Origin of the sequence: Micromonospora sp. AMSO31t (assembly GCF_008868175.1) — a bacterium.
Classification (GTDB): Bacteria; Actinomycetota; Actinomycetes; order Mycobacteriales; family Micromonosporaceae; genus Micromonospora.
Window position 1 is genome coordinate 1 of record NZ_WBKT01000017.1, and the last position, 55,721, is coordinate 55,721.

Below are 55,721 nucleotides of genomic sequence, written 5' to 3' on the forward strand. Positions count from 1 at the left end.
GTCTACGGCGGTGGCCGGCCGCAGGGCGGCGGTCGCGGGGGCGCGGTCTACGGCGGCGGCCCCCAGGGTGGTGGCGGCCAGGGCGGCGGCCGCCCGCCGGGTGGTGGGGTCTACGGCGGCTCGCCGGGCGGCGGTGGCGGCTACGGCGGCGGCCGGCCGGGTGGCGGCGGAGGCTACGGCCCGGCCCGGGCCGAACCACCGCGCCGGGAGCCCGACCGCCGGGACCCGCGTGACGGCCGCCGCGACGGCGGCTACGGCGGCGGGGGCCAGCAGTACGGCCAGGTCTCCGGCGGCGGCCGGGACTACCGGGGCGACCGCTACTAGCGCAGGAAAAAGGGGGGTGACCGCCGGTCACCCCCCTTTCTCGTCGGCTCAGATGCGGCGGAGCACGGCGACCACGCGGCCCATGATGGTGGCGTCGTCGCCGGGGATCGGGTCGAAGGCCGGGTTCTGCGGCATCAGCCAGACGTGTCCGTCGCGCCGCCGGTAGGTCTTCACGGTCGCCTCGCCGTCGAGCATGGCCGCCACGATGTCGCCGACCTCGGCGGTCGGCTGCTGCCGGACCACCACCCAGTCGCCGTCGCAGATCGCCGCGTCGAGCATCGAGTCGCCCTTGACCTGCAGCATGAAGACCTCGCCCTCACCGACCAGCTCGCGGGGGAGGGGGAAGATGTCCTCCACCGCCTGCTCGGCGAGGATCGGACCACCGGCGGCGATCCGGCCCAGCATCGGCACGTACGCCGGGGCGGGGCGCTGGGCGCGGGCCGCCTCGTCGTCGACGTCGCTGGGGGCCCGGACGTCCACGGCGCGGGGCCGGTTGGGGTCGCGGCGCAGGAAGCCCTTCTTCTCCAGCTCCTTGAGCTGGTAGGCGACGCTCGACGGGGAGACCAGGCCGACGGCCTCGCCGATCTCGCGCACGCTCGGCGGGTAGCCGTGGCGCTCCACCCAGGTGCGGATGAACTCCAGGATGCGGCGCTGCCGGGCCGTGAGGTCGACCGTCGCCGGGTCGGGGAAGCTGCTGACCACCGGGGTGACCGCACGCACGGCGGGCTGGGCCGCCCGGCTGCGCGCGGTGCGGGGTCGACGGGTCGCCGGCGGACCCGCCCCGTCGATCGGCTGCGGGTTCTTCTGCCGGCTGGCCCGGTCCTCGGTCACGTCCGTCCTCCCTGGTCGGCGCTGGGTGCCTCGTCGGCTCGTGGTGCGTGCTCCTGTGGTGCTGTCGACCGGCCCGGCGCAATACGCCGCGCCCGGTCGTTGTTGACCGTATAGGTGAGATCGGCCATTTTCAAACATCTGTACGACCTGCCGTCGGCGTGTCGCGGCAAAATCCTGGATTTCCGAACGCCTGTTCTGATAAATGGTACGTCGCTCTCGAACGACTGTTCTATCCCCGCGTCCCATGACCCCGGCGGCCGACGTCCGTTGGGTTCCTCGGAACGCCGGGGACGGGGTGGCACGGGTGAGTGATTCTGATGACGCGCCGGACACGCCGGCCAACTTGACCTCGCTAGTACGACGGCATACGGTCGACCCCTAGATGTTGTGGTTACATGGGCGTAAGTCGCCTACAGGTTGGGTCCGGTTACCGACCGCACTCCCGTACGCCGACCCCGGCGGCGGCCGTCGAGAGACGGTGCCGCCGTGGTGACGCGTGCCCGGAGGCGGCCGGCGGGCCGCGGTCGATGAAGGAGGTCAGGCGATGCGGTGTCCGTACTGCCGACACGCCGACTCCCGGGTGGTCGACTCGCGGGAGGCCGACGACGGCCAGCTCATCCGGCGGCGGCGGTCCTGCCCGGAGTGCGGCAAGCGGTTCACCACCGTCGAGGAGGCGGTGCTCGCGGTGGTCAAGCGCAGCGGGGTGACCGAGCCGTTCAGCCGCACCAAGATCATCGGCGGGGTGCGCAAGGCGTGCCAGGGCCGGCCGGTCGACGACGACTCCATCGCGCTGCTCGCGCAGAAGGTCGAGGAGACCGTCCGGGCCAAGGGGGCCGCCGAGATCCCCAGCCACGAGGTCGGGCTGGCCATCCTCGGGCCGCTGCGCGACCTCGACGAGGTGGCCTACCTGCGGTTCGCGAGCGTCTACCGCTCCTTCGACTCGCTCGCCGACTTCGAGCGCGAGATCGAGACGCTGCGGGCCGCCGCGCGGGCGCGGGAGGGTGCCGGGGCCGTCGAGGCCGCCGGCGCGACCAGTTGAGTTTCACGGATTTCTGACAGTTTGACGACGCGCGGTGGGTGACCGCGCTGACGAGGGGGGCGAGGGCGTGACGACCAGCAAGTCACGGAACAAGGCCGGGACAGGGCTGAAGATCGAGCGCGTCTGGACGACCGAGGGGGTGCATCCCTACGACGAAGTCACCTGGGAGCGCCGCGACGTCGTGATGACGAACTGGCGGGACGGTTCGATCAACTTCGAGCAGCGCGGGGTGGAGTTCCCCGAGTCCTGGTCGGTCAACGCGGCCAACATCGTGACCACCAAGTACTTCCGGGGCGCGGTGGGGACCCCGGAACGGGAGTGGTCGCTCAAGCAGCTGATCGACCGGGTGGTCGGCACCTACCGCACCGCCGGTGAGGAGTACGGCTACTTCGCCACCCCGGCCGACGCCGAGGTGTTCGCGCACGAGCTGACCTGGATGCTGCTGCACCAGGTGTTCAGCTTCAACTCGCCGGTCTGGTTCAACGTCGGCACGCCGTCGCCGCAGCAGGTCAGCGCCTGCTTCATCCTGGCCGTCGACGACTCGATGGACTCGATCCTCGACTGGTACAAGGAGGAGGGGCTGATCTTCAAGGGCGGCTCCGGCTCCGGCGTCAACCTGTCCCGGATCCGCTCCTCCCGCGAACTGCTGTCCTCCGGCGGCAACGCCTCCGGCCCGGTCAGCTTCATGCGCGGCGCGGACGCCTCCGCCGGCACCATCAAGTCCGGCGGCGCCACCCGGCGGGCGGCCAAGATGGTCATCCTCGACGTGGACCACCCGGACATCCAGGAGTTCGTGGTCACCAAGGCGCGCGAGGAGGACAAGATCCGCGCGCTGCGGGACGCCGGCTTCGACATGGACCTGGGCGGCGCCGACATCGTCAGCGTGCAGTACCAGAACGCCAACAACTCGGTCCGGGTCTCCGACGAGTTCATGACCGCGGTGGAGAACGGCGGCGGCTTCGACCTGCGCGGCCGGCTCGACGGCCAGGTCATCGAGACGATCGACGCCAAGAAGCTTTTCCGCGGCATCTCCCAGGCGGCCTGGGAGTGCGCCGACCCCGGCCTCCAGTACGACGACACCATCAACGACTGGCACACCTGCCCGGAGACCGGGCGGATCACCGCGTCGAACCCCTGCTCGGAATACCTGCACCTGGACAACTCCTCGTGCAACCTGGCCTCGCTGAACCTCATGAAGTTCATGCGCGCCGACGGCGGCTTCGAGGTGGAGAAGTTCGTCAAGTCGGTCGAGTTCGTCATCACCGCGATGGACATCTCGATCTGCTTCGCCGACTTCCCGACCGAGAAGATCGGTGAGACCAGCCGCGCCTACCGGCAGCTCGGCATCGGCTACGCCAACCTCGGCGCGCTGCTGATGGCCTCGGGCCTGCCGTACGACTCGGAGCAGGGCCGGGAGGTCGCCGCGGCGATCACCTCGCTGATGACCGGCACCGCCTACCGCCGCTCCGCCGAGCTGGCCGGCGTCGTCGGCCCGTACGACGGCTACGCCCGCAACGCGGAGCCGCACAAGCGGGTCATGCGCAAGCACGCCGCCGCCAACGACGCGATCAAGCCGACCGGCACCGTGGCCACCGCCGTCCAGCGCGAGGCCACCAGGCAGTGGACGCTCGGCAACAAGATCGGTGACAAGAACGGCTGGCGCAACTCGCAGGCCAGCGTCCTCGCGCCGACCGGCACCATCGGCTTCATGATGGACTGCGACACGACCGGCGTGGAGCCGGACCTGGCGCTGGTCAAGTTCAAGAAGCTGGTCGGCGGCGGCTCGATGCAGATCGTCAACCAGACCGTGCCGCGCGCCCTGCGCAGCCTCGGCTACCCCGAGGAGCAGGTCGAGGCGATCGTCGAGCACATCGCCGACCACGGCCACGTGGTGGACGCCCCGGGCCTCAAGCCGGAGCACTACCCGGTCTTCGACTGCGCCATGGGGGAGCGGTCGATCGCCCCGATGGGCCACGTGCGGATGATGGCGGCGATCCAGCCGTTCGTCTCCGGCGCGATCTCCAAGACGGTCAACATGCCCGAGCAGGCCACCGTCGAGGACGTCGAGAAGATCTACTTTGAGGGCTGGAAGCTCGGCCTCAAGGCGCTGGCGATCTACCGGGACAACTGCAAGGTCGGCCAGCCGCTCTCGGTGGCCAAGTCCAACAAGACCGCCGCCGAGACCCAGGCCCCGGCCGCCGAGGTCCAGAAGGTCGTGGAGAAGGTCGTCGAGTACCGGCCGGTCCGCAAGCGGCTGCCGAAGAAGCGCCCGTCGGAGACCATCTCGTTCTCGGTCGGCGGCGCGGAGGGCTACCTCACCGCCTCGTCGTACCCGGACGACGGCCTCGGCGAGGTCTTCCTCAAGATGTCGAAGCAGGGCTCGACCCTGGCCGGCGTGATGGACGCCTTCTCGGTGGCCATCTCCATCGGTCTCCAGTACGGCGTCCCGCTGGAGACGTACGTCAGCAAGTTCACCAACATGCGCTTCGAGCCGGCCGGCATGACCGACGACCCGGACGTGCGGATGGCGGCCTCGGTGATGGATTACATCTTCCGTCGCCTGGCCCTGGACTTCCTGCCGTACGAGCGCCGCGCGGAGCTGGGCATCTTCACGGCCAAGGAGCGGGCCGCCCAGCTCGCGGCCGAGGCGGAGGCGGAGGCGAGCGGTGCGGACCTCACCGCGATGGCCGCCTCCGCCCCGGTCGAAGCGCCCGAGCCGAAGGCGGTCGTCCAGCCGAAGCAGGAGGTCGCGGACGTCGCCGCCGTCAAGCCGGCGCCGTCGGTGGGCTCCAGCACCGAACTGCTGGAGGCCGTGATCGGCAAGGCCGCGGACGCGCCGCTCTGCTTCACCTGCGGCACGAAGATGCGGCCGGCCGGCAGCTGCTACGTCTGCGAGGGCTGCGGCTCCACCAGCGGCTGCAGCTGACGCACGACCGCTCGCGAGCGCGGCAGGGATTCCCCTGCCGCGCTCGCGGCTTTCAGGACACGGCCCGCTGAAGCGACGCAGCTCACGCCGTCGGCGCCACCCCGGCACGGTGTCCGGCTGCGATGCTCGGGCCATGACCACTGCGGACCGCTACACCGCCTTCGTCCGGGAGGTGCGCGGGATGTCGCCGGCGTACGAGCGGCTGTCGGAGGCGGTCGCCCGCGACGACGAGCTGCTGGCCCGGCTCGACACCCTCCCGCCGGCCAAGCGCCAGCCGAACCTGCTCTTCGCCGCCGTCCGGCTGCTCGGCGGCCCGGTCACCGATCCGGCCACCTTTCGCGGGTACGCGCTGGCGAACTGGCCGGTGGTCGAGGCGGAGATGCGGGTCCGGGCCACGCAGACGAACGAGCCGGGCCGGTGTGCCGTACTCCTGCCGGTGCTGGCGTCGCTGCCCCAGCCGCTCGCCCTGCTGGAGGTCGGCGCCTCCGCGGGCCTGTGTCTCTACCCCGACCGGTACGCCTACCGCTACGGCGACCGTCAGCTCGGCGACGGTGAGCCGGTCCTCGACTGCGCGATCAGCGGCACGGCGCCGCCGGCCCGCCGGCCCGAGGTGGTGTGGCGGGCCGGCCTGGACCTCAACCCGCTGGACGTGACCGACCCGGCCGACGTGGCGTGGCTGGACGCGCTCATCTGGCCGGAGCACGGGCACCGCCGCGAGCGGCTGCGGGCCGCGGCGGCCGTCGCCCGGGCCGAGCCGCCGAGGCTCGTCCGGGGCGACCTGGTGGACGACCTGCCGGCGCTGGCCGCGCGGGCACCCCGGGACGCGACCCTGGTGGTCTTCCACACCTCGGTGCTGTACCAGGTGCCGCCGGCGCGGAGGGACGCGTTCGCCGAGCTGGTCCGGGAGTTGCCCGGGCACTGGATCGCCAACGAGGACCCGGACGTGCTGCGGTACCCCGCGTTGCCCGAGCCGCCGGCCGACGGGTTCTACAACGTGCTGGCCCTCGACGGGAAGCCGCTGGCCTGGACCCGGGGCCACGGCCAGGCGATCACGTGGTTCGGGTAGGCCCGCACGCCGCGCGGACACGGCCGTCGCGGTCGCAGCGCCAGATCTTGGAGACTTACCGTTCGTCAGGAACGGACAGTGTCCAAGATTCACCGCGGAGGCGAGACTGGGGCCATGGTGACGCTGCCGGCCGTTGAGGAGTTTGCGAGCGTCCTCGCGGCGCTCGGCTGGGTCACCGACCTGCTGGTGGCGGGATCGCTGGCGACCGGCGACCACCGCCCCGGCGTGAGCGATCTTGACCCGGTGGCCCTGACGGATGGGTCGGTCGACGCCGCGCGGGAGGCCGCGCTCGTTGCCGTGCACCGCCGCCTGGACGCGGGCAACGCCGCCGGGCTGCACCTGGGCTGCGTCTACGTCGACAGCGCCACCATGGTCGAGGTCGAGCGGAAGCATCCGACGTGGACGCACGGGCAGCTCGTCCAGCGCATCCTCTCCGGCGTCACCCGGGCCGAGCTGGTCCGTCACGGGTACGCCGTCCTCGGCCGCCCGCCCGGCGAGGTGTTCCCCGCCATGAGCGACGACGACGTGCGGGCCGCCGCCCGCGCCGAGCTCACCGGCTACTGGACCTGGGCGGCCCGGCGTCCGTGGCTGTGGCTGGATCCCGCCCTCGCCGACCTCGGCCTCACCTCGATGGCCCGCGGCCGGCACGCGCTCCACCACGGCGACCTGCTCACCAAGACCGCAGCGGTCGAGGCGGCCCACGCCCCGGCCTGGCTGATCGGTCAGCTGGCGGCTCGGCGCGGGGGAGAGCGGGTCACCTCGCCCCGGCTCCGCACGGCCCTGATCGCCTGGCGAGACGCCCGCCGCACCGTCCGCCAGGCCCACCGCGCGACGATCTGAGACGACGTTGATCATGAAGTTATTGTCCCGACACGCCGAAGCGGCGGGCGACAACTTCATGATCAACGGGGCGGGGTGACCTCCGTGAGGCGGGCGGTGAGGAAGGCATGTTCTGCCTCGTTGTCGACCAGGGCCAGCGCCGCGCGGTAGGCGTCCGCGGCTTCGGCAGGCCGGTCGAGGCGGCGGAGCAGGTCGGCGCGGATCGCCGGCAGGTAGTGGTAGCCGGCCAGGTGCGGATCGGCGGCCAGGGCGTCGACCTCGGCGAGGGCCGCGGCCGGTCCATCGACCATGGACACCGCGACCGCCCGGTTCAGCGCCACCACCGGCGACGACCAGCGCTTGAGCAGCTCGTCGTAGAGGCGGACGACCTGGGGCCAGTCGGTGGCGGCGTAGCTGGGGGCGATCGCGTGCAGCGAGGCGATGGCGGCCTGGAGGGCGTACCGGCCTACCCGGCCCGTGCGGAACGCGCCCAGGACCAGGTGGTTGCCCTCGGCGATGGCCGCCCGGTCCCAGCGGGACCGGTCCTGCTCCTCCAGCACCAGCAGCCGCCCCTCGGCGTCGAGGCGGGTGGCCCGGCGGGCGTCGGTGAGCAGCAGCAGGGCGAGCAGGCCACGGACCTCCGGCTCGTCGGGCATCAGGGCCAGCAGCATCCGGGTCAGGTGCACCGCCCGGTCGACCAGGTCGGCGCGGACCAGGTCGCCCCCGGTCGGCGCGGTGTGCCCGGTCGTGAAGAGCAGGTGGATCACGGTGAGCACCGCGTCGAGCCGTTCCGGCAACTCGGCGGCCTCCGGCACCCGGTAGGGGATCCGGGCGGCGGCGATCTTCTTCTTGGCCCGGGTCACCCGGGCCGCCATGGTCGTCTCGGTGACCAGGAACGCGCGGGCGATGTCGCCGGTGGCCACCCCGCAGACCAGGCGCAGGGTCAGCGCCACCTGGGCCTCCCGGGCCAGCGCCGGGTGGCAGCAGGTGAAGACCAGCCGCAGCCGGTCGTCGGGGACCGCGTCCCCGCCGGACTCCTCCGGCATCTCGGCCTCCGCCGGCTCGACGAGCAGGGGCATCTTCGACCGGAACACCTTGTCCCGGCGCAGCACGTCGAGCGCCTTGCGCTTCGCCGTGGCGGTCAGCCAGGCGCCCGGCTTGTCGGGTACGCCGTCGCGCGCCCACGCAGCCAGCGCGGCCAGGTAGGCGTCCTGCACGCACTCCTCGGCCACGTCGAGGTCGCCGGCGACGCGCGCCGTCGCGGCGAGCACGAAGGCCCACTCGCGACGGTGCGCGTCCGCCACCGCGCGTTCGGCGGCGACCGCGGCGGCGTCGCTCACTCGGCCGGCGGCTGGAAGAGCGGCCGGACCTCGACGCCGCCGTCGATGGTCGCCGGGTTCAGCTTGGCGATCTTCAGGGCCACGTCCAGGTCGGGCGCTTCCAGGATGTAGAACCCGGCGACGACCTCCTTGGCCTCGATGAACGGGCCGTCGGTGACCAGGTCGCCGCGGATCGCCGTGGCGGTGGTGCTCGGCTGGAGCGCGAACCCCGTGAGGATCTGCCCGCCCAGCTCGGTGACCTGGTCGCCGTACCGCTCCAGCAGGGCCACGTAGTCCGGGGTCAGGTCCATCGGGTCGGCCGGCGCGGGCGAGTAGACGAGGACTGCGTACTGGGCCATCGGTGTCTCCTTGGGTTGTCGTTTTCCTCTTCCGCCTCACCGACGGACGGGCGCGGCCGGATTCGACAGCGGTCCGGGAAAAATCCTGCCTCTTTTCAGGACGCCGCGAAGTCCCGCATGCGGCGCAGCGGCGAAAAGACCACGAACAGTGCCGCGCTCCACATGCCGAGCACGCAGACCAGCAGCGCCGGGCGCAGCCCGAGCCGGGTGCCGAGGGCGCCGCCGAGCAGGGCGCCGAGCGGGATGGCGCCGTAGCAGATCCACAGGAACGCGGCGTTGACCCGGCCGAGCAGCCGGGCCGGGGTGATCCGCTGCCGGTACGACATGGCGGCCACGTTGAACAGCACCGCGTTGGCCGCGAACGCGGCCGTGCCGACCGCGTAGAGCAGGGCGCCCCAGCCCGGCCGGGCCAGCGGCATGAGCAGGTAGAGCGGGCCGGGCACGGCCATCGACACCCAGATGGTCCGGGCGCCGCCGAGCAGCGCGGTCACCCGCCCGGCCAGCACGCCGGCCACCAGCCCGCCCACCGAGCCGAGGCTGAACAGGAGCCCGATGGTGGCCGGGCTGGCGTGCAGCACCCGCAATAGGTAGGGCACCTCGATGGCGCGGGTGGCCATGACGAAGAAGTTCGAGGTGGCGGTGCAGGCCAGGACCAGGGCGAGGATCCGCTGCCGGCGGATGAAACCGAGGCCCTCGGTGAGCGCCGCCCGGACCGGCACCCGGGCCTCGGCGCGGGGCGTCGGGCGGTGCCGCACCAGCAGCAGCGTGACCGCGCTGGCCAGGAAGCTCGCCGCGTCGGCGACGAAGGTGCGGGCCGCGCCGAGCAGGCCGACGAGCAGGCCGCCCGCGCTCGGCCCGGCCAGGTGGGCGAGGTTCTCGCTCACTTCGAGGCGCGCGTTGGCCGAGGTCAACTGCTCCGGCGCGACGAGGGCGGGCAGCAGGCTCCGGTACGCCACCGTGAACGCCACGGTCAGCACGCCGGAGAGCCCGACCACCGCGTACAGGAAGGCCAGCGTGAGGTGGCCGACCAGGGCGACCACCGGCACCGACAGCAGCAGCGCCGCGCGACCCAGGTCGCACGCGACCATCAGCCGCCGCTGGTCGACCCGGTCGGCCAGCATCCCGGCCGGCAGCGAGAAGATCAGGTACGGCAGCCAGGCCAGGACGGTGAGCAGGGAGACCTGGAGGACGGTGGCGTCGAGCACGTCCGCGGCGAGCAGCGGCACCGCCACCCCGGAGACCCGGGTGCCCACCTCGCTGACCGTCTGGCCGCTCCAGAGCAGCAGGAAGTTCCGGCTCCGCCACAGCGGGGTGCGGGTTCCGGGCATCGGGGGCGTCAGTTGCTGGGTCACCGGTCGGGCCTGTCCGTCGAGGTCATGCGTGTGCGACCCGGCACGGTATCCCGCCGGCCCGCTGCGGGGCGCGGCATTTCCCCGGCCGGAGACGGTCGTCGCCGAGCTGGGCGGGTACGGACGGACGCGGGGCCGGCCGGCGACTAGGGTCGTCTTTCATGATCGAACCGAACTGGCTCACCGAGACGCGCGCCGCCTACGACACGGTGGCCGTGGACTACGCACGGTTGATTCCCGACGTGCTGGAGGGCCCGCTCGACCGGGGGATGCTGGCCGCGTTCGCGGAGCTGGTGGGCCCCGGCCGGCCGGTGCTGGAGGCGGGCTGCGGGACCGGCCGGATCACCGCCCACCTGCGCGGTCTCGGGCTCGACATCTCCGGGGTCGACCTCTCCCCGGGCATGCTCGAGGTGGCCCGCCGGAACTATCCGGAGCTGCGCTTCGAGGTCGGCTCGATGACCGCGCTGGACATCCGCGACGCGGCGCTGGCCGGCCTCGTGGCCTGGTACTCGATCATCCACCTGCCGCCGGACCTGCTGCCCGGGGTGTTCGCCGAGTTCCACCGGGTGCTCGCCCCGGGCGGTCACCTGCTGATCGCGGTCAAGGCCGGCGACGAGCGGATCCGGCTGGAGCAGGCGTACGGCCACACCGTCTCGTACGACGTGTACTGGCTGCCGCCGGAACGGCTCGCCGAGCAGCTCACGGCGGCTGGGTTCGCCGTGCACGCCACGCTGGTCCGGGAAGCGGAGGAGCTGGACCGGGGGCCGCAGGCGTTCCTGCTCGCCCGGAAGGCCGACCGGTGACCGTCGCGCTCTTCACCCTGGGCGGCACGATCGCCATGGCGGGCACCGGTTCCGGGGGAGTGGTCAGCCGGCTCACCGGCGCCGACCTCACGGCCGCCGTACCGGGGCTCGCCGACATCCCGCTCGACGTGCGGGACGTCGAGGCGGTGCCCAGCGCCGCCCTGGCGTACCGGCAGATCCTGGACCTGGTGGACGCGGCGGGCGCGCCAATCGCCGACGGGGCGACCGGCGTGGTGGTGACCCAGGGCACCGACACCCTGGAGGAGAGCGCCTTCCTGGCCGACCTGGTCTGGCCGCACCCGGCGCCGCTGGTGTTCACCGGCGCGATGCGCAACCCCACCCTGGCCGGCCCGGACGGCCCGGCCAACCTGCTTGCCGCCGCCCGGGTCGCCGCCGCGCCGGCCGCGCGGGACCTGGGGGTGCTGGTGGCGTTCAACGACGAGATCCACGCGGCCCGCTTCGCCCGCAAGACCCACAGCACCAGCACGGCCACGTTCGCCTCGCCCAACGCCGGGCCGCTCGGGCACGTCATCGAGGGCGAGGTACGGCTGCTCACCCGCCCGCCCCGGCACGCCCCGCTGCCGCCGGTGGACGGCGACCGGCTGGCCGCCACCCGGGTGGCGCTGCACACCGTCACCCTCGACGACGACCCGGCGCTGCTCGACGCGCTCACCCCGGGCCTGGACGGCCTCGTGGTGGCCGGCTTCGGGGTGGGGCACGTGCCGCCGGACTTCGCCCCGGCGCTGGGCGAGCTGGCCGCGCGGATGCCGGTGGTGCTCGCCTCCCGGACCGGGGCCGGGTCGGTGCTGCGGAACACCTACGGCGCGGTCGGCTCGGAGACCGACCTGCGGCGGCGCGGGCTGGTCCGCGGTGGGCTGCTCGACCCGTACAAGGCGAAGGTGCTGCTCCGGCTGCTGCTGGCCGGCGGCGCGGACCGGGCGGCGGTCGCCGCGGCGTTCGACCGGCACGGCTGAGCCGGCGCCTCGGGGCAGCCTCCGTAGACTCGCGCGGTGACCGGAGAGCGACGACCCCTGGCGGACCGGCCGTTGGCCGAGCCGCACCCGTCGCGGCTGTCGCCCGACCACCCGGACCGGGCGCGGATCCTGGCCGCCCACGCCGCCGCCCTGGCCGCCGGTGAGGCCGGCTACCTCGACCCGGAGACCGGGCTGTTCGTGCTCAGCGCCGGTTTCCTGGCCCGCCGCGGCACGTGCTGCGGGCGAGGATGCCGGCACTGTCCGTACGTGGTCGATTGAGGACTTCCGTCCCGGCGGGGTTGCCCGTACGGTGGCCGACGGACATCCGGCGGGCGGTGCCCGCCGACGACTGCGGAGGTCTCCACGTGCGCGCCCGTACCTGGCTGGCCGCTTCGGCCGTACTGCTGACCGCCGGCTGCGCCAAGGAGGCCACGCGGGTGGCGGTGCCGGCGGCCGGGCCGAAGGCGGTCGAGGTGTCCGCCGCCTCGTCGGGCGGCGCGTGCCGGCTGCTCGACTTCGCGGTGATCGCCAAGCACACCGGCGGCACGTTCGACGTGGCCGCCGCCATGGACAAGGGCGACACGCACACCTGCGTGGTCCGGGCCGAGCAGGCGGTGCTGCCGGAGCTGACCCTCACGGTGACCGACACGTCGATCGACACGTCGACCTTCACCCTCGACGTGCTGCCCCGGGGCGCGAAGAAGGTCACCAAGCTCGGGAAGATCGCCTACCGGCACACGCTGCCGAAGACCGCGAAGAACGGCCCGGTGGCGGAGGTGGGCTGGCTGGCCGGCGAGGGGCGGCTGGTCACGCTGCGCTGGACCACCCCGCGTGGCACCGCCACGGCCGAGGCGGACAAGGCGGCCGGCAAGCTGGTCAACCTCGCCAGGGTGGTCGACACCCGGCAGCTCTGACCGCCGGGCGGCCCGGTCAGCGGGCCGCGACGAACACCCGGGAGGCCACCTCGCGGGGCAGCCGGACCCGGTCGCCGGAGCGGTCGATGGAGACGCCGTCGCGTTCCTGGGCCACGGTCACCGTGGCGCCCGGGTCGACGCCCGCCGCGTGCAGCTGCCGGAGCACGTCGGCGTCGGTCTGCACGCTTTCGCAGATCCGCCGCACCACGACCGGCCCGGACAGGCCCGGGAAGGCCAGGTTCCGCTCGCCCTCCGCGGTCTCGACCTCGCGCAGGCCCGGCTCGCCCAGCTCCTCGAGGCCGGGGATCGGGTTTCCGTAGGGGGAGCGGGTCGGGCGGTTGAGCAGGTCGTAGACCCGCTTCTCGACCGCGTCGCTCATCACGTGCTCCCAGCGGCAGGCCTCGTCGTGGGCCTCCTCGTAGGGCATCCCGATCACGTTGACGAGCAGCAGCTCGGCGAGCCGGTGCTTGCGCATGACCGAAACGGCCGAGGTGCGGCCCAGCGCGGTGAGCATCAGGTGGCGGTCGCCCTCGACGGTGAGCAGGCCGTCCCGCTCCATGCGGGCCACGGTCTGGCTGACGGTGGGACCACTCTGCTTCAGCCGCTCCGCGATCCGCGCGCGCAGCGGCGGCACCCCCTCCTCTTCCAGCTCGAGGATGGTGCGCAGGTACATCTCGGTCGTGTCGACCAGGTCATGCTTCACGTCAGCGTCCCTCCGGCGTTCGATGCTACCCCGGACCCCCGACGATCCACGCCCGCCGAACCGGGAGGTCGCTGCCCGGATGGTGTTGACTGGACCGCATGTCCGGAACCGAAGACCTGCTCGTCGAGCCCGACCGGCTCGCCGCCGAGCTCGACCGCGCCGATCCGCCCACCCTCCTGGACGTCCGCTGGCGGCTCGCCGGGCCGCCCGGCCGGGAGGACTACCGGGCCGGTCACCTGCCCGGCGCGGTCTTCGTCGACCTGGACACCGAGCTCTGTGGCCGGCCGGGCGCCGCCGGCCGGCACCCGCTGCCCGACCCCGCCGCGCTCCAGGCCGCGCTGCGGGCCGCCGGCGTCCGCGCCGGGCACCCCGTGGTGGTGTACGACGGCGGCGACGGCATGTCGGCCGCCCGCGCCTGGTGGACGCTGCGCTGGGCCGGTCACCGGGCGGTCCGGGTGCTGCACGGCGGCTTCCCGGCCTGGGCCGCGGCCGGCGGACCCGTCTCCACCGACGCGCCGGCGCCCGCGCCCGGGGACGTCACGGTCAGCCCGGGCGAGCTGCCGGTGCTGGACGCGGGGAAGGCCGCCCGGCTGGCCGCCGCCGACGCCGGGGTGCTGCTCGACGTGCGGGCCGCCCCCCGCTACCGGGGCGAGACCGAGCCGATCGACCGGGTCGCCGGGCATGTCCCGGGCGCGGTCAACCTGCCGGCCCCGGAGTACGTCACCGAGGGACGCTTCCCCGCCGCCGAGGCGCTGCGCGAGCGGTTCGCCGCCGCCGGGGTGGCCGAGGGCGCGCCGGTCGGCGCGTACTGCGGCTCGGGGGTGACCGCCGCCCAGGCGGTCCTGGCGCTGCACCTGGCCGGCCGCCCGGACGCCGCCCTGTACGTCGGCTCGTGGAGCAACTGGGTGGCCGACCCGGACCGTCCGGTCGCCACCGGGTAGACACCCGGGCCGCCGCGGAGTGCGTGCGGTGGGGCGGCCCCGGACCACGTGCGACGATGAGCCCATGGCCGACGACACGGTGGTGGTGTGGGACGAGGCCCTGCTCGGGTACGACATGGGCGACCATCCCCTGGACCCGGTGCGGGTCGAGTTGACCATGGCGCTCGCCCGCGAGCTGGGGGTGCTGGACCGGCCCGGGGTCCGGCTCGTGAAGCCGGAGCCGGCCGACGACGCGCTGCTCACCCGGGTGCACGACCCGCGCTACCTGGAGGCCGTGCGGGCCGCGCCCCGCGACCCGCTCTTCGCCGGCTTCGGTCTCGGCACCTCGGACAACCCCGTCTTCGACGGCATGCACGAGTCGAGCGCGCTGATCGCCGGGGCGAGCGTGGCCGCGGCCGAGGCGGTCTGGCGCGGCGAGGCCCGGCGGGCGGTCAACGTGGCCGGCGGGCTGCACCACGCCATGCCGGCCCGGGCCTCCGGCTTCTGCGTCTACAACGACCCGGCGGTGGCCATCGCCCGCCTGCTCGACCTGGGCGCGGAGCGCATCGCGTACGTGGACGTGGACGTGCACCACGGCGACGGGGTAGAGGAGATCTTCTACCGGGACCCGCGGGTGCTCACGGTCAGCCTGCACGAGACCCCGCTGGCGCTCTTCCCCGGCACCGGGTTCCCCGACGAGACCGGCGGCCCGGGCGCGGAGGGGTCGGCGGTCAACCTGCCGCTGCCGCCGGGCGCCGGCGACCCGGGCTGGCAGCGCGCGTTCCACGCCGTCGTGCCGTCGGTGCTGCGGGCGTTCCGGCCGCAGGTGTTGGTCACCCAGTGCGGGGCGGACGGGCACCGGCTGGACCCCCTGGCCGACCTGCACCTCTCCGTCGACGGGCAGCGGGCCACCTACCTGGCGCTGCGCGCGCTCGCCGACGAGCTCTGCGACGGCCGCTGGGTGGCCTTCGGCGGCGGCGGGTACGCGCTGGTCGAGGTGGTGCCGCGGGCCTGGACGCACCTGCTCGCGGTGGCCACCGGGGAGCCGCTCGACCCGGCCACCCTCACCCCGCCGGGCTGGCGGGAGCTGGCGGCGCGACGGCGGCCCGGGCACGAGATCCCGCTGCGGATGACCGACGACGTCGACCCGTCGTACCAGCCGTGGCAGCCGAGCGGCGAGCCGACCGCGGTGGACCGCGCGATCGCGGCGACCCGCAAGGCGGTCTTCCCGCTGCACGGGCTCGACCCGCACGATCCCCGCGACTGACCGGTGACCACCGTCGAGCAACCGGTGGACGTGCTGCTGAGCGACGGCACGACCGTCCAGCTGCGGCAGATCCGCCCGGACGACGCCGCGGCCGTCGTGGCCATGCACTCGCGCTTCTCCGAGCGCACCCGCTACCTGCGCTACTTCTCGCCGTACCCGCGCATCCCCGAGCGGGACCTGCAGCGGTTCGTCACCGTCGACCACCGCGACCGGGAGGCGTTCGTGGTGCTGGCCGGCGACCGGATCGTCGCCGTGGGCCGGTACGAGCGGCTCGGCCCCGGCTCCCCGGAGGCCGAGGTGGCCTTCGTGGTGGAGGACGCGTACCAGGGCCGGGGCATCGGGTCGGTGCTGCTGGAGCACCTGGCCGACGCGGCCCGGCGCTGGGGCATCGTGCACTTCGTCGCCGAGGTGCTGCCGGCCAACGGGACGATGCTGCGGGTCTTCTCCGACTTCGGCTACCAGGTCCAGCGCCAGTTCGCCGACGGCGTCGTGCACCTGAACTTCCCGATCGCCCCCACCGAGGCGACGCTGGAGGTGCAGCGCGGCCGGGAGCACCGCACCGAGGCCCGCTCGATCGCCCGGCTGCTCGCCCCGCGCGGCATCGCCGTCTACGGCGCCAGCACCACCGGCCAGGGCGTCGGCGCGGCCCTGCTGGGGCACCTGCGCGACGGCGGGTTCACCGGCGCGATCGTCCCCGTGCACCCGACCGCGGCGACCGTGGCCGGGCTGCCCGCGTACCCGTCGGCGGTCGACGCCGGCGCGGACGTGGACCTGGCCGTGGTGGCCGTCGCCCCGGAGGCGGTGACCGAGGTGGTCGCCGACGCCGCGCGGGCCGGCGCGCACGGACTGGTGGTGATCTCCGCCGGGTTCGCCGAGGCCGGCCCGGCGGGGGCGGCGGCCCAGCGCGCCCTGGTCCGCGCCGCGCACCTGGCCGGCATGCGCGTGGTCGGTCCGAACTGCCTGGGCGTCGCCAACACCGACCGTGCGGTACGCCTCAACGCCACCCTCGCCCCCGTGCTGCCCGCCCCCGGCCGGGTCGGCGTGTTCAGCCAGTCCGGCGCGTTCGGGGTGGCCCTGCTCGCCGAGGCGTCCCGGCGCGGCCTCGGCTTGTCCAGCTTCGTCTCGGCGGGCAACCGGGCCGACGTCTCCGGCAACGACCTGCTCCAGTACTGGCAGGACGATCCGGGCACCGACGTCATCACGCTCTACCTGGAGACGTTCGGCAACCCGCGCAAGTTCGCCCGGCTGGCCCGGCGCATCGGCCGGAGCAAGCCCGTCGTGGCGCTCGCCTCGCTGGCCCGCCCGCCGGGGGTCGGCGACGCGCCGGCCCTGGACGCCGCCGCGGTGAGCGCGCTGTTCGCCCAGTCCGGGGTGATCCGGGTGGACACCGTCGCCGAACTGCTCGACGTCGGTGTGCTCCTGGCCCACCAGCCGCTGCCGGCCGGCCGCCGGGTCGCTGTGGTCGGCAACTCCTCGGCGCTGACCGGGCTGGCCGCCACGGCCTGCGCCGCCCAGGGCCTCACCGTGGCCGACGGCTACCCGGACGACGTGGGCCCCCGGGCCACCGCCGCCGAGTACGCCGCCGCGCTCGCCGCGTCCGCCGCCGACGAGCGGGTGGACGCCGTCGTGGCGGTGTTCGCCCCACCACTGCCCGGCCAGCTCACCGACCCGGAGGCCGACTTCACCACCGCCCTGCCCGACGCGCGGACCACCGGCAAGCCCGTGGTGGCCACCTTCCTCGCCGGCCGGGTGCCCGCCGGGGTGCCCGCGTACCCGAGCGTGGAGGAGGCCGTCCGGGCCCTGGCCCGGGTCACCACGTACGCGGACTGGCTGCGCCGCCCGCCCGGCATGGTGCCCGAACTGGACCGGGTGGACCGGGCGGCCGGTCAGGCCGCGCTGCGCCCGGACGGCGCCGACCCGGCGGCGCTGCTGCGGGCGTACGGGATCGACGTGGTCGAGTCGGCGCCGGCGCAGTCGGCCGGGGAGGCGGTGGCGGCGGCGGAACGGCTCGGCTGGCCCGTCGCGCTCAAGGCGGCCGCCCCCGGGCTGCGGCACCGTCTCGACCTGGGTGCGGTCCGGCTCGACCTGCCCGACGCCGCCGCGCTGCGCCGCGCGTACGCCGACATGGCTGCGGTCTTCGGCGCGGACGTGCTGGTCCAGCCGATGGTCCCGCCGGGGGTGGCCTGCGTGGTGGAGCTGGTGGAGGATCCGGCGTTCGGGCCGGTGGTCGGCTTCGGCCTGGGCGGCGTGGCCACCGAGCTGCTCGGCGACCGGGCGTGGCGGGCGGTGCCGCTGACCGACCGGGACGCCGCCGAGCTGGTCGACGAACCGCGGGCCGCGCCGCTGCTGCGCGGCCACCGGGGCGCCGCGCCGGTGGACCGGGCGGCCCTGGTCGACCTGCTGCTGCGGGTGGGGCGGCTCGCCGACGAGCAGCCCCGGGTCCGGTCGCTCACCCTGAACCCGGTGCTGGCCCGGCCGGACGGCATCTCGGTGCTGCACGCCACCGTCCGCACCGGCGCCGAGGCGCCCCGCCCGGACACCGGCCCGCGCCGGCTGTGAGGCTCAGCCCCGGCTGGAGATCTGCTGCACCGCCCAGGCGTTGCCGTCGGGGTCGGTGAGGAAGACGAAGCCGACGTTGTCCAGCGGGTGCGGGACCGGGCGCGGGTTCTGCCCGATCACCTGGATCTCGCTGACCTCGACGCCCCGCTCGACCAGCTCCGCGCGGGCCTTCTCCAGGTCGGGCACGACCAGTTGCAGCCCCTTGAGCGAGCCCGGCGGCATCTCGGGCACGACGCCCCGGCCGAGGACGATCGAGCACCCGGAGCCCGGGGGCGTGAGTTGGACGATCCGCCCGACGCCCCCCAGGTCGGTGTCGTGGTCGACGACGAAGCCGAGCCGCTCGGCGTAGAACTCCTTGGCCCGGTCCACGTCGGAGACCGGCACCACCACCACTTCCAGTGTCCAGTTCATCGCCCCAGGGTGACGGCCGCCGGCCGCCGCTTCAAGCGCGACAGGCCCCGGCGCACCGCCGGGGCCTGTCGGGTGGGTCAGGATCAGCAGGCGTACGCCTCCAGCCGGGTGGCCCGCTCCGGGTCGCGCAGCTTCAGCAGCGTCACCTTCTCGATCTGCCGGATCCGCTCCCGGGACAGCCCGAACTCGCGGCCCACCTCGTCGAGGGTGCGCTGCCGGCCGTCGTCCAGGCCGAACCGCAGCCGGATGACCGCCTGCTCCCGCTGGGAGAGGGTGGCCAGCACGATGCGGACCTCGTTGCGCAGTTCGCCGTCGCCGGCGGCCTCGCCCGGCTCCGCGTTGGGGTCCACGGCGGCGACGAAGTCGCCGAGCGCGCTCTCGCCGTCCTCGCCGACGGTCTGGTCCAGGCTCACCGGCTCCCGGTCGTACGAGATCAGCTCGATCACCTGGTACTCCGGGATCTCCAGCGCGGTGGCCACCTCGGCGACGGTGGGCTCCCGGCCCAGCGAGACCGACAGCTCGCGGCGGACCCGGACCATCCGGTTGACCTGCTCGACCATGTGCACTGGGATGCGGATGGTGCGGGCCTGGTCGGCCATGGCGCGGGTGATGGCCTGGCGGATCCACCAGGTGGCGTAGGTGGAGAACTTGTAGCCCTTGGTGTAGTCGAACTTCTCGACGGCGCGGATCAGGCCGAGGTTGCCCTCCTGGATGAGGTCGAGGAAGGCCATGCCCCGACCGGTGTAGCGCTTGGCGATGCTCACCACGAGCCGCAGGTTCGCCTCCAGCAGGTGGTCCTTGGCGGCGCGGCCCTCGGCCGCGATCAGCTCCAGGTCGGCGCGCAGCTCGCCGGAGACCGGGGTGCAGGTGGAGAGCTTCTCCTCGGCGAACAGGCCGGCCTCGATCCGCTTGCTCAGCTCGACCTCCTGCGCCGCGGTGAGCAGCTTGGTGCGGCCGATGCCGTTCAGGTACGCCCGAACCAGGTCCGTGGAGACGCCGCGCTCGTCGGTCGCGTCCAGGTCGGTCAGGGTGACGTCCATGTCCTGGTGCTCGATCATCTGCTGAGCCATCTCTGTCTCTCCCCGTGTCCGTCGTGCCGTACCGGTCCGTGCCGTCCGCCGGCGCGGTGGTGCCGGTGAGGAACAGCTTGGCGGGCTGGGCGTGAAACGGGAGTGAGGCGATCGGGGACCCGACAGCAATCCGGGCGGAACAGCGGCTGTGTCTTGCCGGGCCCGGTTACCGTGCCAGCGGCCGGCCAGCGAGGTTCGGCGACGCACAGGCGATCGGAGGACGTGGTGGTCTTCAAGCGGCTCATGCAGGCGATGGGTGTGGGTGGACCGTCGGTGGAGACGGTGCTGGCCAACCCGAACTGCCGGCCCGGCGGGCAGGTGGAGGGCCGCGTCCAGGTGGTCGGCGGGGACCACCCGGTGGATGTGAGCTACGTCGCGCTCGGCCTGGTCACCCGGGTCGAGGTGGAGAGCGGCGACTCGGAGTACGACACCACGCAGGAGTTCGGCCGCGCCCAGGTGACCGGCGCGTTCCGGCTGGACCCGGGTCAGCGGTACGAGGTGCCGTTCCGTTTCCAGGTGCCCTGGGAGACCCCGCTCACCGACCTGTACGGCCAGCACCTGCACGGGATGACGATGGGGCTGCGGACCGAGCTGGAGGTGGCCCGGGCCGTCGACAAGGGCGACCTGGACGCGGTGGCGGTGCATCCGCTGCCCGCGCAGGAGCGGCTGCTGGAGGCGTTGCTCCGGTTGGGTTTCCGGTTCGCCCGGGCCGACGTCGAGCGCGGCCACCTCTACGGCGTGCGGCAGAGCCTGCCGTTCTACCAGGAGATCGAGTTCCACCCGGCGCCGCAGTACGCGCGCGCCATGAACCAGCTCGAACTGACCTTCGTCACCGACCCGCAGCAGGTGCACGTGGTGCTGGAGCTGGACAAGCGCGGCGGCGTGTTCACCGAGGGCCGCGACGCGTTCGGCCGCTTCACGGTCGACCACGCGACGGCGGACCGCACCGACTGGGCCGCCCAGCTCGACGGCTGGCTGCGCCAGTCCCTGTCCCGCCGCGGCCTCTTCTTCTGACCGTCCCTTCCTCGTTGATCAAGAGATTTGCGTCTCGGCAGGGCCGATTCCTGACGCAAACCTCTTGATCGACAGGGCGGGGGTTACAGGTCCAGGAGGAGGGTGCGGGGGCCTACGTTGACGCTTTCCACCAGCATGTGGGTGCGGAAGCGGCCGGTTTCTACCTTGGCGCCGCGGGCGCGGAGGGTTTCCACCACGGCGTTCACCAGGGGTTCCGCCACCTCGGCGGGGGCGGCGGCGGTCCAGCTCGGTCTTCTGCCCTTGCGGGCGTCGCCGTAGAGGGTGAACTGGCTGACCACGAGGACGGGGGCGCCGGTGTCGGCGGCGCTGCGCTCGTCGTCCAGGATGCGCAGTTCGTGGATCTTGCGGGCCATGGTGGCGGCCACCTGCGGGGTGTCCGTGTGGGTCACGCCCAGCAGCACCAGCAGGCCGTCGGCGATCTCGCCGACCACCTCCCCGTCGACCGTCACGGCGGCCCGCCCGACGGTCTGCACCACCGCCCGCATCAGTCCGCCACCGGCTCGACCAGGCCGCGCTCGACCAGGTGCGCCACGATCGGCCCGGCCGCCTCGGCCAGCTCGTCCGGTGCGACGTCGTGCGCGGCGGCGAGCAGGGCGAGCTGGTCGCGCAGCGGCAGCCGTCCGTCCGCGCCGCCGACCAGGGCGAGCACCAGCGGATCGATCTCCTCGGACCAGCGCAGCCCGCGCGGCATGGCGAGGACCTGGCGGTCCACCGCCCAGCCCTCCTCACCCATGGTGGCCTCCTGGCGCAGCTGGAGCCCGTCGGCGGCCCGGTAGCGGGCGGCGAGGAGGCCGTCGGCGCCCCGGGCGCGCAGCCAGTCCTGCCGACCGAACCACTCGTCCACGCGGTCGCCCAGCGGCGGCTCCACCCGCTGGCGCAGGTCCTCCACCCGGACGATCGGCTCGTCGTGGCCGCCCCGGCGCAGCGAGACGATGCCGAACCCGATCGCCTCCACCTTGTGCGCGTCGAACCAGTCCAGCCAGGCCGCCATCCGCTGCGGATCGGCCGTCTCGCCGACGTCGGTGAGCCACAGGTTGACGTACGCCATCGGGTCGGCCACCTCGCGCTGGATCACCCAGGCGTCCAGCCCGGTGCCGGCGAACCAGCCGGTCACCCGCTCGGCCCAGTCCTCGCCGGTGACGTGCACCCAGTTGGCCAGGTACTGCATCGTCCCGCCCTCGGCGAGCAGGTGCGGGGCGGCGGTGGCCAGTTCGGCGCCGATGGCGTCGCCGACCCGGCCGGAGTCCCGGTAGACGTGCGTGGTGGTGCCCGGACCCACCACGAACGGCGGGTTGCTGACCACCAGGTCGAACCGGCGGCCGGCCACCGGGGCGACCAGGTCGCCGCGGAGCAGCTCCCAGTCCTGACCGTTGAGGGCGGCGGTGGTGGCGGCGAAGCGCAGCGCCCGTTCGGAGACGTCGGTGACGGTGATCCGGCGGGCGTGGGTGGACAGGTGCAGGGCCTGGACGCCCGAGCCGGTGCCCAGGTCCAGCGCGGTCTCCACGGGCCTGCGCACGGTCGCGCCGATCAGCGTCTGGGTGGCCCCGCCGATGCCCAGCACGTGCTCGGCGTGCAGCGGGCGGCCGGGACGGGCGCTGGCCGGCACGTCGGCGAGCACGAACCAGTCGTCGCCGTACGGCTCCAGGTCGACCCCGGCGCGCAGGCCGTCGCCGTGCCGCTCGACCAGGCCCCCGGCCAGCGCCTCCTCGACGGTCAGCGGGGCGAGCGCGGCGGCCACCGCCGGCTCCGGCTCGGTCTGGTCGCAGATGTAGACCCGGATCAGCGTGGCGAGCGGGTCGCGGTCCTCGGTGGCGCGCAGCGCGGCGCGGAAGTCGTTGCGGGCCACCGCGCCGGTGGCCTGCGGGCCGAGCCGGTCGGCGATGCCGTTGGCGGTGAAGCGCGCCCGGGTCAGCGCGGTGCGCAGCGCGTCGACGCCGGCGGGGGAGAGCAGCATGTCGTGACGGTCCACGTCGTCATCCTGCCTCGCCGGGCGGTTCTCCCGGCCGGCACCCGGCAGATCCATACCGCCAGCTCATGGTATCGGCCGTTATCTCTTTTATGTTCATCGATGCATGGCTACCATCTGGCCCAACATCCGCCGATGGGCGTCCCCGGTGGCCGAGAGTCCGGGCGCGCCCGGTAGGGAGCCAGACGATGTCCGACGTGTCCGTTCCCCGGCGGCGTGCGCTGCGCGCGCTCGCCGTCACGGCCGCCGCCGCGGCCCTCGCCGCCGCCGCCTCCACCCCCGCCCTCGCCGCACCGACCGGCGACGTCCGCTACGCCTCCGCCCCCGACGCCATCAGCGGCAGCTACCTCGTGGTGCTGAAGGGCGACGCGGTCGGCGCCGCGAACAGCCTCGCCGCCCGCACCGCGGTGCCGGACCGGGCCGCCGGCCTGGCCAGGCGCTACGGCGGCAGCGTCGGGACGGTGTGGAGCGCCGCCCTCACCGGCTACAGCGCGACGATGAGCCCCGCGCAGGCCCGCCGGCTGGCCGCCGACCCGGCCGTCGCGTACGTCGAGCAGGACCGGGTCGTCACCACCCAGGCCACCCAGACCAACCCGCCGTCCTGGGGCCTGGACCGGATCGACCAGCGCAACCTGCCGTTGAACTCCAGCTACACCTACCCGAACACGGCCTCGAACGTCCGGGCGTACATCATCGACACCGGCATCCGGACCACCCACACCGACTTCGGTGGGCGGGCCACCTGGGGCACCAACACGGTCGACAGCAACAACACCGACTGCAACGGCCATGGCACCCACGTCGCCGGCACCGTGGGCGGCACCCGGTACGGCGTGGCCAAGGGCGTCCGCCTCGTCGCGGTCAAGGTGCTCAACTGCTCCGGCAGCGGCAGCACCACCGGCGTGGTGAGCGGCATCAACTGGGTCACCTCGAACGCCGTGAAGCCGGCCGTGGCCAACATGAGCCTCGGCGGCGGCGTCAGCAGCTCGATCGACAACGCGGTGACCAGCTCGGTCAACTCCGGCGTCACGTACGCGGTGGCGGCCGGCAACTCCAGCGCCAACGCCTGCAACTACTCGCCGGCGCGGGCCGCCGCCGCGATCACCGTCGGCTCCACCACCAGCAGCGACGGGCGCTCGTCCTTCTCCAACTACGGCTCCTGCGTGGACATCTTCGCCCCCGGGTCGAGCATCGTCTCCGCGTACCGGACCAGCGACACCGCCAGCAGCACGCTGAGCGGCACCTCGATGGCGTCGCCGCACGTGGCCGGCGCGGCGGCGCTGGTGCTCGGCGCCAACCCGTCGTACACCCCGGCGCAGGTGGCCAGCTACCTGACCACCAACGCCACCACCGGCAAGGTGACCAACCCCGGCTCCGGCTCGCCGAACCGGCTGCTCTTCGTCGTCAACTGACGATCCCGCGGCCGCGCGGCCCGGTGGACCCCACCCCTGTCCACCGGGCCGTGCCGCGCGTGCCGCGGGGAGTCGGCGTGGCGGGCGGCGGCGGGCGGGGCAGGATGGAGGGCATGACGCTCTCGCTGCCCATCGACCCGCAGGCCAACGAGCTGCTGGCACGCAGCCCGCTGGCGCTGCTCCTCGGCATGGTGCTGGACCAGCAGGTGCCGATGGAGAAGGCGTTCTCCTCCCCGTACGTGCTGGCGCAGCGGCTCGGCCACGAGCCCGACGCTCGGGAGCTGGCCGAATACTCCCCGGAGGCCCTGGTCGAGCTGTTCGCCACGCCGCCGGCCCTGCACCGGTTCCCCAAGGCCATGGCGGCCCGGGTGCAGGAGGTCTGCCGGGCCCTGGTCGAGCGCTACGACGGCGACCCGGCCCGGCTCTGGTCGGAGGCGGCCGACGGCACGGACCTGCTGCGCCGGGTCGGCGAGCTGCCCGGTTTCGGCCGGCAGAAGGCGCAGATCTTCGTGGCCCTGCTCGGCAAGCGGTTCGGGATCACCCCGGACGGCTGGCGCGAGGCGGCCGGTGGCTACGGCGACGCGGACGCGTACCGGTCGGTGGCCGACGTGACCGACCCCGAGTCGCTGCGCCGGGTCCGGGAGTTCAAGCAGCGGATGAAGGCGGAGGCGAAGGCCGCCAAGGGCTGACGCAACCCGCGCCCGCGCTGCCTCGTTGTCATGATCGTCAAGGTGGCGACGACGGGCGGGTGATGACGGACGGGCGGGGGGCGGAACTCCTGCGCGGCGGCGGGGGCAGTCACCGCGCGACCTTCCTGGAGCTCTTCCTCGACGTCGTCTTCGTCTTCGCCTTCACGCGGGTCTCGCAGCGGCTGATCGACGACGTGACGACGAGTGGCGGCCGCCTCCCGCTGGAGCTCACGCAGACCCTGGTGCTGCTGCTCGCGCTCTGGATGGTCTGGTCGCTGACCGCCTGGGCCACCAGCCACTACGATCCGGAGCGGCCGCCCATCCAGGCCGTGATGGTCGGGTCCATGTTCGGCAGCCTGGTGATGGCCGTGTCGGTGCCGGCCGCGTACGGCCCGCACGGGTTGAGTTTCGCCGCCGGGTACGTGTCGATCCAGCTCGGCCGCTCGCTCTATCTGACCGTGGCGCTGCGCCGGCACCCCCAGCGGCACCTGTCCGGCCGGATCCTGGTCTGGTCGGGCGTCTCGGCCGTGCTCTGGCTGGGCGGTGGCCTGGTCGGGGAGGACGCGCGGCTGCTCTGCTGGGCGGTGGCCCTGGTGATCGACTACGTGGGCGTGGTCACCGGGTGGCCGGTGCCCCGGCTGGGCCGGGCGGCGGCCACGGCGTGGACGGTGACCGGCGAGCACCTGGCCGAGCGGTACCAGCAGTTCACCATCATCGCCCTGGGCGAGATGATCTTCGTGGCCGGCGTCGGCTTCAGCGGCAGCGACTTCACGCTGCTGCGCTGGATCGCCCTCATCGACGCCTTCGCCACCACCGTGCTGCTCTGGCGGATCTACTTCCACCGGGCGGGCTCGGTGCTGGTCGAGGCGGTGGCCCAGGCGCGGCAGCCGGCCCGGCTCGGCCAGTCGGCCACCTGGACCCACCTCACGATGATCGCCGGCATCGTCACCACGGCGGTCGGCTACGAGGTGGCCATCTCCGAGCCCGGGGGGCACGCCGACCTGGTCCGGGTGGCGGCCATCGTCGGGGGCCCGGCGCTCTTCGTGGTCGGCCGCGCCCGCTTCGAGTACGAGGTGTTCGGCCGGGTCTCCCGGTCCCGCGTGATCGGGCTGCTGCTCCTGGTCCTCGGCGTGCCGCTGCTGGGCCGGTTGCCGCTGATCGGCATCGCCGTCGGCGTCACGGTCGTGCTGACCGGGATGGCCGTGGCCGACGCGCTGCGGGCCCGCGGCCGCCCGCCGGAACACCCGGCGTCGCCGATGTGAGCCGCCGCCCCCGGGCACGAAACCGGTGCGGCGGTCCGGTCGTTGGGAGCAGGGCGGCGGACGGGGGTGACACGGTGGAGGAACGCGGTGCGGCACTGCTGCGCCCGCCGGGGAGCGCCGCCCGTGCCACCTTCCTGGAACTCTTCTTCGACCTGGTCTTCGTCTTCGCGCTGACCCGGGTCTCCCAGCGGCTGATCAACAGCCTGCCGGCCACCGGGTGGACGCTGGCCGCCGCGGTGGGCCGTACCGTGCTGCTCTTCCTGGTGCTGTGGCTGGTGTGGACGATCACCGTCTGGGTGACCAGCCGCTACGAGCCGGAGCAGACCGTCATCCAGGCCGTCGTGGTCGGCACGATGTTCGCCAGCCTGGTCATGGGGGTGGCGCTGCCGCGGGCCCTGGAGGAGCGCGCCCTGCCGTTCGCGCTCGCGTACCTGGCGGTGATGCTCGGCCGGCCGCTGGTCGTCGCCGCGGCGCTGCACGGCCATCCGCGGCGGCTCGTCCCGCTCCGGCTGGCCGCCTGGGCGGCGGCGACCGCGCCGATCTGGGTGGCCGGGGCGCTGGGCCCCGACGACCTGCGCCTGCCGCTCTGGGCCCTCGCCCTGACCGTCGACTACGTGGCGCTGTTCACCGGCTGGCCGCTGCCCCGGCTCGGTTCGTCGCCGATTCTCGGCTGGCGGATCGCCGGCGCGCACCTGGCCGAGCGCTACCAGCAGATCTTCCTCATCGCACTCGGCGAGTCGATCCTGGTCATCGGCGTGACGTACAGCGGCGAGGAGTTCTCCGGCGACGGCGCGGGCGCTTTCGTGGTCGCCTTCGTCACCACCGCGCTGCTCTGGCGGATCTACTTCCACCGGGCCGGGCACCTGCTGGCCGAGGCGCTGCGGCTGGCGCGCGTGCCGGGCCGGCTCGGCACGTCGGCCGCGATCACCCACCTGGTGATCGTGCTCGGCGTGCTCACCGCGGCGGTCGGGTACGAGGTGGTCATCGCCGAGCCGTTCCACCGGTCCGACCCGGGCCTGCTGCTCTTCGTGGTGGGCGGGCCGCTGCTCTTCCTGGCCGGCAGGGCTCGCTTCGAGTACGAGATCTTCGGCCGAGTTTCGCTGCCCCGGATCCTCGGCGGCGGCGTGCTGCTGCTCCTCGTCCCGCTGCTGGCGCACCTTCCCGCCGTGCGGGCCCTGTCCCTGGTGGCCGCCGTGCTGGCCGCCGTGGCGCTGCTGGATGCCCGACGCAGCCGGGGGCGCCCGCCGGAGATGTCGGCCTCCCCGCTCGGGCGGAAGGGACCGGACAGCAGCGGCCCGGAGGCCTGACGCTCAGGCGGCGGTGGGGCGCGACAGCGCGGCCAGGGCCCGGCGCACGTCGGCCAGGGAGACCGTGGCGGACTCGTCGAGGTCGGCCAGGCCGGCCTCGATCCACTGCCGCATGAGCGTGGTCACCCCGATGCCGCGTGCCTCGGCGGCCGCCCGGACCCGCTCGTACGTCTCCAGCGGGAGGCGCACCGAGCGGCTGACCATCGGCACGTCGGTGTCGGGGGTGGGCAGCTCCGCGGGCTGGGTCTCGTCGATCAGGTCGGCGAGCGCGTCGCCGGCGTCGTGGAACCGCTTGGTCGCCTCGTTACGGTGCATCGTGACCGCCTCCTCGTCGGCGTGACCTCCGCACCGCGTCGTCGTAGCGCTTGGCCTCGACGTCGCTCAGTTCGCGGGCGGAGAGGATGTCCCAGTCGTTGTCGCTGCCGTCGGCCTCGGCCAGCAGCACCGCGAGGCGTCGACCCCGGTGGTCGGTCGCGTAGACCACCATGACGTCGTCCCCGAGGTGCCGGATGACCCGCCGCATGCTGTGCAGGGCCTCCCAGACTTCCCCGGGCGTGACGTCGTAGACCCGCAGGTTGGCCAACGCCTCGTCGGTGAAGCTGAACCGGTTCCCCACGGACGCAGCGTACCACGCCCGTAACACGCGCCGCCCTTGTCACGATTTTCGCCGATCAACCGTCGAGGGTGACAGGATGAGTCGTAATCCCTCGAGGAGGTCCGTGGTGAAGCGTCAGGCGTACCAGCCGATCCTGATCACCGACGCCTCGCGCAGCCAGGACGACCAGCTCACCAGCCGGCAGAAGCGCTACGTGCTGATGATGGGAATCCGGGTCGCGTGCCTGGTGCTCGGTGCGGTCCTGGTCGGCGTCAAGGCACCGCTGCTCTGGCTGTGGCTGCCGCTCTGCGCCCTCGGGATGATGCTCATCCCCTGGCTGGCGGTGCTGCTGGCCAACGACCGCCCGCCGAAGGAGCAGCACCGGCTGGCCGGGAAGCTCCAGGCCCGCCACCGCGACGAGACCCCGCCCATGTCGCTCACCGCCGAGGAGCGCCCGCACAAGGTCATCGACGCCGAGCCCTGACCGGCCCGGGCGGCAGCCGCCCGGACCGGTCCACCGTCAGGGCTGGGGCCGCGCGCCGACGGTGGTGACCGCCAGTGCGCCGAGATCGCCGGCCCGGGCCAGCGCCGCGCGCGGGTCCGCGCCGGCCAGCCACGCGGTGAGCAGGCCGGCGGCGAAGGCGTCGCCCGCCCCGGTCACGTCCACCACGGCCACCCCGGGCGCCGGGGCCGTCTCCACCAGCCCGGTCCGGTCCACCCAGACCGCGCCGGCCGCGCCCCGCTTCACCACCACCCGGTGGGCCACCGAGGTCAACGCCCGGGCCTGCGCCGCCGGGTCCAACCCGCCGGCCAGCACGGTCGCCTCGTCCGTGTTGACCAGCAGCAGGTCCACGTCGCGTACCCAGGTCAGGAAGGCCGTGCCGACCCGCCGCAGCGGGGCCGCGGAGGCCGCGTCGACGCTGGTGGTGAGCCCGCGCTCGCGGGCGGCGGCCAGCGCGCGCAGGCCCGCGCCGCGCGACCCCACGTCCAGCAGGGTGTATGCGGACAGGTGCAGATGCCCGGCGTCGGGCGCCGCCGCGACGGTCCGGTCGACGTGCCCGGTGGTCAGCCGCAGGTTCGCCCCGCGCTGGCTGACCATGGTCCGCTCCCCGTCGTGGGTGAGCACGATCACCGTGCCGGTCGGGTAGCCCTCGTGGCGCTCCACGGCACAGGTCACCCCGACCCGCTCCAGTTCGGCGACCCGCTCGCGGCCCGTCTCGTCGTCGCCGACCGCGGCGACCAGGGTGACGTCCGCCCCCTGGCCGGCGAGCCAGGCCGCGGTGTTGGCCGCCTGGCCGCCGCCGCTGAACCGGATCCCGGCCGCGGTGTCCGAGCCGGTGGCGAGAGGACCGGAGAGCACCGCGAGCACGTCGGTGATGACGTCGCCGACGACGACGATGCGGGGTGCCGGGCTCATGCCGGGGTGGCGGTGTGGCGGGTCGCCGCGGCAGCCGCGATCCGCGCCGCCAGCTCGGCGTTGCGCAGGATGATCCGCACGTTCACCGCCAGGCTGGCGCCCTCGGTGGCGGAGTGGAAGTGGGCCAGCAGGAACGGGGTCACCGCCTTGCCGGTCACCCCGTCGCGCGCCAGCATGGCCAGCCCCGTGGCCAGGGTGCGGTCGTGCAGCGCCGGGTCGAGCTGCTCGTCCACCGGCAGCGGGTTCGCCACGATCAGCCCGCCGGAGTGCACGCCCTGCTCCCGGCGGGCGGCCAGCACGTCGGCCGCCTGCTCCGGCGACTCCACCGACCAGTCCAGGTCGAAGCCGGCGTCGGTGAGGTAGAAGCCGGGGAAGCGGCGGGTGCGGTAGCCGACCACGCTCACGCCCAGGGTCTCCAGCCGCTCCAGGGTGGCGCCCACGTCGAGGATCGACTTCACCCCGGCGCAGACCACCGCGATCGGGGTCCGGGCCAGGGTGACCAGGTCGGCGGACTCGTCGAAGGTCTGCGTGGCCTCCCGGTGCACCCCGCCCAGGCCACCGGTGGCGAAGACGCCGATCCCGGCCGCCGCGGCCACCGCGCTGGTCGCCGCCACGGTGGTGGCGCCGTCCGCGCCGGTGGCGGCCGCCACGGCCAGGTCGCGCACCGAGAGCTTGCTCACCCCGTCGACCGTGGCGAGCCGGGTGAGCTGGGCGTCGTCCAGCCCCACGATCAGCTCACCGGCGACCATGCCGATGGTGGCCGGAACGGCCCCCGCGTCCCGGACCGCCTGCTCGATCTGACGCGCGACGCGAAGATTGTCCGGTCGGGGCAGGCCGTGCGAGACGATGGTGCTCTCCAGGGCGACGACCGGACGCCCGTCGCGCAGGGCGTCGGCCACCTCGGTGCCGAGACTGATGTGAAAGTTGGTCACTTCGGCTACGGTACGGGCCGCCTCCGGCGCGGGCCCAGGTGGACCGGGCCGGATCGACCTGCAAAACTGGACCGTTGGAGGTGTAGTCGTGAGTACAGAGGTTCTCGAGCGTCCCGAGCTGAAGGACGCCGACACCGGCCCGGAGATGTTCCACTACGTCCGCAAGGAGAAGATCGCGGAGAGTGCCGTCATGGGCACCTACGTGGTGGCGCTCTGCGGCGAGACCTTTCCGGTGACCAAGGCCGCCAAGCCCGGTTCCCCGGTCTGCCCGAAGTGCAAGGAGATCTACGACTCGTACCGCGAGTGATCCGGGGCGGCCGTCCCGGCCGCCCGCGTAACCTGCGGCGGTGACCACCTCCACCGCCCTGCTCTTCGCCGACCTCACCGGCGTGGCGGTCTTCGCGGCCTCCGGCGCCTCCGCGGCGGTGGCCAAGCGGCTCGACCTCTTCGGGGTGATCTTCGTCGGCGTCGTCGCCGCCCTCGGCGGCGGGATCTTCCGCGACCTGGTCATCGACGAGGTGCCCCCGCTCGCCTTCGCCGACTGGCGGTACGCGGTCACCGCGGCGGTCACCGCCGCCGCCATCTTCTGGCTGCATCCCCAGTTCGCCCGGCTGCGCACCACCGTGCTGGTGCTCGACGCGGCCGGTCTCGCCCTGTTCACCGTCACCGGCACGCTCAAGGCGCTCGACGCCCACGTGCCGGCCGTCGGCGCCTGCATGATCGGCATGCTCACGGCGATCGGCGGCGGGCTGGGCCGCGACCTGCTCACCGGCGAGATCCCGGTGGTGCTGCGCCGGGAGATCTACGCCGTGGCCGCGCTCGCCGGGTCGATCACCGTGGCGCTGCTGTCGGCGTACGGCGCGGCGACCGCGGTGCCGCTGACCGTCGCGGCCGTCTTCGTGTTCGCGCTGCGCCTGGTGTCGCTGCGCCGCCGCTGGTCCGCCCCGGTGCCCACGATGCGACCGCCGCGCACCGGCGCCCGGGGACCGCAGGTCTGAGCCCCGCGGCGGGGTGGGCGGATGTGACCAGCGTGGCGTCGAGTGGGGCGGACGGCCCTCGCTGGTTATGCTGAGCCGGCCTTCGCGGCACCGGATGCGCGAGGGCCTTTTCATGGGCGGCCGCACCCGTGGCCCTCGGCCCGGGTCCGCCGTTGTGCGGTCGGAGAGGAGCTACGCGTGGCACCGCGGTTGCCGGCGCTCGACACGTTCCCGCCCCTGCGTGCCTGGCAGCGCAAGGCGATGGTGGAGTACCTGCGCCGCCGCACCGACGACTTCACGGCGGTCGCCACACCCGGCGCCGGCAAGACCACGTTCGCCCTGCGGATCGCCGCCGAGCTGCTGAACGACGGCACCGTCGAGGCGGTCACCGTGGTCGCGCCGACCGAGCACCTGAAGACCCAGTGGGCCGAGTCCGCCGCCCGGGTCGGCATCCAGCTCGACGCCGCCTTCCGCAACGCCGACCTGCACTCCGCGGCCGACTTCCACGGCGCGGTCGTCACGTACGCCCAGGTCGGCATGGCGCCACAGGTGCACCGGCGGCGCACCATGACCCGGCGCACCCTGGTGATCCTCGACGAGATCCACCACGCCGGTGACTCACGCACCTGGGGCGACGGCGTCAAGGCGGCCTTCGAGCCCGCCGTACGCCGGCTGATGCTCACCGGCACGCCGTTCCGCTCCGACGACAACCCGATCCCGTTCGTCAGCTACGAGCGGGGCGGGGACGGGCTGCTCCGCTCCCGCGCCGACTCGGTCTACGGCTACTCCGACGCGCTGCGCGAGGGCGTGGTCCGGCCGGTGCTCTTCCTGGCGTACTCGGGGGAGACCCGGTGGCGCACCAACGCCGGCGAGGAGCTGGCCGCCCGGCTGGGCGAGCCGATGACCCAGGACCTCATCGCGCAGGCCTGGCGGACCGCGCTGGACCCGGCGGGCGACTGGATGCCGCAGGTGCTGCGCGCGGCCGACGCCCGCCTGACCGTGCTCCGCAACAACGGCATGCCCGACGCCGGCGGTCTGGTGATCGCCAGCGACCAGCAGGTGGCCCGCTCGTACGCCAAGCTGCTGGAGCAGGTGACCGGTGAGAAGGCCGCCGTGGTGCTCTCCGACGACCAGGGCGCCTCCGCGCGGATCGCGACGTTCGCGGCCTCCGAACAGCGCTGGCTCGTCGCGGTGCGGATGGTGTCCGAGGGCGTCGACATCCCCCGGCTGGCCGTCGGCGTCTACGCGACCAGCGCCAGCACCCCGCTCTACTTCGCGCAGGCGATCGGCCGGTTCGTCCGGGCCCGCCGCCCCGGCGAGACCGCCTCGGTCTTCCTGCCCAGCGTGCCGCACCTGCTCGGCCTGGCCAGCGAGATGGAGGCCGAGCGGGACCACGTGCTCGGCAAGCCGAAGGACTCCGACGGCCTCGACGACGACCTGCTGGAGCGTGCCCAGCGGGACGACCAGGCCAGCGGCGAGCTGGAGAAGCGGTTCGCGGCGCTCTCCGCGACCGCCGAGCTGGACCAGGTGATCTTCGACGGGGCCTCGTTCGGCACGGCCGCCCAGGCGGGCACCCCGGAGGAGGAGGAATACCTCGGCCTGCCCGGGCTGCTCACCGCCGACCAGGTCTCCATGCTGCTCACCAAGCGGCAGGCCGAGCAGCTTGCCGCGCAGCGGCGCCGGGCCACCCAGCGGGCCGCTGAGCCGGCCGCTGCGGCCCCGTCGGCGGCCCCGCCACCGATGAGTGCCGCCCAGCGCCGGGTGGCCCTACGACGGCAGCTGAACGCCCTGGTGGCCGCCCGCCACCACCGCACCGGCCAGCCCCACGGCAAGATCCACGCCGAACTCCGCCGCCTCTGCGGCGGCCCGCCCAGCGCCCAGGCAACGATCGAGCAGCTCGAAGAACGCATCGCCACGGTCCAGACCCTCTGACCGGTCTGGCCCCCGGCCGGACGGTTGGGGTGGGTGCGCAAAAGCCGGCCGGAGGTCCCTGGGGACCTCCGGCCGGCTTTATGTCGAGTTGCGGATTCTTCGTACTCAGTTCGCCATCAGATCGGCGCCACGCCAGCTGAACTCGGGGTCCGACGCGTAGCGCACGGTGATCTTCACGAGATCCTCCGCGTACTTGTTCGCGTGGTGCCCACAGAACACCAGCTCGCTCCCACCCGCCAGAGTGATCCGGAGCTTGCCGGCAGCATTGCAGCGGTCGCACCGTTCATCGGCGGCCGGGGGGCTCACCGTCTCGGGCGGCGGCGTGAGGGTCGGGGTCATCGCCTTCCTCCTCTGGTCGTCACCGATGAACACTCTCTTCGGTTGCTCACCTATCGTGCAACACCCTTCTCGGGCCCTGCCTTCCCTGTGTGCCCGTCGGGGACGGAGGTCACACCTGGCGTGGGAGACAGTGTGCCGTGCACCAAGGGTGCCACGTCAACGATCACAAACGGGCAACCGTCAGGTCACCGGTGAGTGTTCTACGGCTGGTGATCAAACCGACACGTCTGGTTGACGCGTGCCGGTCAGTCCAGGTAGTCGCGGAGCACCTGGGAACGCGAGGGGTGCCGCAACTTGGACATGGTCTTGGATTCGATCTGCCGGATGCGCTCCCGGGTCACGCCGTACACCTGGCCGATCTCGTCCAGGGTGCGCGGCTGGCCGTCGGTGAGGCCGAAGCGCAGGCGTACCACGCCCGCCTCGCGCTCGGACAGCGTCTGGAGGACCTGCTGGAGCTGGTCCTGCAGCAGCGAGAACGACACCGCGTCGACCGCGACGACGGCCTCGGAGTCCTCGATGAAGTCGCCGAGCTGGCTGTCACCCTCGTCACCGATGGTCTGGTCGAGCGAGATGGGCTCCCGGGCGTACTGCTGGATCTCCAGCACCTTCTCCGGTGTGATGTCCATCTCCTTCGCCAGCTCCTCCGGCGTGGGCTCGCGGCCCAGGTCCTGGAGCAGCTCGCGCTGGATCCGGCCAAGCTTGTTGATCACCTCGACCATGTGCACCGGGATGCGGATGGTGCGGGCCTGGTCGGCCATGGCGCGGGTGATGGCCTGGCGGATCCACCAGGTGGCGTAGGTGGAGAACTTGTAGCCCTTGGTGTAGTCGAACTTCTCGACGGCGCGGATCAGGCCGAGGTTGCCCTCCTGGATGAGGTCGAGGAAGGCCATGCCGCGACCGGTGTAGCGCTTGGCCAGCGAGACGACCAGCCGGAGGTTGGCCTCCAGCAGGTGGTTCTTGGCCCGCTCGCCGTCCCGGGAGATCCACATCAGGTCGCGCTGCATGTCGCGGGTGAGCTTCTCCTCGCCCTCGTCGGCGGCGCGCAGCCGCTCGGCGGCGTAGAGGCCGGCCTCGATCCGCTTGGCGAGCTCGACCTCCTGCTCGGCGTTGAGCAGCGGCACCTTGCCGATCTGCTTCAGGTACGCCCGCACGGAGTCGGCGGAGGCGGTCAGCTCGGCGTCCCGGCGCGCCTGCTTGAGCGCCTCGGACTCCTCGTCGTCCCATTCGAAGTCGTTGTCGGTGGCGGAGCTGGCCGCGTCGGCCTCGGCGGCCTGGGTCAGCTCGGCCGGCTCCTCGACCACCACGTCCTCGATCTCGGCGGCCAGTTCCTCCGGCGAGATCTCGCCCTCGGCGCCCTCGCCCTTCGCGCCGTCCTTGGCCGGCTTCGCCGCCGCGTTCTTGGCGGCCACGGTGGCCTTGGTGGCACGGGTGGTCTTGGTGGCCTTCGCCGGGGCGGCGGTCTTGGCCGCCACCTCGGCGGTGGTGCCGGTGGCGGAGCCGATGGCGCCGGCGGCCTTCTTGGTGGTCTTGGCGGTGGTGGCCCGGGACGCCGGGGTGGCGGACCGGGCGGCGGCCACCCGGCGGCGGGTGCTCGCGGAGCCGTCCACGACCACCGTCACGCCCGCCTCGGAGAGCGCACGGAGGATCTTCTTGGCCTGGGCCGGGGTCACCTCAGCGGACTCGACGGTGCGCGCGAGCTGGGCCGACGTGAGCTGGCCGCCGGCGCTCTGCGCGTGGGCGATCAGGGTGTCGGTGAGCGAGCGAACGTCGGCGCCGGGCTGGCGGGGTTCTGTCACGAATGACCTTCCGGAGGCGAAGAGCGAGCACGGCCGGGTCGTCCGGCACGGCAAGGAACGCGGTGTCGGGCGATGTCGTTGAGGGACCCCCGTGTCCCGGGCCGGCCGGTCGCTGGCGGTCCGTGGCGCGTGGGCAGGGTGAATTGTAACGCCGTCTGCCGCGATCATCCTGCGCCGCACGGCGGACCGGCCGTACGGACCACCGATCAGGCGCAGTTGTGGACTTTGTAAGGATGATACCCGCGCACGAACCGGCAGGTCCGCGTCGTGCCGGAAGGGGACGAACATGATCGCCTCGGCACCTACGCCGCAGGAACTGCTCACGATCGCCGTCGAGGTGGCGCGGGACGCCGCGGCCACCGCGCACCGGATGCGGGCCGAGGGGGTCTCGGTCGCCGCGACCAAGAGCACCGTCACCGACGTGGTCACCGCCGCCGACCGGGCGGTGGAGCGGCAGGTGCTGGAGGCGCTGCGGACGGTGCGCCCCGGCGACGCCGTGCTGGGCGAGGAGTACGGCGCGGGGGAGACCGGCCCGGCCGCCGAGGACGGGGTGCGCTGGATCGTCGACCCGATCGACGGGACCGTCAACTATCTCTACGGGCTGCCGTACTGCGCGGTGTCCCTGGCGGCGGAGGTGGCCGGTGAGGTCGTCGCCGGGGTGGTGCGCAACGTGGCCACCGGCGAGGAGTGGACCGCCACGGCGGGCGGCGGCGCGTGGCGGGACGGGCGGCGGCTGAGCTGCTCCGCCGAGACCGACCTCGGACAGGCGCTGGTGGCGACCGGGTTCGGCTACGACGCCGGGCGCCGGGCGCACCAGGCCCGGGTGGTCGCCGAGCTGATCCCGCAGGTGCGGGACATCCGCCGGATGGGCGCCGCCGCGCTCGACCTCTGCCTGGCCGCCGAGGGCCGGGTGGACGCCTACTACGAGAAGGGGCTGGCCGCCTGGGACCTCGCCGCGGGCGGGCTGGTCGCCCGGGAGGCCGGGCTGCTGGTGACCGGGCTGTCGGGCCGGCCGCCCGGTCCGGACCTGGTGCTCGCCGCGCCGCCGGCGCTGCACGAGCCGCTGCACAGCCGGCTCGCCGCCCTGGACGCCTCCGGCGGCCCGTGACCGGTCCGCCCGGACGTACGAAAAGAGTGGCCGCCCCGCCGGGGGGAGGCCACTCTTTCGCGCTGGCGGGTCGACCGAACGGCCGGCTACTTCACCGGGCCCGCGCAGGTGCCGGTCGGCGCCTGCGGCGAGCCGAGGTCGCCCAGGGACTGGTTGACCTCGGTGGTGGTGGCCAACTGCTGGAAACGGTCGCCCAGGATCACGTCGACCGTGTCGTCCTTGCGCTTCAGGTCGGGTTCCAGCTTGGCCTCGTTGAGGAAGTAGGCCCGCAGCAGGTGCGCGGAGCCGACACCCTTGGGGCCGTAGCGCAGCACCGCCACGCCCTCCACGGCCTTGGGGGCGTTGGCCTCCTTCTTGACCTGGAACTTGCGGTTGCGGAAGTCGTCCGCGATGCTGCCGGCCAGCCCGGCCTCTTCGGTGCCGTTGTAGACGTTGATCTTGACGTCCTTCTGCTCGCGCAGGCGAACGTCGGCGATCGGCCAGCCCTCGGGGCAGTCCGCGGCGGTGCCGGCCTTGCTCTGGGTGTCGCGGACCAGCGCGACGACGACGATGACCAGGGCGATGACCGCCAGCAGTCCGACGACAACGAGTGCCCGCACTCGTGCAAAACTCATTCTGGGCGCTCCCCGGACGTGATTGGGTGGCGGCGGCCGCCGGCGGTCGGTCCGCCCCGCCGGCCGTCGAGTACGCCGCTGAGGTTAACGGTTGTCCGGCCGTCGCGTGGAAACAGTCCGACATGCCGGCGCGCCACCGGGGGAACGGGTACTACTACCCCTATCTTCGTGTCGCCTGAGTCACATTGGGAACAACTTCGGGCGCAGGGGCGTACATCTCTGCCGCGAGGGCGGTATACATGCCTCGCCCAAAGGGGGGGTAAGGTTCCGCGCTCGCTGGGGGAGTTCCTTCCTGGCGGTCCCGGCCCACGGTCGGGTCGGGTGACCGACACTTCTGGTGGCCGGCCAGCGGAACCGAAACAGCGTCGTCCGGCGTTACAACCGGAAGCGACCATATCGATATGGGAGAGTGAAACCGATGGCCACCGACTACGACGCCCCGCGTCGCGACGAGGTCGACCTCGGCGAGGACAGCCTGGAAGAGCTCAAGGCCCGGCGCGTCGACACACAGTCGGGCGCCGTGGACGTCGACGAGGCCGAGGTGGCCGAGAGCTTCGAGCTGCCCGGCGCCGACCTGGCCGACGAGGAGCTCACGGTCAAGGTGCTACCGATGCAGCAGGACGAGTTCCGGTGCGCCCGCTGCTTCCTGGTCCACCACCGCAGCCAGCTGGCGGTCGAGCGCAACGGCGAGCTGATCTGCCGCGAGTGCGTCTGACCTCGACCCGAGACACCGGCGGCGGCCTCCTCGACGGGGCCGCCGCTTATCGAGCCGCCGTGCGGGGGTGGCCGGAAGCTGCTTGACTCGTACCGGCGGGGATGACGCCCGCGCGGAGCAGGAGGGCGGACGGGTGAGCGAGCGCAGCGAGCGGGCCGACGGGCCGGGCGCCGACGACAGCGGCGCCGACCGGCCGACCGACGCGACGCCCCCCGCGGGCGCCGCCGAGTCCGCGCCGCCCGGCGCGGACGCCGACCAGCTCGGCGCGACCGTCGCCGCGCTGACCGCCGACGATCTCGCTCCGGGCCGCCGTCGGCAGCTGCTCACCCGGCTGGTCGGCCAGGCCCGCGCCCGCGGCCTCACCGATCTGTACAAGCCGAAGGCCGCGGTCCGCTGGATGGCCGACACCGTCGCCGAGATCGCCCCGCGCGTGCCGATCCGCGACCTGGCCACGCTCCGGAAGCACTTCCCCGGCCTGGACGACGAGGCCCTCGCCGACCGGCTGATCCGCAACGCGTCCCGGGCCACCGCCGGCGTCGGCGCGGCCGGCGGAGGCGTGGCGGCGGTCGAGTGGGCGGTCACCCCGACCCTGCTCTCCGCCCCGGTGCTGCTGGCCGCCGAGACGGTCGCCGTCGTGGCGATCGAGCTGAAGCTGATCGGCGAGCTGCACGAGGTGCACCGGTTGCCGGTGCCCGCCGGCGGCCCGCAGCGTGCCGTGTCGCTGGTGCAGTCCTGGGCCACCCAGCGCGGGGTCAACCCGATGATGCCGGGCGTCGGGGTCAGCGCGGTGCTCGGCACCGCGGCCCGCCGCGAGCTGCGCGACAGCCTGCTGCGCCGCTTCGGCCGCAACCTCACCACGCTCGGCCCGTTCCTGACCGGCGCCGCCGTGGCCGGCTACCTCAACCGGCGGGCCACCCGCACCCTCGGCGACCAGCTCCGCAAGGACCTCCGACACCAGGCCCGCGCCCTGCCCGGCACGCACCCCTGACCAGGGGACGACGCGGGCGGGGTCAGGCGGCGTCGCGAGCGGCGATCAGGGCCGCGGCCAGCTCGACCGGGCGGCGCGAGCTGACCACCCAGAACGGGGTGGGGTCGTCGGGGTCGTCCAGCACCACCTGCACGGCGCCGCCGACCCAGGGGCGCTGCACCACGAAGGCGAGCGGGTCGGCGCCGACGCCGAGCACCTCGCGCCGGCCGGCCGCGTCCAGCGGCACCGCGTCCGCGACGTGGCGCACCGGCAGGTGCGCGTCGTCGACCCGCAGCTCACCGGCCCGCACCTCGACCCGGATCCGGCCCAGCCACCACAGCGTGGCGGCCGCCGCCGGGAGCAGCAGCACGAACGGCAGCCAGGCCCGGACGCCGGTCGCGCCCATCCACAGCTCGGCGGCGAGCAGCCCGGCCAGGGCCAGGCCGACCGGCCAGGCCCACCAGGGCAGCCCGAGGCGCTCCGAGTAGTCCGGGGCGGCGGCCACCGGGGCGGCCGAGGATGACGACTGACGCACATCACGAGGGTACGGCGCGCGGCCGGCCGCCGAACCGGCAGGATGGCAGGGTCACCCCCGCAAGGACCGGACGGAAGAGGATGACCGTGACAGACGTCGTACCCGTGCCCGTGCGGCAGCTCGACCCGGAACTGCCGCTGCCGGCGTACGCCAATCCCGGCGACGCGGGCGCGGACCTGGTGGCCGCCGCGGACGTGGAGCTGCCGCCCGGCGGGCGGGCCCTGGTGCCGACCGGCGTGGCCATCGCGCTGCCGGAGGGCTACGTCGGCCTGGTGCACCCCCGATCGGGGCTGGCGGCCAGGCTCGGCGTGACGGTGCTCAACGCGCCCGGTACGGTCGACGCCGGCTACCGGGGTGAGATCCTGGTCAACCTGATCAATCATGATCGGGAGACGCCGGCGAAGATCAGCCGGGGCGACCGGATCGCGCAACTCGTGGTCCAGCGCGTCGCCCGGGCCGAGTTCCAGCCGGTGGTCGAGCTGCCCGCGTCCCGGCGCGGGACCGGCGGGCACGGCTCCACCGGCGGGCACGCCGGGCTGGTCCCGGCTCCGGCGGGCGGGCGGACGGAAGAGGTGGCAGGGTGAGTGCGAACAGCGGAGGGTGGGCGCAGTGATCTTCTCCCGTAAGCGGGCCGAGGGCGCGCGGCACGCGCGTGACGAGCGGGACACCGGGGTCCTCGACACCGAGGAGACCCCGCAGCCGTCGGCCCGCGGCCCCTACGACCTGGCCGAGGCGCCCGACGCGCCCCGGCTCGACCTGGGCAGCCTGCAGATCCCTGCGGTCCCGGAGGTCGAGGTGCGGGTGCAGGCCGACCCGCAGGGCGTGATCCAGCAGGTGGTGCTGGTGCACGGCGAGAACGCCCTCCAGCTCGGCGTCTTCGCGGCCCCCCGCTCCGAGGGCATCTGGGACGAGGTGCGCGAGGAGATCCGGCAGTCGCTGTTCAACGACGGCGCGGCCGCCCAGGAGGTCGAGGGGGAGTACGGCACCGAGCTGCGGGCCCGGGTCCGCACCCCGGACGGCATCACCGACCTGCGCTTCGTCGGCATCGACGGGCCGCGCTGGATGGTGCGCGGGGTCTACCAGGGCGCGGCCGCCACCAGCCCCGACGCCGCCGGCCCTCTCGCGGCCTGCCTCGACGGCCTGGTCGTCGACCGCGGCCAGGAGGCCAAGCCGGTCCGCGAGCCGCTGCCGCTGCGGCTGCCCCGCGAAATGGCCGAGCAGGCCGAGCAGCAGGGCGCGCCGTAACAGCGCGAGGTCTGAGCACCGCGATCCGGGCCCGGTCGAGTCGGCGTGACGCCGGCGACGCCGGGCCCGTCGCGCGTCCGGCCCCGGCCGCGGTACGCCCCGACGCCGGTCCCGCCGGCGTGCCGGATCGGCGTACGCTGGCGGGACGGTTCCGCCATCCGCGGGGCCGCGCCGGCGCGGCCGGCCGATCCAGGGAGCCGGCGCGGGCCGGCCGGGGTGGAGAGGTGACGCGGAGGTCATGACGACCGACGAGAGCCGGGTGTCGCTGCGGCGGTTCCTGCAACGGCTCACCGCGAGCGAGGCCGAGATCGAGGCGCAGGAGCTGCAACGGGAGAGCGCCGAGTGCGGCGGCGTGCCGGCCCGCCAGTGCATGCGCGGCCAGGTGGTCTCGGTCACCGGGCGGCTGCGCACGGTGGTCTACACGCCCCGGACCAACCTGCCCACGCTGGAGGCCGACCTCTACGACGGCAGCGACGTGGTGACCCTGGTCTGGCTGGGCCGGCGGCACATCGCCGGCATCGAGCCGGGCCGGCACCTGACCGCCCGCGGGCGGGTGGCCGTACGGGACGACCGCAAGGTGATCTACAACCCGTACTACGAGCTGGAGTCGCCGAAGTGACGACCGGACAGCACACCGAGCCGGAGCTCGGGCCGGAGGACGCGCCGCTGCCCGGCATCGCCGAGCAGATGGCCGACCAGCTCGGCGGCTGGCGGGGTCTGGTCGAGTCGAGCATCCCCGTGGTGGTCTTCGTGATCGCCAACGTGGTGGGCGACCTGCGCCCCGCGGTGATCGCCTCGGTGGCGGTGGCCCTGCTGATCGCCGGGCTGCGGCTGGCTCAGCGCCGGCCGGTGCGGCACGCGGTCAACGGCCTGTTCGGCATCGCCATCGGCGCGGCCATCGCCTGGCGCACCGGCGACGAGCGCGACTTCTACCTGCCCGGCATCCTCTACGGCATCGGCTACGGCCTGGCCCTGCTGCTCTCGGCGGCGATCCGGCAGCCGCTGGTCGGCTGGATCTGGTCGGTGCTGGTGGCCAAGGGCCGCTCCGAGTGGCGGGACGACCCGCGGCTGGTGCGCACCTTCACCCAGCTCACCGTGCTCTGGGGCGTGGTGTGGCTGGCCAAGGTGGGCGTGCAGGCCGGGCTCTACCTGGCCCACCAGGACACCGCGCTGGGCGTGGCCCGGCTCGCCCTGGGCTACCCGCCGTACGCGCTGCTGCTGCTGATCACCGTCTGGGTGGTGCGCCGGGTGACCCGGGAGCCCGCGCCGGAGCCGCTGCCGGGGGCCTGAGCCCCCGGGCGGCGGTCGGTCAGGACCGCTCCCGCTTGCGCTCGACGCTGGGCGGGCCGAGGATCACCGCCCGGACCTCGTCCTCCACGGCGGCGGTGCACACGAAGATCAGCTCGTCGCCGGCCTCGATGGGGTCGTCCGGGCTGGGCACCAGCACCCGCTTGCCGCGCAGGATCGCCACCAGCGCCGCGTCCCGGGGGAGCGGCACCGCGTGGATGGGCTGCCCGACGTAGGGCGCGGTGGGCGGCAGGGTGATCTCGACGAGGTTCGCCTCGCCCTGGCGGAAGGTCATCAGCCGGACCAGGTCGCCGACGGTGACCGCCTCCTCGACCAGCGCGGCCATCACCCGCGGCTTGCTCACCGCGACGTCGACGCCCCACTGCTCGGTGAAGAGCCACTCGTTCTCGGCCCGGTTGACCCGGGCCACCACGCGGGGCACCGCGAACTCGGTCTTGGCCAGCAGCGACACCACGAGGTTGACCTTGTCGTCGCCGGTGGCGGCCACGACCACCTCGCAGCCGGCCAGGTTGGCCTCCTCCAGGCTGGCCAGCTCGCAGGCGTCGGCGAGCACCCAGTCGGCGGCCGGCACCCGGTCGGGGCGGAGCATCTTGGGCTGCCGCTCGATCAGCATCACCTGGTGGCCGTTGTCGATCAGCTCCTGGGCGATCGACCGGCCCACGTTGCCCGCGCCGGCGATGGCGATGCGCATGCTCACTGCCCCCCTTCGGGCGGCGCCGCCGCCACCGACGTGACCGAGCCGGTGATGTCGTCGGTCACCAGCATGAAGACCTGGTCGCCCTCCTGCACCACCGTGGAGGCGGTGGGCAGCGTGCCGATCCCGAACCGGATCAAATAGGCCACCCGGGCTCCGGTGGCCTCCTCGAGGTGCCGCAGGGACCGGCCGATCCAGTCCTTGTGCACCGGCACCTCGATGATCGACACCGTGCTGGTCGGGTCGCGGAACATCTCCACGTTGCCCTCGGGGACCAGGTGCCGCAGCATGCGTTCGGCCGTCCAGCGCACGGTGGCCACGGTGGGGATGCCGAGGCGCTCGTAGACCTGGGCGCGGCGCTGGTCGTAGATGCGCGCGGCCACCCGGGACACGCCGAAGGTCTCCCGGGCCAGCCGGGCCGAGATGATGTTGGAGTTGTCGCCGCTGGAGACCGCGGCGAACGCGTCGGCGCGCTCGATGCCGGCCTGCCGCAGCACCTCGCCGTCGAAACCGGCGCCGGTGACCGTGATGCCGGAGAAGTCCGGCCCGAGACGGCGGAACGCGTCCGCGTCCTGGTCGATCACCGCCACCGAGTGCCCCCGGGACTCCAGGCTCTGGGCCAGGGTCGACCCGACCCGGCCACAGCCCATGATCACGACATGCACGGTGTCCGCTCCTCCCACGGTGCCGCACGCTGGCCCGTCGACTGCGAGCCTGCCACGTCCCCGCGCCCGGCGGGGGACCGACCGTACCGCGCGGGCGAGAAGCCACCCCCACCGCCCGGGGCGGTGTGGTCGTACTCTTGGCGCTTGTGGCCAGACCCACCTCGCTGCTGAAGCGACTCCTCCTCGGTCGACCGTTCCGGTCCGACCGACTCCAGCACACCCTCCTGCCGAAGCGCATCGCGCTGCCGGTCTTCGCCTCCGACGCGCTCTCCAGCGTCGCCTACGCCCCCGACGAGATCCTCCTGACGCTCTCCATCGCGGGCGCGTCGGCCTTCATCTTCTCCCCGTGGATCGCGCTCGCGGTCGTCGTGGTGATGCTCACCGTGGTGGCCAGCTACCGGCAGAACGTGCACGCCTACCCCTCGGGCGGCGGGGACTACGAGGTGGCGACGGTCAACCTCGGGCCGCGGGCCGGGCTCGCGGTGGCCAGCGCGCTGCTGGTCGACTACGTGCTGACCGTGGCGGTGTCGGTCTCCTCGGGCGTCGCGAACCTCGGCTCGGTGGTGCCGTTCGTGGCCACCCACAAGGTCCTCATCGCGGTCAGCGCGGTGGTGCTGCTGACCGCCATGAACCTGCGCGGCCTGCGCGAGTCCGGCACCGCGTTCGCCATCCCCACCTACGGCTTCGTGATCGTCATCGGCGGCATGCTGCTGACCGGGCTGGTCCGGATCTTCATCCTCGGCCACGACCTGCGCGCGCCGAGCGCCGGGCTGGAGATCCACGCCGAGCACAGCGTGACCGGCTTCGCGTTGATCTTCCTGTTGCTGCGCACCTTCTCCTCCGGCTGCGCGGCGCTCACCGGCGTCGAGGCGATCTCCAACGGCGTGCCCGCGTTCAAGACCCCCAAGTCGAAGAACGCGGCGACCACCCTGCTGCTGCTCGGCACCATCGCGGTCAGCATGCTGGTCGGGATCATCTGGCTGGCCAAGCTGACCGGTCTCCAGTTCGTCGAAGACCCGGCGCAGATCGTCTCCGGGCCGGACGGCTACGTGCAGAAGACCGTCACCGCGCAGCTCGGCGAGACCGTCTTCGGTAACGGCTCGGTGCTGCTCTACGTGGTGGCCGGGATGACCGCGCTGATCCTGTTCCTGGCCGCGAACACCGCCTTCAACGGCTTCCCGGTGCTCGGCTCGATCCTGGCGCAGGACCGCTACCTGCCCCGCCAGCTGCACACCCGGGGCGACCGGCTGGCCTTCTCCAACGGGATCGTCTTCCTGGCCGTCGCCGCCGTGGTGCTGATCATCGGCTTCCAGGCCGAGGTGACCCGGCTCATCCAGCTCTACATCGTCGGGGTGTTCGTCTCGTTCACCCTCTCCCAGCTCGGCATGATCCGGCACTGGAACCGGCACCTGCGCACCGAGCGGGACCCGGAGGCGCGATCCCGAATGATCCGCTCCCGGGCGATCAACGCGTTCGGCATGGCCATGACCGGCGTGGTGCTGGTCATCGTCCTGCTCACCAAGTTCCTGCTCGGCGCCTGGATCGCGATCGCCGCCATGGCGATGATCTACCTGGTCATGCTGGCCATCCGCCGGCACTACGACCGGATCGCCGCCGAGCTGGAGCCGACCGAGCAGCGCGCCGTGCTGCCCGCCCGCAACCACGCCATCGTGCTGGTCAGCAAGCTGCACCAGCCGACCCTGCGGGCCATCGCGTACGCGCGGGCGACCCGACCGGACACGCTCACGGCGGTGACGGTGAACGTGGACGAGAAGGACACCCGGGACCTCCAGGCCGACTGGGAGCGGCGTGAGCTGCCGGTGCCGCTGACCGTGGTCGACTCGCCGTACCGGGAGATCACCCGGCCGATCCTCAACTTCGTCGCGTCGGTCCGCCGCGAGTCGCCCCGCGACGTGGTCACCGTCTTCATCCCGGAGTACGTGGTGGGCCGCTGGTGGGAGAACCTGCTGCACAACCAGAGCGCGCTGCGCCTCAAGGGCCGGCTGCTCTTCGAGCCGGGCGTGATGGTCACCAGCGTGCCCTGGCAGCTCGCCTCGACCGCCAGCAAGAACCTGGACCGGCTGGACGCCACGCTCACCCGTGGCCCGGCGCGCGGCCCCCGGGTGGTGCCGCGCAGCACCCTGCCGCCCACCGTCCCGCCGGTGGTCTCCGCACCGCCCGGCGAGAGCGGCGCGGGGGAGCGCCCGTGACCGCGCCGGCCCGCAGCGGGCTGGAGGAGGCGCAGCGGGTCGAGCTGACCGTGGACGCGGTCGCCCCGGGCGGGCACTGCGTGGCCCGGGTCGACGGCCAGGTGGTCTTCGTCCGGCACGCGTTGCCCGGCGAGCGGGTCGTGGCCGAGGTGACCGAGCTGCACCGGGGCTTCGCCCGCGCCGACGCCGTGGAGATCCTCACCGCCTCACCGGACCGGGTGGAGCAGCCCTGCCCGTACGCGAAGCCGGGCCGGTGCGGCGGCTGCGACCTCCAGCACGTCACCCCGGCCGCCCAGCTCGACTGGAAGCTCGCCGTGGTGCGCGAGCAGCTCACCCGGCTGGGCGGCCTCACCGACGACCAGGTCGACGCGCTGGGCGTCCGGGTCGAGGCGCTGCCCGGCGGGCAGCTCGGCTGGCGCTCCCGGGTCCGCTACGCGGTCGACGCGGCCGGCCGGGCCGGGCTGCTGAAGCACCGCTCGCACGAGGTGGTGCCGATCGACCGCTGCCTGATCGCCCACCCGGCCATCCAGGAGCTGCCGGTGCTCACCCCGAGCGGGGCGAGCTGGCCGGACGCCGACGCCGTCGAGACGGTCGCCTCGACGGGCGGGGACGTCAGCGTCGTCGCGTACGCCGAGGGGGTCCCCACCCCGGTCAGCGGCCCGGCCGACGTGCGCGAGGTGGCCGCCGGTCGGGACTGGACGCTGCCCGCGTCCGGCTTCTGGCAGGTGCACCCGGCCGCCGCCGACACCCTCGTCGGCGCCGTGCTCGACCTGCTCGACCCGCGCCCCGGCGAGACCGCCTGGGACCTCTACGGCGGCGCGGGCCTGTTCGCCGCGGCCCTCGCCGGCCGGGTCGGCGACGCCCGGGTCACGCTGGTCGAGTCGAGCCAGAGCGGCGTGGACGCGGCCCGTGCCAACCTGGCCGATCTGGCCCGGGTCGAGGTGGTCGCCGCCCGGGTGGAGACCGCGCTGGCCCGCCGCCGGGTCACCGGCCCGGTCGACCTCGTGGTGCTCGACCCGCCGCGCTCCGGCGCGGGCGCCCCGGTGGTGCGGGACATCGTCGCGGCCCGCCCGCGCGCGGTCGCGTACGTGGCGTGCGACCCCGCCGCCTTCGCCCGGGACGTGCGCACCTTCACCGGGGCCGGCTGGCGGCTCGCCGCGCTGCGCGGCTTCGACCTGTTCCCGATGACCCAGCACGTCGAGCTGGTCGGCCTGTTCCTGCCGCCCGGCGAGTGACTAGCCTGGCCCGATGAAGATCGTCGGGCTGATGTCGGGGACCTCCTACGACGGGGTGGACGTGGTGGCGGCCGAGTTCATCCGGGACGGGGACACGGTGACCCTGTGCCCGCTCGGGCACCGCAGCCTGGACTACCCCGACGACCTGCGGGCCGAGATCGGCGCGCTGCTGCCCCCGGCGGCCACCACCATCGAGGCGGTCTGCCGGCTGGACAACCGTCTCGGCGAGGTCTTCGCCGAGGCGGCGGCGGCCGGCGTCGAGCTGGCCGGTGGCACCGCCGACGCGGTGGTCTCGCCCGGGCAGACCGTCTTCCACTCGGTCGAGGCGGGCCGGGTGCGGGGCACCCTCCAGCTCGGCGCGCCGGCCCGGGTGGCGGCCCGGGTGGGCGTACCCGTGTTGCACGACCTCCGGTCCGCGGACGTGGCGGCCGGCGGCCAAGGCGCGCCGCTGGTCCCGGCCTTCGACGCGCTGCTGCTCGACGCGGCCGGCGGGCCGCGGGCGGCGCTCAACCTCGGCGGCATCGCCAACCTCACCGTGGTCGCTCCCGGGGCGCCGGTCCTCGGGTACGACGTGGGTCCCGCGAACGCCCTCCTGGACGCCGCGGCCCGCCGCTTCCTGGACCGCCCCTGCGACACCGACGGGGTGCGGGCGGCGGCAGGTCGGGTGCACGACGGGCTGCTGGCGCTGCTGCTCGCCGAGCCCTACTACGCCGCGCCCCCGCCCAAGTCCACCGGCAAGGAGCTGTTCCACGGCGGCTACCTGGACGACCGGCTCGCCGCCCTGGGCGAGCCGGTGGCCGCCGACGACGTGCTCGCCACGCTCACCGAGCTGACCGCCCGGACGGTCGCCGACGCCTGCGACCGGCACGGGGTGACCGAGGTCGTCGCCGCCGGCGGGGGAGTGCGCAATCCCACACTCCGGGGCCGGCTCGCCGCCCTGGGGGAGGGCCGCTGGCGGCTGCGCACCACCGACGAGCTGGGGGTGCCGGCCCAGGCCAAGGAGGCGTACGCGTTCGCCCTCCTCGGGTGGCTCTCCTGGCACGGGTTGCCCGGCGCCATCCCCTCGGTCACCGGGGCCTCCCGGGCCGCCGTGCTGGGGTCCTGGACCCCCTCCGGCCCGCCGTCGGCCGCCGCACCGCCGGTTGCGCCCCTCCGGCTGGTCGTCAGGCCCTCATAAGCGGTCTGACCTGGGAAGATCCACGGCCGGGCTGCGGGCTGTCGGGTGGCCGATAGACTCTTCGGTCATGAGTGTTGAAGAGGGCACGGCCAACCACGGTCGGCTGCTGGGAACCGTCCGCGGCCCGCAGGACGTGAAGCGGATGACGGCCGAGCAGCTGGACATCCTCGCCGCCGAGATCCGGGACTTCCTGATCGCCAAGGTCTCCCGCACCGGCGGGCACGTCGGCCCCAACCTGGGCGTGGTCGAGCTGACCCTGGCCATGCACCGGGTCTTCGACTCGCCGCGCGACCGCCTCCTGTTCGACACGGGCCACCAGGCCTACGTCCACAAGATCGTCACCGGGCGGCAGGACGGCTTCGACAAGCTCCGCCAGCGCGGCGGCCTCTCCGGCTACCCGAGCCAGGCCGAGAGCGAGCACGACCTCGTGGAGAACTCGCACGCCTCCACCGCCCTGTCCTACGCCGACGGGCTCGCCAAGGCGTACGCGCTGCGCGGCGAGAAGCGCAGCGTCGTCGCCGTCGTCGGCGACGGCGCCCTCACCGGCGGCATGTGCTGGGAGGCGCTGAACAACATCGCCACCGCCGGCAACCCGCTCGTGATCGTGGTCAACGACAACGGCCGGTCCTACTCGCCGACCATCGGCGGCCTCGCCGACCACCTGTCGTCGCTGCGGCTCAACCCGAGCTACGAGAAGGTGCTCGACACCGTCAAGGACGCGCTCGGCTCGACCCCGCTGGTCGGCAAGCCGATGTACGAGGTGCTGCACGCCGTCAAGAAGGGCATCAAGGACGCCGTCGCGCCGCAGGCCATGTTCGAGGACCTGGGCATCAAGTACGTCGGCCCGGTCGACGGCCACGACGTCCCTGCGATCGAGTCGGCGCTGCGCGCCGCCAAGAACTTCGGCGGCCCGGTGATAGTGCACGCGGTCACCCGCAAGGGCTACGGCTACCGCGCCGCCGAGGAGGACGAGGCGGACCGCCTGCACGGCCCGGGCGGCGCGTTCGACATCGAGACCGGCAAGCTGCTCGCCGCGCCGTCGGTGAAGTGGACCCACGTCTTCGCCGACGAGCTGGTCACCATCGCCGACGAGCGCCCCGACGTCGTCGGCATCACCGCCGCCATGGCCGAGCCCACCGGCATCGCCACCCTGGCCCGCAAGTACCCCAACCGGGTCTACGACGTGGGCATCGCCGAGCAGCACGCCGCCACCTCGGCGGCCGGCCTCGCCATGGGCGGCCTGCACCCGGTGGTCGCCGTCTACGCCACCTTCCTCAACCGCGCCTTCGACCAGGTCCTGCTCGACGTGGCCATGCACAAGCTGCCGGTCACCTTCGTGCTCGACCGCGCCGGCATCACCGGCCCCGACGGGCCCAGCCACTACGGCATCTGGGACATGTCCGTGTTCGGCGTGGTGCCCGGCCTGCGGGTTGCGGCACCCCGCGACTCGGCCACCCTCCGCGAGGAACTGCGCGAGGCGGTCGCCGTCGACGACGGGCCGACCATCCTGCGCTTCCCGACCGGCACCGTCGCCGCCGACCTCCCGGCCGTGCGCCGCGTCGGCCCCGTCGACGTGCTGGCCGAGTCGCCGCGCAAGGACGTGCTGCTGGTCGCGGTGGGCTCCTTCGCCGCGCTCGGCATGGAGGTCGCCACCCGGGTCGCCGAGCAGGGGTACGGGGTGACCGTGGTCGACCCGCGCTGGGTGCGGCCCGTGCCGGCCGAGCTGGTCGAGCTGGCCGCCGGTCACCGGCTCGTCGTGACCGTCGAAGACGGCGTGCGGGTCGGTGGCGTGGGCTCCGCCCTCGCGCAGGCCATGCGGGACGCCGACGTCCTGGTGCCGGTGAAGGACCTCGGTGTGCCGGCAGACTGGCACCCGCACGGCACCCGGGCGCAGATCCTCGCGGACCTCGGGCTGACGGCCCAGGACGTGGCCCGCAACGTCACCGGGTGGATCTCGGGGCTGGACGCGCAGTCCGTCGAGACCACCGCCGACAAGGCCACCGCGAAGAACTGATCTCCGCTACGCGAACGGGCGGCCCTGCTACCTGCCGGGCCGCCCGTTTGCATCGGTGACCCGGCTGGGCCTGAGCACTCTCGGCTATCCAGCCGCCGATCGTTGAGGCTGCCCATCGTCGCTCGCGGTCTCCACCAGGTACGCAGCCTTCAACAGGTCCCGAGCGCGGAAGTAGGCGACTGGGTCGTCGGACCAGAGATCCGGCTGCATACGCCCTTCAAGCTCCGCGACGGCCAGAACGAGAAGGTGCCGTTGCTCCGATGTCAGATCGCCACCCGACGACAGAACAGCGGCAACGAGGACGTCGACCGTGTTGCCGGCGTCGTGAGCTGTCACTCTCAACGTGGGAAGGCGGCTCCGGCTCCAATACCGCAGGGCGGACAAGGCGGCCGACCTGGCCGCGCCGTACCAAATCGGCGGAGAGCCGTTCGGGTTACGAGCTTGAACGGGAGGAATCCGTTGGCCACATTGCTTGGCCTGGCGGCGTCTGTGCGCGTAGTCGCGCATGTCCGCATGCCATTCGGCGCGGCTGGCCTCTATCGCGTTGAGCGCCTTCAGGAGCGCGTCCTCGTCACGCTGAAAGGGACCGGCAATCTCCTCAAGGAAGCCCAGTGTCGCCTGGAATCCGATCGGTCGGTAGAGCTGGACGCAGGACCGCAGAGCCGACACGCGGAGGCCGTAGGGCAGAGACCTGTCGCGGACCTTCCGCGCGTAGACGCCGAAGCTCATCGAGGGACGCACTCGGTGAGGGTGAATTGGCGGTGGTCGTCGGTGGGGTGGACGGTCACGGCGACGGTGCTTCCGTCTTCGAAGCGCAGCGCGAAGACAGGGTCCTGGTCGCAGAGGACGGCGAAGCCGTCCCGTTCCTCGTCGGTGTCGCTGACCACGCGGCCTTGAGCGTTCCAGCCGGTGTCGTCGGCGGTGACCACGACGGCCACTTCGACGCTGCCGAGAAGGTTCGATCTGTTGGCCCACCAGTCCAGCCAGCAGCGGCCCTCGAAGCCGTCCATTCCGATCACCCTTTGGAAGTGCATCGCACAGCGACCTGTCATCGCGCGGGGCCGGAAGCCTAACCCATCGGTGTGGTGGATCTACTCTGCGACGAAAACGCCCACGCCGGGCAGGGTCTCGGTCATCCCCTTGATCCGTAAGACCTGCATCGCCCGGTCGATCACCGGCTCCGTGACCCCGTAGTGCTCGATCAACTCTCGCCGGCTCGGCAGCTTGGAGCCGGGCGGGAACTCGCCGGTCGCGATGCGTTCGGCGAGGTCGTCGGCGATCTGCTCGTAGCGGTAACGCGGTGGCACGGTGTTCCCCTCGGTTGGCAACACGAGTAGACCACCTACGTCAGCCCTTGACTACCCAACGGTACCTATGGGAGGTTGCCGAGGAGGTCGATTCCCCCGGTTGGCGCTGTGGGCCGTCCTCGCCGGCGTGGATGTCCGGCGCATCCCCCGTGACCGGGCATCCACGTCCCCTACCAACTGAGGCATGAGGAGAGGCAGTGCGCAGTTCGGCTGGTCAGGGCGGGCAGACCCTCGCTCGGATGACAACGGCAAGCCGATGAAGCGCGTCTCCTACGACGAATATCTCCTGGCGGTGGCGCTGACGTTGGCGCGCCGTCATCGGCCCGTCTGGTCGTGGCGGCACTGGCGGCGCGTCTGCCGTTGCGGAGCTGACCTCCCGTGCCGGAGCCGCCACGTCATTCCGATCAGCCGCGGCCACTGGCCGAACCAGGACGACCCGCGATGACGACCCACGTGCCCGTGACACCGGCCTGGGCCTGCGGTGGCTGCGGTGCCGACTGGCCCTGCCCGACGCGCCGCCGGGAGCTGCGAGCGGAGTACGACGGCGCCCCGGTGTCGCTCGCCCTCTACCTGGCCGCCCAGCTTGTCCACGCCACCCGGGACCTGGCCCACGTCCCCGCCGGCCACCTGCATTACCGCTTCCTCGGCTGGACAAGATGAGCATCGTGCGACCCGGCGACGAGAAGTTCCACTACAGCGACGGCTCCCACAGATGGATCCCGCCCGACCCGGACTACGACCAGGAGTCCTGGAACGAGCAGGTCCGCCAGCACAAGCAGGCCCACCTGAGAAACGAGCGCCCGAAAGTCCGCCTCCACCGCCTCGTCTGAGAGGCCCGGGAGGGATCTTGGTAGGAAACGGCCCCCATAGGGGCCACTTCGTACCAAGATCGCCAAAGGGTGAAGCCGCAACCCACCGACGGGCACCGCAACGGACGACGGCCTCAGCGCTCGCCCCGGACCGGCACCGGGGATCGGCGGGTCAGGGTGCCGTGGGCTCGCACTCCGCGGAGAACGTGTCGAAGGCGACCGTCACCGTGCCGTCGGCGTTGAGGGTCGTGTGGTTCCTGATCCGGAGCAGGGCGTCGTTGCCCGGTCCCTGTCCCACGATCTTGAAGACCAGTTCCTGCGTCGAGGTGATGGGCAGCCCGCCGGAGCCCTGGTTGTAGACGAAGAGGTTGACCCGGGTGCTGACGTACCGGTCGCCGGTCGTCGCGCCGATGCCGTGCACGTTCGACTGGGTCTCGACGATGTGCACGTGGAACCCGCCGGTCCCGTCGACGGTCACGTGGTAGACCTCGGAGATCGTGCCGTCGAAGTCGACGACCTCGCCGAGGCCGTCGTTGGCGCAGGGCAGGACGACGGAGAGGTCCAGCGGGGCCCGGAGGATCCGGGTGGTCGTGTCGGCGGCGGCGTAGGCGGGCGCCGGCCCGGCCGCGAGCAGGAGCGACGGCGCGAGCAGCGCCACCGCCGAGGCGATTCGGGCCTTACCGGTGGACCTGATCCTGTGCATGGTGACCGTCCTTCCGGGACGCCGCGGCCGCGGCCGACCGGGCGCACCCCGGAATCTGCTCCCGCTGGGTGAGGGTGTCAATACGGTGCGCGTACGGCGGCGGGTCGGCCCTTCGGTTGGCGTCGAACGCCGGCGACGAGCCACGTCGAAGGCTCAGCGCCCGCCCACGGACCGGTACCAGGTCTTCTCGGTGCCCGCCAGGCTGAACGTCTGCTTCCGGTCCGGCTGCGCCACCACCACGAGCCCCGGCCGGTCCACCAGCCGGGTCGTCCCCGGCGGCGCCGCGAACGACGCATCCCGCGTCCGCCAGCTCAGCACGGCCAGAGGCTGCTCCGGCACCGGCAGGTAGTAGGCCTGCAACGTCGTGGACCGGTCGGCCGGGGAGACCACCGGAGCGCCACCGCCCGCCGGCCGGTAGACCACCGCCGTCATCGTCCCGGTGGCGCTGTCCCAGGTGAGCTGCTCCAACTCACCCGGCTCGCCGCCGCCGAGCGTCACCGACCCCAGCGACCGCACCGCGATCTTCGCCATCGGCCAGGACTCCGGCGCCGACTGCGGCGCCTGCCGGTCCCCGAGCCGCCGCGGCACGCTCCCGAACGGCCCCCGCTCCCCGCCGAGCACGCACGTGTCCAGTCCGGTCAGCGCCCGCTTCCCCGAACCCGTCTCGTCGCGCACCAGGGGATAGCGAGGCGCCGGAGTCGCCGTACCCAGGTCGAGGACGCGGTCCGCGGCCCGGCCGCGCGGCAGCGAGCGGGTGGGCCGCAGCGTCGCGGTCACCGCCACGGCCTGGCAGGCGGGCACGGCGACCGGCTCGGTGATGCCGTCGGCCGCGGGGAGCGCCTTGCCGTCGGGGCCGAGCAGCCGCTCCACCCGGGCGGAGGTGAGATAGCGGCGGCCGGTGGGCTGCTGGACGGGCAGCACGTCGGAGTAGACCAGGTAGCCGGGCTCGGTGTACTCGGTGGCGTGGGCCACGCGCCAGCGCTGCCCGTCGCGGTCGAGTTGCAGCAGCCAGGAGGCGGCCTCGCCGGGCACGTCGGCGGCGACCAGGGCGAGCGGCGACCCGGCCACCTCCCCGGAGTAGAGGATGCCCGAGGAGGAGAGGTGGGCGCGGTCGTCGACGGGGGAGCGCCAGTCGCGGACGGCGGCGGTGATGCCGGCGGTCGCGGCGGCGTCGCGGGTCAGGCTGCCCCGCGCCGGCCAGACCTTCAGGGTGCCGTCCAGGCTGTCGTAGCCGACCGGCAGCGTCGCGGGCTGCCGCCCGGCGACCGGGCCGCAGCCGGTCAGCAGCAGGGCAAGCAGCGCGGTGGCCGTCGTGCCGCGTCGGCGGGCTGAAGCCACCCTGTACGCCCCCTGTTATCCCATCGTGGTCGTGTCCGGAAGCCCACATGGTACGAGACGACCCGTCGCCCGGCCGCGCCCGGCTCACCCTTTCGGCCGATGACCATTGAGGACGGTGGGACGTGCGATTCGTACGCCATTCTCCCGCTCCGGTAGACTCCGCCGACTGTGACGCCTGCCGAGCCCCGTGGCGACTCGACGCCCGACGCCGACGCCCCCGGCGGACCGCTCTCCGTCATGGTGGACGAACCCCCGGTCACCGCGCCCGACCCGGAGCCGGCCGCGCCGGCCGCGCGGCGGCGGTGGCGGTGGACGCCGCGCCGGCTGGACCTGGCCGTGTACGGGGTGTTCCTGCTCGCTGCCCTCTGGGTGACCAGCGGCATCTGGGCCGACCCGGCCGGCCGGGTGGCCGCCCTCTACAGCAGCGACCCGGCGCAGGTGCAGTTCTTCCTGGCCCACTCGGTGCGGGTCGTGCTGCACGGCGAGTACCCGTTCTACACCGACCAGTTCAACTATCCGGACGGGGTCAACCTGATGGCGAACACCGCCATCCTGGCCCTCGGCATCCCCATGGTGCCGGTGACCCTCCTGTTCGGACCGGCGGTCTCCTTCGTCACCCTGGTGACGCTGGGTCTCGCCGGCACGGCCGCCGCCTGGTACCGGGTGCTCTCCCGGCACCTGGTCCGCAACCGGCTCGCGGCTGCCGTGGGGGCCTGGTTCTGCGGGTTCTCGCCGGCCATGCTGTCGCACGCCAACTGGCATCCGAACATCATCAGCCAGTTCCTGCTGCCGTTCATCGTGTGGCGGGTGCTGGTGCTGACCCGCTCCATCCGGCCGGTCCGCGACGGCGCGCTGCTCGCCCTGCTGGTCACCGCGCAGGCGTTCGTCAACGAGGAAATCCTGCTCTTCACGGCGCTGGCCTGCGGGGTGTTCCTGCTGGCCGTGGTGGTGCAGCGGCGCGAGCGGTGGGCCGCCGCCTGGCGGCCGCTCGCCGCCGGGCTGGCCGTCTGCGCGGTGCTCGCCGGGGCGCTGCTGGCGTACCCGCTGTGGGTGCAGTTCGCGGGGCCCATGGCGTACCACGGGCTGAGCGACACGGTCCGCGACTACGGCAACGACATCGCCGCGTTCTTCACCCCCGGCTCGCCCACGCTGGGCGGCAACGAGCGGGCCAACGTCAACCTGGCCCCGAACTACTCGGAGGAGAACGCCTTCTTCGGCTGGAGCCTGTCGCTGCTGGCCGTCGGCATCGTGGTCTGGCTGCGCCGGGACATGGTGGTCCGGGCGCTCGCCGCGACCGGGCTGTTCTTCGCCGTGCTCTCCCTCGGCGAGCGGGTCTCCTGGTGGGACCGGGACCTGGTCACCGGCCCGTGGGAGCTGCTGGTGAAGCTGCCGCTGCTGGACGCCGTGGTGCCCACCCGGTTCGGCCTCATCACCACCGTGGTCGTCGGGATGCTGCTGGCCCTGGCCGTCCAGCGGGCCGCCACGCTGCGGGTCGTGGAGCGGCGCACCATGCGTACCCTGACCGCCGCCGGTCTGGTCTTCGCGCTGCTGCCCATCGCGCCCATGCCGTTGCGGGTCACCACCCGCCCGGCCGTGCCGACGTTCATCACGGCCGACCGGTGGCGGCAGTACGTCGGCCCGGACCAGACGCTGGTCTCCGTCCCGGTGCCGGCCATGGGCAACACCGACCCGATGCGCTGGGCGGCCAGCACCGACCTGGCCTTCAAGATCCCCGGGGGCTACTTCCTCGCCCCGCGCAACGGGG

General features: G+C 73.6%; 57 protein-coding genes and 2 pseudogenes (1 of these 59 running past the window's edge). 35 read left to right on the top strand and 24 right to left on the bottom strand.

Annotated elements, in window-relative coordinates; genetic code table 11:
• A pseudogene (locus F8274_RS06395) lies at positions 1-324 on the top strand (hypothetical protein); the annotation flags it as partial.
• A 48-nt stretch (positions 325-372) separates the two neighbouring features.
• Here the strand turns inward: F8274_RS06395 and lexA are convergent.
• Positions 373-1,155, bottom strand: a complete 783-nt coding sequence (lexA, locus tag F8274_RS06400) for a transcriptional repressor LexA (protein WP_151461355.1) — start codon at positions 1,153-1,155, stop codon at positions 373-375.
• Between the two features lie 544 nt (positions 1,156-1,699).
• On the opposite strand from lexA, the gene nrdR reads away from it, so the two are divergent.
• The 4 genes from nrdR (at position 1,700) to F8274_RS06420 (ending at position 7,026) form a co-directional block, all read left to right on the top strand.
• On the top strand, positions 1,700-2,194 hold the full coding sequence (gene nrdR, locus F8274_RS06405) for a transcriptional regulator NrdR (RefSeq protein ID WP_151461356.1): 495 nt from the start codon (positions 1,700-1,702) through the stop codon (positions 2,192-2,194).
• A 34-nt stretch (positions 2,195-2,228) separates the two neighbouring features.
• Positions 2,229-5,120 carry a vitamin B12-dependent ribonucleotide reductase gene (locus F8274_RS06410; protein WP_151461357.1) on the top strand — a complete coding sequence of 964 codons (2,892 nt, stop codon included), beginning with the start codon at positions 2,229-2,231 and terminating at the stop codon, positions 5,118-5,120.
• A 133-nt stretch (positions 5,121-5,253) separates the two neighbouring features.
• The gene (locus tag F8274_RS06415; protein WP_151461358.1) at positions 5,254-6,186 is read left to right on the top strand and encodes a DUF2332 domain-containing protein; all 933 of its coding nucleotides are present in this window, start codon (positions 5,254-5,256) and stop codon (positions 6,184-6,186) included.
• Positions 6,187-6,300: 114 nt separating this feature from the next.
• On the top strand, positions 6,301-7,026 hold the full coding sequence (locus F8274_RS06420; RefSeq protein WP_151461359.1) for a hypothetical protein: 726 nt from the start codon (positions 6,301-6,303) through the stop codon (positions 7,024-7,026).
• 62 nt (positions 7,027-7,088) lie between these two features.
• Here F8274_RS06420 and F8274_RS06425 read toward each other — a convergent pair whose 3' ends face one another.
• From F8274_RS06425 to F8274_RS06435, 3 genes are all read right to left on the bottom strand, one after another.
• Positions 7,089-8,276: an RNA polymerase sigma factor gene (locus tag F8274_RS06425; RefSeq protein WP_151461406.1), complete on the bottom strand. Its 1,188-nt coding sequence runs from the start codon at positions 8,274-8,276 to the stop codon at positions 7,089-7,091.
• 65 nt (positions 8,277-8,341) lie between these two features.
• Positions 8,342-8,683, bottom strand: coding sequence for a YciI family protein (locus tag F8274_RS06430; protein WP_151461360.1), 342 nt, complete (start codon positions 8,681-8,683; stop codon positions 8,342-8,344).
• A gap of 95 nt (positions 8,684-8,778) precedes the next feature.
• Positions 8,779-10,035 (bottom strand): MFS transporter, encoded by a 1,257-nt coding sequence (locus tag F8274_RS06435; protein WP_151461361.1) that lies wholly within the window; start codon positions 10,033-10,035, stop codon positions 8,779-8,781.
• 158 nt (positions 10,036-10,193) lie between these two features.
• On the opposite strand from F8274_RS06435, the gene F8274_RS06440 reads away from it, so the two are divergent.
• From F8274_RS06440 to F8274_RS06455, 4 genes are all read left to right on the top strand, one after another.
• Entirely contained in the window at positions 10,194-10,835 is a 642-nt protein-coding gene (locus tag F8274_RS06440; protein WP_151461362.1) for a class I SAM-dependent methyltransferase, read from the top strand.
• Positions 10,832-11,809 carry an asparaginase gene (locus F8274_RS06445; RefSeq protein ID WP_151461363.1) on the top strand — a complete coding sequence of 326 codons (978 nt, stop codon included), beginning with the start codon at positions 10,832-10,834 and terminating at the stop codon, positions 11,807-11,809. Before F8274_RS06440 ends, F8274_RS06445 begins: the two co-directional genes overlap by 4 nt.
• A gap of 36 nt (positions 11,810-11,845) precedes the next feature.
• The gene (locus F8274_RS06450) at positions 11,846-12,088 is read left to right on the top strand and encodes a DUF5522 domain-containing protein (RefSeq protein ID WP_151461364.1); all 243 of its coding nucleotides are present in this window, start codon (positions 11,846-11,848) and stop codon (positions 12,086-12,088) included.
• Between the two features lie 86 nt (positions 12,089-12,174).
• A complete protein-coding gene (locus tag F8274_RS06455) occupies positions 12,175-12,723 on the top strand; it encodes a hypothetical protein (protein WP_151461365.1) in 549 nt (182 codons plus the stop codon).
• A 16-nt stretch (positions 12,724-12,739) separates the two neighbouring features.
• Here F8274_RS06455 and F8274_RS06460 read toward each other — a convergent pair whose 3' ends face one another.
• Positions 12,740-13,426, bottom strand: coding sequence for a metal-dependent transcriptional regulator (locus F8274_RS06460; protein ID WP_151461366.1), 687 nt, complete (start codon positions 13,424-13,426; stop codon positions 12,740-12,742).
• A gap of 98 nt (positions 13,427-13,524) precedes the next feature.
• Here F8274_RS06460 and F8274_RS06465 point away from each other — a divergent pair, with 98 nt between their 5' ends.
• The 3 genes from F8274_RS06465 (at position 13,525) to F8274_RS06475 (ending at position 18,172) form a co-directional block, all read left to right on the top strand.
• Positions 13,525-14,367, top strand: coding sequence for a sulfurtransferase (locus F8274_RS06465; protein WP_151461367.1), 843 nt, complete (start codon positions 13,525-13,527; stop codon positions 14,365-14,367).
• Between the two features lie 64 nt (positions 14,368-14,431).
• Positions 14,432-15,613: an acetoin utilization protein AcuC gene (locus F8274_RS06470; RefSeq protein ID WP_151461368.1), complete on the top strand. Its 1,182-nt coding sequence runs from the start codon at positions 14,432-14,434 to the stop codon at positions 15,611-15,613.
• Positions 15,614-15,616: 3 nt separating this feature from the next.
• A complete protein-coding gene (locus F8274_RS06475) occupies positions 15,617-18,172 on the top strand; it encodes a bifunctional GNAT family N-acetyltransferase/acetate--CoA ligase family protein (RefSeq protein WP_151461369.1) in 2,556 nt (851 codons plus the stop codon).
• Between the two features lie 3 nt (positions 18,173-18,175).
• Here the strand turns inward: F8274_RS06475 and F8274_RS06480 are convergent, their stop codons facing one another.
• On the bottom strand, positions 18,176-18,583 hold the full coding sequence (locus F8274_RS06480; protein WP_151461370.1) for a VOC family protein: 408 nt from the start codon (positions 18,581-18,583) through the stop codon (positions 18,176-18,178).
• An 83-nt stretch (positions 18,584-18,666) separates the two neighbouring features.
• Complete coding sequence (gene sigB / locus F8274_RS06485) at positions 18,667-19,653, bottom strand: RNA polymerase sigma factor SigB (protein WP_151461371.1); 987 nt, start codon at positions 19,651-19,653, stop codon at positions 18,667-18,669.
• A gap of 225 nt (positions 19,654-19,878) precedes the next feature.
• Here sigB and F8274_RS06490 point away from each other — a divergent pair, with 225 nt between their 5' ends.
• Positions 19,879-20,667 (top strand): sporulation protein, encoded by a 789-nt coding sequence (locus F8274_RS06490; protein WP_151461407.1) that lies wholly within the window; start codon positions 19,879-19,881, stop codon positions 20,665-20,667.
• Between the two features lie 83 nt (positions 20,668-20,750).
• Here F8274_RS06490 and dtd read toward each other — a convergent pair whose 3' ends face one another.
• Together dtd and F8274_RS06500 are read right to left on the bottom strand one after the other, a co-directional pair.
• Entirely contained in the window at positions 20,751-21,173 is a 423-nt protein-coding gene (gene dtd, locus F8274_RS06495) for a D-aminoacyl-tRNA deacylase (protein ID WP_151461372.1), read from the bottom strand.
• The gene (locus tag F8274_RS06500) at positions 21,173-22,657 is read right to left on the bottom strand and encodes a methyltransferase (RefSeq protein ID WP_192579728.1); all 1,485 of its coding nucleotides are present in this window, start codon (positions 22,655-22,657) and stop codon (positions 21,173-21,175) included. The genes dtd and F8274_RS06500 overlap by 1 nt, the downstream gene beginning before the upstream one ends.
• 185 nt (positions 22,658-22,842) lie before the next feature.
• On the opposite strand from F8274_RS06500, the pseudogene F8274_RS06505 reads away from it, so the two are divergent.
• From F8274_RS06505 to F8274_RS06520, 4 genes and pseudogenes are all read left to right on the top strand, one after another.
• Positions 22,843-24,057, top strand: a pseudogene (locus tag F8274_RS06505) (S8 family peptidase); the annotation flags it as partial.
• Positions 24,058-24,170: 113 nt separating this feature from the next.
• A complete protein-coding gene (locus F8274_RS06510; RefSeq protein WP_151461409.1) occupies positions 24,171-24,755 on the top strand; it encodes an HhH-GPD-type base excision DNA repair protein in 585 nt (194 codons plus the stop codon).
• A 62-nt stretch (positions 24,756-24,817) separates the two neighbouring features.
• The gene (locus F8274_RS06515) at positions 24,818-26,017 is read left to right on the top strand and encodes a low temperature requirement protein A (RefSeq protein ID WP_151461374.1); all 1,200 of its coding nucleotides are present in this window, start codon (positions 24,818-24,820) and stop codon (positions 26,015-26,017) included.
• Positions 26,018-26,091: 74 nt separating this feature from the next.
• Positions 26,092-27,324, top strand: a complete 1,233-nt coding sequence (locus tag F8274_RS06520; protein WP_151461375.1) for a low temperature requirement protein A — start codon at positions 26,092-26,094, stop codon at positions 27,322-27,324.
• A gap of 3 nt (positions 27,325-27,327) precedes the next feature.
• Here F8274_RS06520 and F8274_RS06525 read toward each other — a convergent pair whose 3' ends face one another.
• A complete protein-coding gene (locus F8274_RS06525) occupies positions 27,328-27,639 on the bottom strand; it encodes a hypothetical protein (RefSeq protein WP_151461376.1) in 312 nt (103 codons plus the stop codon).
• On the bottom strand, positions 27,629-27,940 hold the full coding sequence (locus tag F8274_RS06530) for a hypothetical protein (RefSeq protein ID WP_225853628.1): 312 nt from the start codon (positions 27,938-27,940) through the stop codon (positions 27,629-27,631). The genes F8274_RS06525 and F8274_RS06530 overlap by 11 nt, the downstream gene beginning before the upstream one ends.
• Before the next feature lie 106 nt (positions 27,941-28,046).
• Here F8274_RS06530 and F8274_RS06535 point away from each other — a divergent pair, with 106 nt between their 5' ends.
• Positions 28,047-28,403 (top strand): DUF3099 domain-containing protein, encoded by a 357-nt coding sequence (locus tag F8274_RS06535; protein ID WP_151461410.1) that lies wholly within the window; start codon positions 28,047-28,049, stop codon positions 28,401-28,403.
• Between the two features lie 36 nt (positions 28,404-28,439).
• On the opposite strand, the gene F8274_RS06540 is transcribed toward F8274_RS06535, so the two are convergent.
• The gene (locus tag F8274_RS06540; RefSeq protein ID WP_151461378.1) at positions 28,440-29,336 is read right to left on the bottom strand and encodes a carbohydrate kinase family protein; all 897 of its coding nucleotides are present in this window, start codon (positions 29,334-29,336) and stop codon (positions 28,440-28,442) included.
• On the bottom strand, positions 29,333-30,268 hold the full coding sequence (locus F8274_RS06545) for a pseudouridine-5'-phosphate glycosidase (protein WP_151461379.1): 936 nt from the start codon (positions 30,266-30,268) through the stop codon (positions 29,333-29,335). The genes F8274_RS06540 and F8274_RS06545 overlap by 4 nt, the downstream gene beginning before the upstream one ends.
• Positions 30,269-30,356: 88 nt before the next feature.
• Here F8274_RS06545 and F8274_RS06550 point away from each other — a divergent pair, with 88 nt between their 5' ends.
• The 3 genes from F8274_RS06550 to F8274_RS06560 all read left to right on the top strand — a co-directional run bounded on the left by F8274_RS06550 (position 30,357) and on the right by F8274_RS06560 (position 33,177).
• Positions 30,357-30,575, top strand: coding sequence for a DUF3039 domain-containing protein (locus tag F8274_RS06550; protein WP_088946800.1), 219 nt, complete (start codon positions 30,357-30,359; stop codon positions 30,573-30,575).
• Between the two features lie 40 nt (positions 30,576-30,615).
• Entirely contained in the window at positions 30,616-31,266 is a 651-nt protein-coding gene (locus F8274_RS06555) for a trimeric intracellular cation channel family protein (protein ID WP_151461380.1), read from the top strand.
• Positions 31,267-31,443: 177 nt separating this feature from the next.
• On the top strand, positions 31,444-33,177 hold the full coding sequence (locus F8274_RS06560; RefSeq protein WP_151461381.1) for a DEAD/DEAH box helicase: 1,734 nt from the start codon (positions 31,444-31,446) through the stop codon (positions 33,175-33,177).
• Between the two features lie 105 nt (positions 33,178-33,282).
• Here F8274_RS06560 and F8274_RS06565 read toward each other — a convergent pair whose 3' ends face one another.
• A complete protein-coding gene (locus F8274_RS06565) occupies positions 33,283-33,516 on the bottom strand; it encodes a hypothetical protein (RefSeq protein WP_013284786.1) in 234 nt (77 codons plus the stop codon).
• 245 nt (positions 33,517-33,761) lie between these two features.
• Positions 33,762-35,312 (bottom strand): RNA polymerase sigma factor, encoded by a 1,551-nt coding sequence (locus F8274_RS06570; RefSeq protein WP_151461382.1) that lies wholly within the window; start codon positions 35,310-35,312, stop codon positions 33,762-33,764.
• A 286-nt stretch (positions 35,313-35,598) separates the two neighbouring features.
• Here F8274_RS06570 and F8274_RS06575 point away from each other — a divergent pair, with 286 nt between their 5' ends.
• A complete protein-coding gene (locus F8274_RS06575; protein ID WP_151461383.1) occupies positions 35,599-36,420 on the top strand; it encodes an inositol monophosphatase family protein in 822 nt (273 codons plus the stop codon).
• A gap of 86 nt (positions 36,421-36,506) precedes the next feature.
• Here F8274_RS06575 and F8274_RS06580 read toward each other — a convergent pair whose 3' ends face one another.
• Positions 36,507-37,019 carry a LytR C-terminal domain-containing protein gene (locus F8274_RS06580; protein WP_192579732.1) on the bottom strand — a complete coding sequence of 171 codons (513 nt, stop codon included), beginning with the start codon at positions 37,017-37,019 and terminating at the stop codon, positions 36,507-36,509.
• 433 nt (positions 37,020-37,452) lie between these two features.
• Here F8274_RS06580 and F8274_RS06585 point away from each other — a divergent pair, with 433 nt between their 5' ends.
• Together F8274_RS06585 and F8274_RS06590 are read left to right on the top strand one after the other, a co-directional pair.
• A complete protein-coding gene (locus F8274_RS06585) occupies positions 37,453-37,749 on the top strand; it encodes a DUF4193 domain-containing protein (protein WP_091269374.1) in 297 nt (98 codons plus the stop codon).
• 133 nt (positions 37,750-37,882) lie between these two features.
• Entirely contained in the window at positions 37,883-38,737 is an 855-nt protein-coding gene (locus F8274_RS06590) for a hypothetical protein (RefSeq protein WP_151461385.1), read from the top strand.
• 22 nt (positions 38,738-38,759) lie between these two features.
• Here the strand turns inward: F8274_RS06590 and F8274_RS06595 are convergent, their stop codons facing one another.
• Positions 38,760-39,251, bottom strand: coding sequence for a DUF3093 domain-containing protein (locus F8274_RS06595; RefSeq protein WP_151461386.1), 492 nt, complete (start codon positions 39,249-39,251; stop codon positions 38,760-38,762).
• An 86-nt stretch (positions 39,252-39,337) separates the two neighbouring features.
• On the opposite strand from F8274_RS06595, the gene dut reads away from it, so the two are divergent.
• The 4 genes from dut to F8274_RS06615 all read left to right on the top strand — a co-directional run bounded on the left by dut (position 39,338) and on the right by F8274_RS06615 (position 41,786).
• On the top strand, positions 39,338-39,835 hold the full coding sequence (gene dut, locus F8274_RS06600; RefSeq protein WP_192579733.1) for a dUTP diphosphatase: 498 nt from the start codon (positions 39,338-39,340) through the stop codon (positions 39,833-39,835).
• A 25-nt stretch (positions 39,836-39,860) separates the two neighbouring features.
• A complete protein-coding gene (locus tag F8274_RS06605) occupies positions 39,861-40,496 on the top strand; it encodes a DUF3710 domain-containing protein (protein ID WP_151461388.1) in 636 nt (211 codons plus the stop codon).
• A 238-nt stretch (positions 40,497-40,734) separates the two neighbouring features.
• Complete coding sequence (locus tag F8274_RS06610) at positions 40,735-41,115, top strand: OB-fold nucleic acid binding domain-containing protein (RefSeq protein ID WP_151461389.1); 381 nt, start codon at positions 40,735-40,737, stop codon at positions 41,113-41,115.
• Entirely contained in the window at positions 41,112-41,786 is a 675-nt protein-coding gene (locus F8274_RS06615) for a DUF3159 domain-containing protein (protein WP_151461390.1), read from the top strand. Before F8274_RS06610 ends, F8274_RS06615 begins: the two co-directional genes overlap by 4 nt.
• 19 nt (positions 41,787-41,805) lie before the next feature.
• On the opposite strand, the gene F8274_RS06620 is transcribed toward F8274_RS06615, so the two are convergent.
• Together F8274_RS06620 and F8274_RS06625 are read right to left on the bottom strand one after the other, a co-directional pair.
• Entirely contained in the window at positions 41,806-42,495 is a 690-nt protein-coding gene (locus tag F8274_RS06620) for a TrkA family potassium uptake protein (RefSeq protein ID WP_151461391.1), read from the bottom strand.
• Positions 42,496-42,497: 2 nt separating this feature from the next.
• Entirely contained in the window at positions 42,498-43,163 is a 666-nt protein-coding gene (locus F8274_RS06625; protein WP_151461392.1) for a TrkA family potassium uptake protein, read from the bottom strand.
• A gap of 146 nt (positions 43,164-43,309) precedes the next feature.
• Between F8274_RS06625 and F8274_RS06630 the strand changes: the two genes are divergently transcribed.
• The 4 genes from F8274_RS06630 to dxs all read left to right on the top strand — a co-directional run bounded on the left by F8274_RS06630 (position 43,310) and on the right by dxs (position 49,799).
• Positions 43,310-45,373: an APC family permease gene (locus F8274_RS06630; protein ID WP_151461393.1), complete on the top strand. Its 2,064-nt coding sequence runs from the start codon at positions 43,310-43,312 to the stop codon at positions 45,371-45,373.
• The gene (locus F8274_RS06635) at positions 45,370-46,608 is read left to right on the top strand and encodes a class I SAM-dependent RNA methyltransferase (protein ID WP_151461394.1); all 1,239 of its coding nucleotides are present in this window, start codon (positions 45,370-45,372) and stop codon (positions 46,606-46,608) included. The genes F8274_RS06630 and F8274_RS06635 overlap by 4 nt, the downstream gene beginning before the upstream one ends.
• Before the next feature lie 13 nt (positions 46,609-46,621).
• Complete coding sequence (locus F8274_RS06640; RefSeq protein WP_151461395.1) at positions 46,622-47,785, top strand: anhydro-N-acetylmuramic acid kinase; 1,164 nt, start codon at positions 46,622-46,624, stop codon at positions 47,783-47,785.
• A gap of 67 nt (positions 47,786-47,852) precedes the next feature.
• Positions 47,853-49,799 (top strand): 1-deoxy-D-xylulose-5-phosphate synthase, encoded by a 1,947-nt coding sequence (gene dxs, locus F8274_RS06645; RefSeq protein ID WP_151461396.1) that lies wholly within the window; start codon positions 47,853-47,855, stop codon positions 49,797-49,799.
• Positions 49,800-49,883: 84 nt separating this feature from the next.
• On the opposite strand, the gene F8274_RS06650 is transcribed toward dxs, so the two are convergent.
• The 3 genes from F8274_RS06650 to F8274_RS06660 all read right to left on the bottom strand — a co-directional run bounded on the left by F8274_RS06650 (position 49,884) and on the right by F8274_RS06660 (position 51,106).
• Positions 49,884-50,528 (bottom strand): hypothetical protein, encoded by a 645-nt coding sequence (locus tag F8274_RS06650; protein WP_151461397.1) that lies wholly within the window; start codon positions 50,526-50,528, stop codon positions 49,884-49,886.
• Positions 50,525-50,809, bottom strand: coding sequence for a hypothetical protein (locus tag F8274_RS06655; RefSeq protein ID WP_151461398.1), 285 nt, complete (start codon positions 50,807-50,809; stop codon positions 50,525-50,527). Before F8274_RS06655 ends, F8274_RS06650 begins: the two co-directional genes overlap by 4 nt.
• An 81-nt stretch (positions 50,810-50,890) precedes the next feature.
• Positions 50,891-51,106: a GntR family transcriptional regulator gene (locus F8274_RS06660; RefSeq protein ID WP_225853629.1), complete on the bottom strand. Its 216-nt coding sequence runs from the start codon at positions 51,104-51,106 to the stop codon at positions 50,891-50,893.
• A 441-nt stretch (positions 51,107-51,547) separates the two neighbouring features.
• Here F8274_RS06660 and F8274_RS06670 point away from each other — a divergent pair, with 441 nt between their 5' ends.
• The gene (locus F8274_RS06670) at positions 51,548-51,766 is read left to right on the top strand and encodes a flavin reductase (RefSeq protein WP_151461399.1); all 219 of its coding nucleotides are present in this window, start codon (positions 51,548-51,550) and stop codon (positions 51,764-51,766) included.
• Positions 51,763-51,936 carry a hypothetical protein gene (locus F8274_RS31170; protein ID WP_192579729.1) on the top strand — a complete coding sequence of 58 codons (174 nt, stop codon included), beginning with the start codon at positions 51,763-51,765 and terminating at the stop codon, positions 51,934-51,936. The genes F8274_RS06670 and F8274_RS31170 overlap by 4 nt, the downstream gene beginning before the upstream one ends.
• A 151-nt stretch (positions 51,937-52,087) precedes the next feature.
• Here F8274_RS31170 and F8274_RS06675 read toward each other — a convergent pair whose 3' ends face one another.
• Both F8274_RS06675 and F8274_RS06680 read right to left on the bottom strand, forming a co-directional pair.
• Positions 52,088-52,618, bottom strand: a complete 531-nt coding sequence (locus tag F8274_RS06675; RefSeq protein WP_151461400.1) for a hypothetical protein — start codon at positions 52,616-52,618, stop codon at positions 52,088-52,090.
• Between the two features lie 153 nt (positions 52,619-52,771).
• Entirely contained in the window at positions 52,772-53,956 is a 1,185-nt protein-coding gene (locus tag F8274_RS06680) for a hypothetical protein (RefSeq protein ID WP_151461401.1), read from the bottom strand.
• 237 nt (positions 53,957-54,193) lie between these two features.
• On the opposite strand from F8274_RS06680, the gene F8274_RS06685 reads away from it, so the two are divergent.
• A protein-coding gene (locus F8274_RS06685) for a hypothetical protein (protein WP_225853631.1) crosses the window boundary here: on the top strand, positions 54,194-55,721 show its 5' portion. 281 nt of this gene lie beyond the right edge of the window; only the first 1,528 of its 1,809 coding nucleotides appear in the window; the start codon lies at positions 54,194-54,196; its stop codon lies beyond the right edge, outside the window.

What these genes read in the sequence shown, in the direction of transcription:
- nrdR (WP_151461356.1), top strand. Translation starts at nt 1,700, where the DNA reads ATGCGGTGTCCGTACTGCCGACACGCCGACTCCCGGGTGGTCGACTCG.
- F8274_RS06415 (WP_151461358.1), top strand. Translation starts at nt 5,254, where the DNA reads ATGACCACTGCGGACCGCTACACCGCCTTCGTCCGGGAGGTGCGCGGG.
- F8274_RS06420 (WP_151461359.1), top strand. Translation starts at nt 6,301, where the DNA reads ATGGTGACGCTGCCGGCCGTTGAGGAGTTTGCGAGCGTCCTCGCGGCG.
- F8274_RS06430 (WP_151461360.1), bottom strand. Translation starts at nt 8,683, where the DNA reads ATGGCCCAGTACGCAGTCCTCGTCTACTCGCCCGCGCCGGCCGACCCG.
- F8274_RS06440 (WP_151461362.1), top strand. Translation starts at nt 10,194, where the DNA reads ATGATCGAACCGAACTGGCTCACCGAGACGCGCGCCGCCTACGACACG.
- F8274_RS06465 (WP_151461367.1), top strand. Translation starts at nt 13,525, where the DNA reads ATGTCCGGAACCGAAGACCTGCTCGTCGAGCCCGACCGGCTCGCCGCC.
- F8274_RS06470 (WP_151461368.1), top strand. Translation starts at nt 14,432, where the DNA reads ATGGCCGACGACACGGTGGTGGTGTGGGACGAGGCCCTGCTCGGGTAC.
- F8274_RS06480 (WP_151461370.1), bottom strand. Translation starts at nt 18,583, where the DNA reads ATGAACTGGACACTGGAAGTGGTGGTGGTGCCGGTCTCCGACGTGGAC.
- sigB (WP_151461371.1), bottom strand. Translation starts at nt 19,653, where the DNA reads ATGGCTCAGCAGATGATCGAGCACCAGGACATGGACGTCACCCTGACC.
- dtd (WP_151461372.1), bottom strand. Translation starts at nt 21,173, where the DNA reads ATGCGGGCGGTGGTGCAGACCGTCGGGCGGGCCGCCGTGACGGTCGAC.
- F8274_RS06510 (WP_151461409.1), top strand. Translation starts at nt 24,171, where the DNA reads ATGGAGGGCATGACGCTCTCGCTGCCCATCGACCCGCAGGCCAACGAG.
- F8274_RS06515 (WP_151461374.1), top strand. Translation starts at nt 24,818, where the DNA reads ATGACGGACGGGCGGGGGGCGGAACTCCTGCGCGGCGGCGGGGGCAGT.
- F8274_RS06525 (WP_151461376.1), bottom strand. Translation starts at nt 27,639, where the DNA reads ATGCACCGTAACGAGGCGACCAAGCGGTTCCACGACGCCGGCGACGCG.
- F8274_RS06540 (WP_151461378.1), bottom strand. Translation starts at nt 29,336, where the DNA reads ATGAGCCCGGCACCCCGCATCGTCGTCGTCGGCGACGTCATCACCGAC.
- F8274_RS06565 (WP_013284786.1), bottom strand. Translation starts at nt 33,516, where the DNA reads ATGACCCCGACCCTCACGCCGCCGCCCGAGACGGTGAGCCCCCCGGCC.
- F8274_RS06575 (WP_151461383.1), top strand. Translation starts at nt 35,599, where the DNA reads ATGATCGCCTCGGCACCTACGCCGCAGGAACTGCTCACGATCGCCGTC.
- F8274_RS06585 (WP_091269374.1), top strand. Translation starts at nt 37,453, where the DNA reads ATGGCCACCGACTACGACGCCCCGCGTCGCGACGAGGTCGACCTCGGC.
- F8274_RS06610 (WP_151461389.1), top strand. Translation starts at nt 40,735, where the DNA reads ATGACGACCGACGAGAGCCGGGTGTCGCTGCGGCGGTTCCTGCAACGG.
- F8274_RS06620 (WP_151461391.1), bottom strand. Translation starts at nt 42,495, where the DNA reads ATGCGCATCGCCATCGCCGGCGCGGGCAACGTGGGCCGGTCGATCGCC.
- F8274_RS06640 (WP_151461395.1), top strand. Translation starts at nt 46,622, where the DNA reads ATGAAGATCGTCGGGCTGATGTCGGGGACCTCCTACGACGGGGTGGAC.
- dxs (WP_151461396.1), top strand. Translation starts at nt 47,853, where the DNA reads ATGAGTGTTGAAGAGGGCACGGCCAACCACGGTCGGCTGCTGGGAACC.
- F8274_RS06650 (WP_151461397.1), bottom strand. Translation starts at nt 50,528, where the DNA reads ATGAGCTTCGGCGTCTACGCGCGGAAGGTCCGCGACAGGTCTCTGCCC.
- F8274_RS06655 (WP_151461398.1), bottom strand. Translation starts at nt 50,809, where the DNA reads ATGGACGGCTTCGAGGGCCGCTGCTGGCTGGACTGGTGGGCCAACAGA.
- F8274_RS06670 (WP_151461399.1), top strand. Translation starts at nt 51,548, where the DNA reads ATGACGACCCACGTGCCCGTGACACCGGCCTGGGCCTGCGGTGGCTGC.
- F8274_RS31170 (WP_192579729.1), top strand. Translation starts at nt 51,763, where the DNA reads ATGAGCATCGTGCGACCCGGCGACGAGAAGTTCCACTACAGCGACGGC.
- F8274_RS06675 (WP_151461400.1), bottom strand. Translation starts at nt 52,618, where the DNA reads ATGCACAGGATCAGGTCCACCGGTAAGGCCCGAATCGCCTCGGCGGTG.